This is a genomic window from Rhodospirillaceae bacterium (assembly GCA_028819475.1).
In the GTDB taxonomy this organism is placed as follows: domain Bacteria; phylum Pseudomonadota; class Alphaproteobacteria; order Bin65; family Bin65; genus Bin65.
Genome location: JAPPLJ010000004.1, coordinates 1 through 48007, shown reverse-complemented (window position 1 = coordinate 48007; position 48007 = coordinate 1). Strand labels below are relative to the sequence as shown.

Sequence of the window (48007 nt, the reverse complement as noted above, 5' to 3'; positions counted from 1 at the left end):
GCGTCGCGGGCCTCGCCCGTAGTCCCCGCTACGCGCTTCGGCCCGCTTCTGGCGGAGCGAACGTCCGGACGCGACGCAGGCCGTGACCGTGGCGAGAAATCCGGGTCAACCCCCGAACCGGCCGCCGATCGAACAGGCGGCGACCCACCATGAGGGATGCGCCGCCGCGATTGCGCGGGCCGCCGCTGCTGCCTCGGCATCGCCGTCGAACAGGCCGAAACAGGTGGCGCCGCTGCCCGACATGCGCGCGAGGCGAAGGCCAGGCGCGGCGCGCAAGGCGGCCAGGACATCCGCTATTCCCGGCACAAGCGCGATCGCCGGCACTTCCAGATCGTTGCGGTTTGCGGCCGCGCGGCCGGCAAGATCGCCGCCGCGATCTTCGGCCGGCGACCCGAAGGACCCAGCCAGCGCCTCGAAGACCTGCCCGGTCGAAACCGCCGTCCCCGGATTGACGAGAACCGCCGGGGCGGCCGGCGGCGCCGGATCGAGCGGCGCCAGTTTCTCTCCTATCCCGGTCATGCGGGCGGTCGTCCCCGCCAGGCAGGCGGGAACGTCCGCGCCGAGATCGAGCGCCAGCCGCGCCATCGCCCTGTTGCCGACATCGGCCCGCCACAGCCGGGCGCACAGGCGCAGCGCCGTGGCGGCATCGGACGAGCCGCCGCCGATCCCCGCGGCGACCGGCAGGTTCTTTTCCAGATGGAGCGCAGCGTTCGCCGAGACGCCGCAATGCGCCGCGAGAGATCGCGCCGCCCGCAGGACGAGGTTGTCGGCGCCGGCGTCGAGCGCCGGGGTAAACGGGCCGGAGACGGTCAGGGTCAAATCGCCGGCCGGCGCAGCGCTCAGCCGGTCCCCGACATCGGCGAAGGCGACCAGGCTGTCGAGTTCGCGGTAGCCGTCGGGCCGACGGCCGGTGACGTGGAGCCACAGGTTGATCTTGGCCGGTGCGAACGCCTGCAACGGCGATCCGGGCTGCACGGCGGGCGGCATGACGGCGCTTCGGCGGCTCTTCGGGGTCGTGCCGGCCGGTCTATTGACGCGCGATCGGCTTGAAGGGCGGCAGGCCGCCCCGCAGCCTCTCTTCGATCTTCTTGCGGTCGGCGTCTTCGGGTCCGAGCCACAGCGCCCGGTTCCACTGGAAGCGCGCCTCGTTGCGCCGGCTCGCCCGCCAGTAGGCGTCGCCCAGATGCTGGTTGATGATCGGGTCGTGGGGCCGCAGCTCCGCGGCCCGTTCCAGATGGCGGACCGCCGCCTCGAAATTTCCCAGCCGGTATTCCACCCAGCCGACGGAATCGACGATATAGCCGTCGTTCGGCCGCTTGCGCACGGCTTCCTCCAGCATCCCGCGCGCCCGCACCAGCCGCTCGCCCCGATCGACCCAGGAATAGGCGAGGTAGTTCAGCACATAGGGCTGACCGGGATTGAGCTTGAGCGCATGAAGGAAATCCGCCTCGGCGCGGGGCCATTGGCCGGACCGCTCGAGCGCGATGCCCCGGGCATAGAGGAGATTCCAGTGACGCCGGGCGATCTTCGGAATGCGCCCGATCGCCCGGTCGTAGGCCAGCACCGCATCGCCGAACGCCGAGCGGCTGCGATGCACGTTGCCCATCAGCCACAGGGCGTCGTAGCGGTTGGGCCGCTCTTGCGCCATTGTTTCCAGGGCGGTGAACGCGGCGGTGTGGCGGTCGAGTTCGGCCATCGACGCCGCGGCCGATTTGCGCGCTTCCCAGCTGTAGATGGTTCCGGATTGCAGCCTGCCGAAAACCGCGACCGCGTCGCCATAGCGGCTGTCCCGCTCGAGTATGCTGCCGAGCAGGAAGACCGAGGCCGCATCGTGCGGCCGCATCCAGACCGCGAGTTGCGCCAGCGGCAGCGCCTGCTCGGCGCGGTCGCCCTCCTCGAACGCGCCCGCCAGATTGAGCAGCACCTCGGCCAGTCCGTCGGCCGGCGAGCCGATCAGGGGCCTGACCGGCCCTCCGCCGCGAATCGCCGCCCGCAGGGACCGGACGGTCATGGAGTCCGGAGCGACGGACAGATGCCGGTCGACGGCCTCGAGCGCCGCCGCCCTTTCGCCGGACCGGGCAAGGAAGTTGGCCAGGGTCTCCGTCATCCTGAGCGAGAGGAACGCCGGGACGCTCGAAATCGCCCGATAGGCCTCGGCCGCGCGCTCCGTCTGCCCGGCGACGTCGAGCAGGTGCGCCGCGTGCATGAGGCGGAAGAGCTGGAACTGCTGCTCGCCTTCCAGATCGCGATGCTCGTCCAGCGCCAGATCCGGATCGCGGTGCCGGCCCAGGGCCAGCCAGGCATGCATCAGGGGCAGCAGCAGACGGTTGAAATTACTGTGCGGCAGCCGGTCGAGATGGGTCTGCGCCTCGGCATAACGCCCGTTCCTTGCGGCGCGCAGGACGAGTATCAGGCGGGCCATCGCCTGTCCGGGCGCGAGCGCCGCGATCTGTCCGGCGAGGCCGCCCGCACGCTCCAGGCGTCCGGCAAGGACGTGGGACCGCAGCGCCCGGACCATCAGGGCGGCGTGGCCGGGCGCCTTCGGCGTGACCGAGATGAAATATTCGGATGCGCGCTTCGAATCCTTTTGCCGGGACGCGTGCAGCGCCGACAGGTAGGCGCCCCATGTCGTCATACGGTCCGGCACGAGTTTCGCCGCCGCCGGCTGGCCGGCGCCTGACACGGGGCCGGCCGGCAGCAGAAGGCCTGCTGCGAACAGGGCCAGTACCGCCTGCCTACATGTTCGGATAATTCGGTCCACCGCCGCCTTCCGGCACCGCCCAGTCGATATTCTGGGTCGGGTCCTTGATGTCACAGGTTTTGCAATGCACGCAATTCTGGGCGTTGATCTGGAGCCGCGGGTTGGCGCCGTCGTCGTCGCGCAGGATCTCGTAGACCCCGGCCGGGCAATAGCGCTGCTCCGGCGCGTCGTAGAGCGCCAGATTGTGGTCGATCGCGACGGCGCCGTCTTTCAGCACCAGATGAACCGGCTGGTTCTCCTCATGGTTCGTCGCCGAGAAGGAGACGTTGGTCAGCCGGTCGAACGACAGCACGCCGTCGGGCTTCGGATAGTCGATCGGCCGGTGCTTGTCCTTCGGCTCGATGGTCTCGTGATCCGGCTTCGCCGCCCGCAGGGTCCAGGGCGCCCGGCCGCGGAACAGCTGCTGGTCGATGCCGAACAGGAGGGTGCCGGCGACCAGCCCCTTCTTCATCAGCGGCTTGAAGTTGCGCGCCCGGTGCAGCTCGTCCCTCACCCAGCTTTTCTCGAACGCCGCCGGATAGGCCCCCAGTTCGTCCTGGGCGCGCCCGGCGGCCACGGCGTCGAACGCCGCCTCGGCCGCCATCATGCCGGTCTTCATCGCCGTGTGGCTGCCCTTGATGCGCGGCGCATTGAGAAACCCCGCGTTGTCGCCGATCAGGCAGCCGCCGGGGAACGCCAGCTTCGGCAGGGATTGCAGCCCGCCAGCATAGATGGCGCGGGCGCCGTAGGCGATGCGCTTGCCGCCTTCGAGGAAGGCGCGCACCTTCGGATTGTGCTTGTAGCGCTGGAATTCCTCATAGGGGCTGAGATAGGGGTTCCTGTAGTCGAGCCCGACGACGAAGCCGACCGAGACCAGGTTTTCGTCGAAATGGTAGAGGAAGGAGCCGCCGTAGGTCTCGCGGTCGAGCGGCCAGCCGGCGCTGTGCATGACCAGGCCCGGCACATGGCGCGCCGGCTCGATTTCCCAGAGCTCCTTGATGCCGATACCGTAGGACGGCGGATCGGCCCCGTCGCGCAGGCCGAAGCGGGCGTCGAGCTGCTTGCCGAGCGAGCCGCGGCAGCCCTCGGCGAAAAAAGTGTATTTGGCCAACAGTTCCATGCCCGGCATGTAATTCGCCGTCTGCTCGCCGCCGGCGCCGACGCCCATGTCGCCGGTCGCGACGCCGCGGACCCGGCCTTCGTCGTCGTAGAGTACCTCGGCCGCGGCGAAGCCGGGATAGATCTCCACGCCCAGCGCCTCGGCCTGTTCGGCCAGCCAGCGGCACAGGTTGCCCAGGCTGACGATGTAGTTGCCGTGGTTGCCGAAGCAGGCCGGCAGGAACAGGTTCGGCACCTTGAAGCCGCCTTTTTCGGACAGGAAGAAAAAGCGGTCCTCGCTCACCGGGGTATCGAGCGGCGCGCCGCGGTCCTGCCAGTCGGGCAGCAGTTCGTTGAGCGCCCGCGGGTCGAGCACGGCGCCGGACAGGATGTGCGCACCGACCTCCGAGCCCTTCTCCAGAACGCAGACCTCGACGTCGCCGCCGCTTTCCGCGGCAAGCTGCTTCAGGCGGATCGCGGCGGCCAGGCCGGACGGGCCGGCGCCGACGATCACCACGTCGTATTCCATCGATTCGCGGTCCGGTCGCTCTTCCGTCATGCCGTCCGATCCCGTCCTGTTACGCCGCGCCGGCGGTTGCCGCGCCGGCCCTCTAAGGGCTTGTAACGACAGCGGCTTTCCCCGAAAGTCACGAGGGCGCGCGCACGCGTGAGAATCGCGGACGCGCGACACAAGACACTTAGCGCAGAGGACGGTTCGACGCTATGCCCGATCGCACCGACCGGCAGCCTGCGGCAGCGGCGGACGCCCTCCGGCTTGCGCTTGCCTGGCAGGTCGAGGCCGGCGCCGACGAGGCGATCGGCGAGCGGCCGGTAGACCGGCTGGCCCCGGCAACGGATGGCGGTGCGCCCCGGGCCGCCGCACCGCAGCCGGAGGCGCCGCCCGCCGGCCCGCCCGGCCGGGCGCCGGCGGAGCCGCAGCACAGGACCGGACCGGCGCCCCGGCCTGCCCGTGCGCCGGCGCCCGAACCGGCAACAGCGGCGGTACGCCTCGAATCGACCGGAGAGACGGTGGCGTCGGCCCGCGAGAGCGCGCGGCGCGCCGAAACGCTGGACGCGCTGCGCGACGCGGTCGCCGCCTTCGACGGCTGCGGCCTGAAGAAGACGGCCATGAACACGGTCTTCGCCGACGGCGCGCCGGGCGGCCGGCTCATGCTGATCGGCGAAGCACCGGGCGCCGAGGAGGACCGCCAGGGCAAGCCCTTCGTCGGAGCGAGCGGCCAGCTGCTGGACAAGATGCTGGCCGCGATCGGCCTGAGCCGCGAGACCGACGCCTACATCACCAACATCGTGTTCTGGCGCCCGCCGGGAAACCGCGAACCGTCGGCCGCCGAAACCGCGGTCTGCCGCCCCTTCCTGGAACGGCATATCGAGCTGAAGAATCCCGACATCCTGGTCTTTCTGGGCGGCCCCTCGGCCAAGACGCTGCTCAACCGCACGGAGGGCATTACCCGCATGCGCGGGCGCTGGTTCGACTACCGCACGCCGGACATGATCGAGGCCGGCGGCGACCCGGTTCCGGCCATGCCGCTGTTCCACCCGGCCTACCTGCTGCGCAGCCCGCTCAACAAGCGGGAGGCCTGGCGCGACCTGCTGGCAATCCGGGAACGGCTGGATGCTTTGGCCGCGGAGCGGGCGCCTTGAGGACCGGCCGCGCCGCCGACAGGGGAGCTGCATGACGAAGATCGACGAGAGCCGGCCCTTCCTGCCGGTCAATATTGCGGTGATGACGGTCTCCGACACGCGCAGCGCGGCCGACGACCGGTCCGGCGACACGCTCGCCGGCCGGATCGAAGGCGCCGGCCATGTCGTCGCCGACCGCCGGATCGTGCCCGACGAGATGGCGGAAATCGTCGCCGCGCTCGAAGGCTGGATCGCCGACCCGGAGATCGACGTCGTCATCTCGACCGGCGGCACTGGCGTGACCGGCCGCGACGTGACGCCGGAGGCCTTCGAGCAGGTCTTCGAGAAGAAGATCGAGGGCTTCGGCGAACTGTTCCGCTGGGTCAGCTTTCAGAAGATCAAAACTTCGACCGTCCAGTCGCGCGCGGTCGGCGGCGTGGCGGGCGGCACCTACCTGTTCGCCCTGCCGGGCTCGCCGGGCGCCTGCAAGGACGGCTGGGACGAGATCCTGCAATACCAGCTCGACAACCGCTACCGGCCCTGCAACTTCGTCGAACTGATGCCGCGCCTCCAGGAGCATACCGGGCGCTAGGCGGATTCCCTGCCGGGGCCACGACCGAGCGGCGCTGTCGAGCCGGCGGGTCGGGAAAGCCGGCCGCAGGACCGTGGGCAGCAGCGACCTATTGCAAATGGCGCTCCTGTCCGTAGTAGCGGCGCAGCGCCGCCTGATAGCGTTCCAATGCCGGAACGAAGGCGTTGGCAACGTCCGCACCGGCGGCAGCCTGAGCGTGCAGTTCGGCGATAACTGCCGGTTCGTCCATGCCGGTAACGCGCCCGTCCCGGACGATTTCGCGCCCCCTTGACCAAACGGACGCGACATGGCCGCCCGTAGCCCGGCCGAGGAGAATATCGACCTCGGTGGTTCTGGAGCTGACGACGTCGCCGCCCAGCCGGTCCCAATCGAATGCGATCAGGTCGGCCGGCGCCCCCGGAGCCAGAGCGCCGTCGCGTTCGCTGTCGTCGACCACGCCGAAACCGGTTACCGTCGCGGCACGCAACAGGTCTGCCGCCGAAAGGCCCGGATCGAGCGAACTGCCCCGGTGCAGGCGATAGAGCAGCCGCAATTCCCGGAGTGCGTCGTCATCGTCGTCCAGAGACAGGGCGTCGATCCCGACCGCGAGCTGCACGCCGCGCCGGACAAACTCCGCGACCGGCGCCACGCCCGAACCGAGCCGCAGGTTCGAACTGGCATTGAGCGCGACCGTCACGCCGCGTTCCGCCAGGAGTTCGCACTCCTCCGGCCGCAGCCAGACGCAATGGGCCAGGGTCAGGCGCGGCGACAGCAGGCCCAGCGCGTCCAGATGCGCAACGAAACCGCCCGGAAAGCGGGTATCGGCCCAGGCGCGCTGACGCCGCGTTTCCTGACAATGCATGTGGACGCGCCGGCCGGTTTGGGCCGAGGCTTCGGCAACGCTGGAGAGCAGGTCGTCCGACGCCCATTCCAGGCCGTAGGGACCGAACTGGACGTTGACGGTAGCGGATTCGCAGTGCCGCGCAATTTCGCCGACCATCGCGACCTGCTCCTGCACCGATGGCAGCGGCCGCGCCCAGCGCGCCCGCAGAACCTCGCGATCCGCTTCGTTCAGGAGGCCGAGGATGGCGTCGTCCTCGCCGTAGCCCAGGCGATGGCGGTCGACCATGGGAACGACGAAAGCGATGGGCAGGCCGATATCGCCGGCCGCCCGGCACACCGCTTTTGCCTCATCGACGAGCCGATCGGAGCGCTGCGGCATGTGGCAATGCACGGCCGCCGCCACGCCGGAGCGCGCCATACGGGCGAACGCTGCCGCTGCGAGCAGGTAGGGATCGACCGGCGGATGGAGCGCGGAGGCGCCCGCCAGCCAGATCTCCAGGGCATCGTCCAGCGCACCGTAGGCGAGACGGCTTAATCCCCGCCCGTGGTCGTGGGCGTTTGCCAGCGCGGGCATCACGAAGAGCGTCGAGGCGCCTTCCTCCGCCGGGCATTCCTGCAGATCGCAAATCGTGCCGCCCCGGATTCCGATCCGGCGGTTGCACGCAACAGCAGCCCGGTCGGGCCCCGCAAGCAGCCGGTGGGCGAATATCTGCGTTGTGTCCGATGGTGCGGTCATGGCCGAATGATCAGGTTGGGCAACCAGGTCGCCAGCGCGGGGTAGACGACGACAAGGATCAGCACCAGCAATTCGAGAGCGATGAACGGCCCTGCGGCGACGTAGACCTGACGCAGGGTAATCTCCGGCGGCGCCACGCCTTTCATAACGAATAGAAGCAGTCCGAACGGCGGCGTGGTCAGGCTGACTTCGAGCACAACCAGAAGCAGGACGCCATACCAGACCAGATCGAATCCGGCGTGCTGGGCCAGCGGCATGAAGAATGGCAGGGTGATCAGCATCATGGACAGCTGATCGATGAACGCGCCGAGCGCGAGCAGGATCAGCAGCATCAGGATGAGCAGGGTAATCGGGCTGAAATCAAGTTCGATGGTGATTTCCAGCAGGCCGTCGACGGCGCCCGAGAAGGCGAGAATCTGGGCGAAGGTAACCGACGCGCAGATGATGAACAGCGCCATGCCGGTCACCTTGGCCGCTTCGACAAGGGCCGTGCGAAGGGCATGCCGCCTCAGGCAGCGATAGGCGACCGCCGCAATGACCGCGCCGACCGCGCCCAGCGCGGCCGATTCCGTCGGCGTCGCCCAGCCTGCGAGGATGCTGCCGACGACCAGGACGAACAGCGTCATCAGCGGCACCACGTAGATCAGGAACGGTATAAACCGGTCGCCCGGCGTCAGGCCCTCCTGGACATAGGCCGGCGCCAGACCGGGATTGAGGCGGCAGCGCACGACGATATAGGCGAAGAAGAGCAGGGCGATGAGGAGACCGGGCACGATGCCGGCGATCAGCAATTCGGCCACCGGCATCTGCGCCAGGCTGGCCAGAAGCACCGCCAGCGCCGACGGCGGAATGAGCATCGCGATGCCGCCGGTCCCGAGGATCGGGCCCATCGCCATCGACGGGTGGTAGCCGCGGCGCTGCATTTCGGGGAGCAGGGAACTGCCGAGCATGGCGACATTGGCCATCGTCGAGCCCGAGAGGGTCGAGAATATCGTGCCTCCCGTGACCGCAACCAGCGACAGGCGCCCCGGCACCCGGGCGATCAGCCGGTCGACCGCATCGATGGCGCGAAACGCCATGCCGGTGTGAAACATGATCTCGCCCATCAGGATAAACAGCGGGATCGGTGCAAGGGAAAAGGTCGTGACCGACCAGACGGCATTGCGCACCAGCTGCATGAGGCCCGCCTCGCCGCCGAGGAAAACCACTGCGCCGACCAGATTGACCGCTAAAAAGGAAAAGGCGACCGGCAGACCGGTCGCCATGAAAAGGATCAGCATGCCGAGCAGCATGCCAAGCGCGAAATACCATTCCACGGGTCAGAGGCCGGTATCGACCGGCCGGGCGGCGGGCTCTTCGCCGGACGCGGCGATCCACCGAAAGAGCCTGCAGCCGAATTCGATTGCCATCAGCGCGCCGGATATCGGCACAAGGGCAAAAAGCCACCATTCGCGGATCGTCATAATCTTGAAGATTTTCGTGTCGGCCGCGTAGAGCTCGATGGTCGAGCGCAGCCCGTAGTAGAAAATCACGGCGCACACGATCAGGCCGGCGGAATTGGCGACCAGCGCCAGGATGCGGCGCCCGCGCGGCCCGACGATTTCGACCAGCAGATCGACGCTCACATGTGCCGAGTGCCTCAGAACCCACGGCGCGGCGAGAAAGGTCACGGCGAGCAGGCTGTATTCGACGATTTCGATCATCCAGGGCAGCGACCCGAGGCCGGTCCCCCGGACGACGATTTCCGCGGTAATGCCGAGGACGACGAACGCCAGCAGGAGAGCCGCGATTATCCCCAGCGCCTCCAGCAGCGCGTCATACACTTTCGAAAGCCGCACCATCGGCGGACAGATCCCCGGCGTCAGCGGCCGGCGGCGATCGCCGCCGGCTCGCCGCCGCAAGACTCTATTTCAGTTCCGTCAGCTTGCGGATTTTAGGCCCGTTCACCGGATCCTTCTTCATCACGTCGGCCCAGCCCGCCTGTGTCGCCGTTTCGAGAAACTTCTTGCGCTCGGCGCCCTTGAGCACGATCGCCTTGACGCCGTCCCGCGCCTGCAGGGCCCGCTGGCTCTTGTTCGTTTCCTCGCGCGTGTTGCCGAACTCGTTCTCCAGGCGGATCTGGACGTCGTGCAGCACCTTTTGCTGCGCCGGCGTCAGCTTCTTCCAGGTGTCGAGATTGACCAGCACGCTGACCTCCGCGGTGAAGAAGCCGGGCTCGACCCGGTATTTGAGCACCTTCTGCCAGCCCCAGGCGTGAATGCCCCATAACGGCCAGCCGAGCCCGTCGAACACGCCGCGTTCGAGGCCGGCATAAGCCTGGCTTGGCGGCGTGGTGATCATGACGCCGCCCAACGCCTCGATGAAAGACTGGTAGACCGAGGTGCCGCGGATCTTGAAGCCCTTCAGGCTTGCGCTATTGATCGGTTTGGTCAGGTAGAAATGGAAATTCACCCCGTCGCCCCAGCGTCCGAGATAGTGGACGTTCATCTTTTCGGCGTGGAGCGGGCGCAGCAGCGCGAAGGTTCCGTTGGTGCGCTGCTGCTGGACCGGCACGGTCGACATTTTCTGCGCGTCGGCGATCGGCAACAGCTTGTTGTAGAAGGTGCCGGACAAATGAGCGAGATCGAGCACGCCGGACTTCACCGCGTTGCCCATCTGGAACGGGTTCATCGCCTTGAAGCCCGCGGCCACCATCTTGACCTGCAATCCGTGGGCCGCGCCGGCCTCGTTGGCGCGCTTTATCCATGTCCGGATATGCGGATACCAGATGCGGTCCACCGACGGCAGAAAGGTACCCGCTTTCAGCGTGACGGTGTCGGCGGCGGCGGCCGTACCCGCCAGTTGCGCGCCGAGTATGACGGCGCAGGCAATTCCAAGACCCGATTTTGCGAACATCGATTCGTCCCCTTTGCGACGCGCCCAGACGGCGCCATGCCGTCCAGCCCGTCCCGCAAGGGCTTCATGTTTCGGCCGGCAGCGGACCCTCCGCCAAATCTGAACCGGGGGCTTCGGCCTGATCCCTGGCGGCTGGACGCAGCGAGGGTCTGTTCCTAGTGTAGGGTATATCCGGCGAAGCGTCGAACGGCGTTGCCGTTGTGGACGCGGCCGGCTCACGGGGTGCAGGAAAATCCGTGCGCCCGCGGATCGGGATGGACCGAAGCGACATGCAAACCTATCGCCTGGCCACGGTGGAACATCGGGGCCGAAACTTTCCCGTTGTCGAGGTCGCGGGAGTCCTCATCGACTTCGGCACCGGTTATGAGGCCTACAAGCGGGACACCGGCACGCGCGATTTCTTCAAGGCGAAGCACGGCTACACCATGCTCGACATTCTCGAGGAGTGGGACCTGTTCGACGCCGCTCTGGAGGGTTTCGCAGAGCATGCCGCATCGCAGGTCAGGGGGGGCTTGCCGGATTATGCCTACCGGCCGGACGAAGTGACCTTCCTGCCGCCCGTCCTGTATCCGAACAAGATCCTGAACGCGGGCTCCAACTACTACGACCACGCGCTGGAAATGGGCGCGGCAGCCCCGGACCGGGACAAGCACGAGCCCTATTTCTTTTACAAGGGCTCAAGGCATAACGCGGTCGGCCATGGCGGGACGGTCTATCTGACGCCGCGCGCGGACTACATCGACTGGGAGGCGGAACTCGCGGTCGTCATCGGCCGCACGGCCAAGAATGTGCCGGTCGACAAGGCAATGGACTATGTCGCCGGTTTCACCTGCTACAATGACATCTCGGCGCGCGACCGCATGATCCGCCACGGCGAGACGTTCGACTACGACTGGTTCGCCAACAAGGGCAACGACAGTTTCGCCCCGATGGGGCCGTTCATCGTGCCGGCCAGGTTCGTCGGGGACCTTTCGGACATCCGCATCAGGTGCTTTCACAACGGCGACAAGGTCCAGGATTTCAGCACCGACAATATCGTTTTTTCGATCCCGGAACTGATCGCCAACGCGTCCGCAATTACGACCCTGTCGCCCGGCGACGTCATCGCGACGGGAACCGGCGCCGGCGCCGGAATGGCCCACGGCATTACGGTCGAGCACGGCGAAATCCACAAGGTTTTCGAGCATATGTACGCGGGCAGGAGCCGCCTGCTGGCGCCGGGCGACACCATTGCCGTCGACATCGAAGGGGTCGGCCGCCTGGAGAACAGCGTCGCGGCCTATCCGAACGACCCGAATCGCGGCTGAGAACGATAGTTATGCCAGATCGGATCGACCGGCGTCTGCGCGAGCTCGGAATCGTCCTGCCGGCCCCGGCGCCGGCATTCGCAAGCTATCTTCCCTGGAGAATTTCCGGCAATACGGTTTACATCTCCGGTCAGGGTCCGTTGGTCGACGGCAGGATCGAGGAGAAATACTGCGGCCGGGTCGGCAGCGATCTTACCGTGGAAGAAGGCCAGGCCGCGGCGCGGTTGACGGCGCTCAACGTGCTCGCCCAGCTGAAAGACGCGTGCGGCGGCGATCTGGATCGCGTCGCCGGCTGTATTCAGCTGATGGGCTTCGTGAATTGCGATCCGGGATTCACACAGACGCCGACGGTGATTAACGGCGGATCGGATGCGATCGTCGAGGTGTTCGGCGACGCCGGCCGCCACGCCCGGTACGCGATCGGCTCGCACGCGCTCCCCGTCAACATCGCCGTCGAAATCGCCGCGATTTTCGAACTCGACTGAAAGCGCCGGCCGCGCGTCGCGCCAGTCTCCGGCCGGCATACCTACTGCTGCGTCCGGCGCCCGCCTTTCCACGCCCGCCAGGCCGCGCCGTCGTCGATATCCGCCAGCGTTTCGGCGAAGGCCGCCCGCCGGTGGCGCGGGATGTTGCGCAGCGTCGCGGCAAGGGTCTCCGGGTGCGACCAGGGCACGCCGTCGAACAGCTGCGAACAGCGCGCCGGCCCGCGCTGGCCGACCAGCCAGAATCCGCCGTCCTCGGCCGGGCCAAACAACAGATCGGACCGTCGGAGAAGATCGAACCCGCGCCCAATAACCCCGGCGTCGATCCCGGGAATGTCGGCGCCGAAGAGCAGGCGCGGCCGGGGCGCGAACCGGTCGAGGCAGCGCGCCATGCGCAGGCCGAGATCGCCCTCGCCCTGTTCGATGCAGGGCAGCCCGGCGAGGCGCGGCAGCCCGCGCCGCAGATGGGACGATGAGCGCCGAGGCGTTGCCGCGAGCACGAGATCCCATTCCGGGCGCCGTGCCAACCGCGCGCCGATCCGTTGCGCGGTGCTGCAATAGAAGCGCCAGGCGGCGGGCGCGCCGATATCCGCCGCCAGCCGCGTCTTGACCGCGCCGACGAGCGGCGCCTTCAGAAACAGGATCGCGACCGGACGGCCGCGCGGCGAGCCGGCCGGCATGTCAATACAGCCGCGCCAGCAAGGCCGGCGGCACGCCCATCAGATAGAGCGAGAGCAGGGCGAGATTGCGCGCCGAGCGGTGGCGGTAGCCGGCCTGCAAAAACCTTTCCGCCCCTGTCACCGCGTCGATGTCCAGCGGCACGAGCCGGTTCTGGCCGATGCGGCGGACCAGGTCGACATCCTCGAACAGCGGCAGCGGCCGGTAGCCGCCGAGCGCCCGGTAGAAATCGCGGGCGACCAGCAGCCCCTGGTCGCCGTAGGGCAGGCCGAAGCGCCGGCAGCGCCAGGCTACCCGCTTCTCGAGCCGCCGGGCGCGCGGGTGCGGATCGTCGAGCCGGAACCGGCCGTAGCCCGCGCGCTGCCGGTTCGCCGGATCGGCCATGAAGGCGGTGGCGGCGGCGTGCCAGCCGGGGGCGAGGCGGGTATCGGCGTGCAGGAAGAGCAACCAGCCGCCTTGCGCCGCGTCTGCGCCTGTCGCCAGTTGTGCACCGCGCCCCTGCGCGCCGGTTACGACCTGCGCGCCGGCCGCTCCCGCAAGCTCCGCCGTCGCATCCCGCGAACCGCCGTCGCTGACCAGGATTTCCAGCCCTTCGCCGCCGCCCCCGGCCGGTGCCGACAACGCTGCGAACGTCGCAGGCAGGCGGGCCGCCTCGTTCAGCGTCGGGATCACGATGCTCAGGCCGATAGGAGTCATGACCGCCTGTCTCGCCCAGCCGGCCCCGTCGTTCAAGCGGCGGCGCACAGCGGTACGCCGGCTTGTCAAATTGTTCTTTTTTTGTTCTTGACTCCGGCAGCCGGAATACCCACGATGACCGGTATGGACCCCGTCACCCGAATTCCGGAGAGTACGCCGTTCGATTCTCGGTCGCCCGGCCCACGACGCCCGTCCGGGCAGGCCTTCCGCGGCCGGGGCGCGGGGTTCAATCCGCCGAACCGGTTCGAGACGATCCGGCGCGACCCCTTCTTCGACGGCTGGGACGCGCCGGCCGACCCGGACGGGGCGGAGGCGGGCCTGCCCGCCGCTGCCGTGCCGACGACGGTGACGGTCGACGCGACGCGCACGGTGATCGCGCGCAACGACTCGCCGGACGTCGGCTTCGACCGCTCGATCAATCCCTATCGCGGCTGCGAGCACGGCTGCGTCTATTGCTATGCAAGGCCGAGCCACGCCTGGCTCGGCCTGTCGCCGGGCGTCGATTTCGAGACCCGGCTGTTCGCCAAGCCGGACGCCGCTGCCCTGCTGCGGCAGGAACTGGCCCGGCCGTCCTACCGCTGCGCACCCATCGCCATGGGCACGAACACCGACCCGTATCAGCCCGTCGAGCGGGAACGGCGGATCACGCGCCAAATCCTGAAAGTGCTGGCGGACTGCAACCATCCGGTCACCATCGTCACCAAGTCGGCCCTGATCGAGCGGGATATCGATATCCTCGCGCCGATGGCGGAAAAGGGCCTTGCCGCGGCCGCCCTTTCGGTGACGACGCTGGAGCGGACGCTTGCGCGGGCGATGGAGCCGCGGGCAGCCGCGCCGGCGCGGCGGCTGGCGGCGATCCGGTCGTTGGCGGAGGCCGGCATCCCTGTCCGGGTCATGGTCGCGCCGGTGGTGCCGGGCATCACCGACCACGAGATGGAGGCGATCCTCGAGGCGGCGCGCGACGCCGGCGCCTCGCTCGCTTCCTGGATCCTGCTGCGCCTGCCCGGCGAGGTGAAGGACCTTTTCGCCGACTGGCTCGACACGCACTATCCGGCGAAGCGCAACAAGGTGCTGAACACCGTCCGCGCGCTGCGCGAGGGCAAGCTGAACAACGCCCAATGGGGCGAGCGCATGGTCGGCAAGGGCGCCTTCGGCAAGGCGCTGGACATCCGCTTCGCCATGGCCGTCCGGCGGCTTGGCCTGAAGCGGGAGGGCAACCCCCTGCGCACGGACCTGTTCGTCAAGCCAGCAAGGGATGGCCGGCAGATGAGCCTGTTCTAGGGAGCGCCGTCCCAGCCGGATTCTCACGCTGCCGCCGCGATGATAGACTGGCGCCATGCACGACGGCGTCGAACTGACCGGCCTTGCCCTTGTCGGGCTGATCGCGCTCGCGGGCGGCCTGCTGATGGTGCGGATGCGCCAGCCGGTGATCGTCGGCTACATCGTGGCCGGCGTCGTGCTCGGCCCGTCCGGTTTCCAGCTGGTCGAGGACCGGCTGAGCGTCGCGGTCCTCGCCGAGCTCGGCGTGCTGATGCTGCTGTTCCTCGTCGGCATGGAGCTCAGCCTGCGCGGCTTCAAGGCGATCTGGAAGGTCGCCGTCGGCGCCACCCTGCTCCAGATCGCGATTGCGGTCGGCGCGATGCTGCTGATCGGCTGGGTCGGGGGCTGGCCGACGCCGGTCGTCGTCGTGCTGGGCTTCGTCGTCGCCCTGTCGAGCACCGCGGTCGTCGTCAAGATGCTCGAGCAGCTCGACCTGCTGCGCCAGCCGGTCGGCCAGCTCACCATCGGCATCCTGATCGCCCAGGACCTCGCCGTGGTGCCGATGCTGCTGACCATCGGCCTGTTCGGCGACAGCGAGCCCGGCCTGCTCGACCTCGCCAAGATCCTGTTGTCGATCGGCCTGCTGATCGCCTTCATCCTCTATCTCAGCCGCCGGCGGCGCCTCGTGTTGCCGTTTTCCGCCGTGGCCGGCGCGGCGCCGGAAATCCTGCCGCTCGCCGCGCTCTGCTTCTGCTTCGGCGCAGCGGCGCTTACCGGCATCCTCGGCCTGTCGCCGGTGCTCGGCGCCTTCCTCGCCGGCCTTGTGATCGGCAACAGCACGGCCCGCGCGCCGATGGTCCGCACGACGCGGCCGATCCAGAGCGTGCTGATGGTCGTGTTTTTCCTGTCGATCGGCCTGCTGATAGACCTGCGGTTCATCTGGGAAAATCTCGGCACGGTGATCCTGCTGCTCGTCACCGTTACCGTGGTCAAGACGGCGGTCAATGTCGGCATCCTCCGGCTGCTGCGCGAGCCCTGGCCCAACGCGCTGGTCGCCGGCATCCTGCTCGCCCAGATCGGCGAGTTTTCGCTCGTCGTCAGCGAGGTGGCGCAGGAACGCGCCATCATCACGAGCGAATCCGGGCAGTTGATCGTCGCCGTCATCGCCTTCTCGCTGCTGATGTCGCCCCTGTGGATCGCCATCGCGCGGCGGCTGATCCGGGTCATCATGCTGGGCGTGACCTCCCTGCGCGGCACCCTGCAGGCGGTCGAGACCCGCAGAACGGCGGCCGTCGCCCGTCACCTGCTCGCCCTCTGGGCAATCCTGCTGCGCGCCTGGCGAAGACTGCGCCTCGCCGGCCGGTTTCGCCGGCGCGCCAAAGCGCAGCTTCCGGCGGAATCCGGGGACGGGCCGGCACTGCTGCCCGACCGGAGCGCCACGCCGGACGCCGCAAACCGGGCCGATCCGGACAATGCCTGATTTCGCCGCCGAACGGGCCCTGGCCGGCGCCGCGGGCGGAACCCGAGAAATCCTGGTCGCCGGGGTCGACGAGGCCGGGCGCGGGCCGCTGGCCGGCCCGGTCGTTGCGGCCGCCGTGTGCTTCCCCGGCCTGGCGCTGCCGCCCGCGGTGCGCGGCCTGATCGACGATTCGAAACGGCTCACGCCGGCCCGGCGCGAGGCCGCCTTTGCCGCGATTCTCGAAGCCGGGACGGTCGGCACAGGCGCGGCCAGCGTCGCGGAAATCGACCGGCTCAACATCCTCCGCGCGACAATGCTCGCCATGCAGCGCGCCGTCGCCGCGCTAGAGGTGCCGCCGGCGGCGGTGCTGGTCGACGGCAACCGGGCGCCGGACCTGCCCTGCCCGGCGCGCCCGGTGGTCGGCGGCGACCGGCAGTCCCTGTCGATCGCCGCGGCCTCCATCGTCGCCAAGGTGACCCGCGACCGCATCATGGCGCGGCTCGCCGCCGAGCATCCCGGCTATGGCTGGGAGCGCAACGCCGGCTATGGCGTGGCCGCGCACCGGGCCGCGCTCGCCGCCCTCGGCCCGACGCCGCACCACCGGCGAACCTTCGCGCCCGTGCGGGATATGCTGGCGGACATTGAATGAAGTTCAAAATTAAACGGCAGCTTCGAGATTGACCGCCGAACAATTGCGAATAAAATCAGAAAAAATCTGTAGAATATGTTCTCTGCAGGCGCGTTATTGCGACGCTTTATTGGGATTTTTCCATGACTGTTCTTCAGACCGACCGGATCATTCACGGCGATTGCATCCGGGTCATGGAGTCCCTGCCGGCCGCGTCGGTCGACCTGGTATTCGCCGACCCGCCCTACAATCTTCAGCTCGGCGGCGAACTGCACCGGCCGGACAACAGCCGGGTCGACGGCGTGGACGACGCCTGGGACCGGTTCGACAGCTTCGCCGCCTACGACAGCTTCACGCGGGCCTGGCTGGCGGCGGTCCGGCGCGTCCTGAAACCGGACGGCGCGCTGTGGGCCATCGGCACCTACCACAATATCTTTCGGGTCGGCGCAGCGATGCAGGATCTCGGCTTCTGGATCGTCAACGACGTGATCTGGCGCAAGACCAACCCGATGCCGAATTTCCGCGGCACCCGTTTCGCCAACGCCCATGAGACGCTGATCTGGGCGGCGCGCAGCGAGGCGTCGCGTTACAGTTTCAACTATGAGGCCATGAAGACCGCCAACGACGATCTGCAGATGCGCAGCGACTGGCTGCTGCCGATCTGCATCGGCGCGGAACGGTTGAAGGGCGCCGACGGCAAGAAGCTGCACGCGACGCAGAAGCCGGAAGCCCTGCTGAGCCGGATTCTGCTGGCGACGACGAAGCCGGGCGATGTCGTCCTCGACCCGTTTTTCGGCAGCGGCACGACCGGCGCGGTCGCCAGACGCCTGCACCGCCGCTGGATTGGCATCGAACGCGACGCCGGTTATGTCGCAGCCGCCCGGCAGCGGATCGCCGGCGTGTCGCCGCTGCTCGACGCTGAACTTGCCGCCAGCCCCTCGAAGCGGGACCAGCCGCGGATTCCGTTCGGCTGGATCGTCGAGCGCGGCCTGATCGCGCCGGGCGACGTCCTGTTCGACCGGCGGCGCCGGCATCGCGCCCGGGTGCGCGCCGACGGCAGCCTGATCCACGCCGACATGACCGGCTCTATCCACAAGGTCGGCGCCCACGTCCAGGGTGCGCCGTCGTGCAACGGCTGGATGTTCTGGCATGTCGAGCGCGACGGCGAGGCCGTGCCGATCGACCGGTTCCGCCAGAAACTGCGCGCCGAACTGGACTGACGAGGTCGGCGGACAGGCCCCGCTATTCGAACAGCGTCTGGCGGACCGGGATCGTTTCGACGGTATCGGCGCCGGTCGCGGCGGCGACCTGCGCGGCCAGCCGGTTCAGCGTCTCGCGCTGGCCGATCACATAGTCCAGCCAGTCGCCGGCGAAGGCGCGGACCGCCGACAGCATATCGTTCGCCGCGGCAGCCGTGGCCCCGGCGGCCTGCACGAGCGCGGCCTGCGCCGGCCCGCCGCCGCCGCGATGAACATCCTGTGCCGAGGCGGCAACCCGGCGCGCCGCGATCCGGTCCCGCTCGATCCGGAGGATCAGCGCATTGAGCTTGACGAGATCGCCGCCGATCGCATCCAGCGCGTCGCGCGCCGCCGTCATGCGCGCCCGGTGGCGGGCATCGTCCGCCGGCAGCGGGTCGCCGGCCTGGAGCCCGAACGCACCGGCCGCCGCCAGATAGTTCCGGGCATAAAGGGCGAGCGAGCGTTTGCGCAGGGCGAATTCCTCGTCCCGGTCGGCGAGCGCCCGCTCCACCCGGCGATGGGCGTCGGCGACGGCGGCACCGCCGCCGGTTTCCGCGACCTGCGCCGCGGCGGCCGGCGCCGCATCGCTCCCCGCCGCATCGCTCCCCACCGCCGGGCGGAACCGGAGGTCCGGCGCCTTCGGCGGCGGCCGGCCCAGGGGCGGGGCGCCGGTGATTTCGACGAACGGCGTGCGCGTGCCCGGCGTCTCGCCGGCGAAGGTGAGGAACAGGGTGCGCTCGCCCCCGGTGCAGCCGGCCAGCGCCGCACCGGAGAGGATAAGCGCGGGCAGCGCCATATGGCGGGCAGCGCGTTTCACAGCGTCGGTTCCGGCCCGGTTCGACATGGCGGCAGCTTGCCCGCAATCGGCCGGACGGGCCAGCCCGATTTCGCCCACGTCGGGACCGGGGCGTCGGGACCGGGGCGCCGGGACCGGGGCGGCGGGCCAGGCCGGCGCAACGGCGGCCGCAATGTCGCGCCCCTTTCCAAGGCGCCGGCCAATGCTTACAAACCATAGCCTGACCGGACAGCGCGGCCGGCCAATTTGGCCGGGGCGGCCGGGGTGCCTGCCCCGCCGCCGATGCACCGAAGCCGGTCGACACGCGCGGCACCAAAGCCCGCGCCGGCAGCGCCCGTAGCTCAACTGGATAGAGCACCTGACTACGGATCAGGAGGTTGGGAGTTCGAATCTTCCCGGGCGCGCCAATTGAACCAAAATCCGGTGAAGATCGAAAAATGGTCGGCTATTTCCGATTCGACTATAGATCAATGACTTGGCGGTTAAAGGTTCGAACCGCCTGAAGCGAACCTCATGTTGTATGCGGCTATTATTCGTCGCGCCTCCTCGACCGCCCAGATCAAAAGCGATTTCGAAGGCTTGGCACAACGTTCGACGACCGCGCCGAACAGAATTCGTCGTCCGTCACCCCGCCAGCGCCCGCCGGCGACGCTGCGAAACGTGCCAGTATGCGACCACGCTTTCGAGATACTGCATGAGCAGAAACATGCCGAAGCCGACCGCGCTGATGTAGAGCACACCCGCAAAGACGACATCGGTTTCGCGGCCCGCACTCGCCTTCAGCATGGCACGCCCGAGTCCCTGGTCGGCGCCGATGAACTCGGAGAGAACGGCGCCGGTGACCGAAAAGGTGGCGGCGAGCTTCAGCCCGGCAAACATTTGAGGGAGGGCGTTCGGGAAGCGAATCAAAAGCAACGTGCGCATCGATCCCGCACCTGTCGAGCGGGCAAAATGCAGGGCTTCCACGGACGTTGAACGCAACCCGAGGACCGTGTCGATCACGATCGGGAAGAAGGAAAGCAGGAATGCGATGAGGATTTTCGAGGTCATTCCGAATCCGAACAGGACCAGGAATACCGGGGCAAACACGATCTTTGGAATCACCTGCGAAATGACCAGGATCGGATAGATGCTCTTGCCGATCGTGCGCACCGACACGATCAGGAATGCCAGTGAAATCCCGACGATGACACTCAACAGGAACCCGGCTACGATTTCCTGAAACGTTACCCAGGTCTCGGCAAGCAGGTAGCCGCTCTCTTCGACCGCCGTCCGAAGCACCTCGGTCAGCGGCGGCAGCACGTAGTGCGGGATGTCTCCGAGACGCACACCCGCCTCCCAGACCGCGAGACCCAAGACGATTCCGGCGGCGGAGTAGGGAAACCGGCCCGATCGGCGGCTTCCGATCGGCAGGCGCAACAAATTCCTGCCCCGCTTTCGAAGATCGGCAACCGGCCTCTTCCCGCCATGTTGAGGGGGGGTGTTTCCGGCGCCGGGTCTGATCCTGTCCAACATCCGACTACGTCAAATGGGTTTCTTCGAGTCGCCTTGAAACGTGCCAGCGAATGGCCCGCTTTTCGATAAACTCGATGAGAAAGTAGACACCGACCCCTAACGCCGCGAGCCAGATGATCGCGGCAAGCATGGTGACGGTTTCGAGACGGGTTTGAGCCACGATGATCAGGCGGCCGAGGCCGCTGTGGGCGCCGATGAATTCCGCGACGACGGCGCCGATGACCGAGAAGGCCGCCGCCAGCTTGACGCCTCCGAAAATACTGGGCAGCGCATGGGGAAGCCGGATCTTGAAAAATATGGCGACGGTGCCGGCGCCCATAGACCGGGCAAGGTAGAGCCTTTCTTCTTCGATCATGCGCAGGCCGGTCAACGTGTCGATCGTGACGACGAAGACTCCGAAAATCGCGACGATCAGGACTTTCGAGAGCAGCCCGTAGCCGAACCAGATCACGATCGCCGGCGCAAGCGCGATGATCGGGATCACCTGGGTTGCGACAAGGTACGGATAGACGGCGCGCTCGAACCGCATCGAGGTGTCTATCAGCAAGGCGAGCCCGATGCCCACGACGACCGCGAGGGCGAAGCCGAGAGCCACTTCCTTCATGGTGACCGCGGCCTCGGGGGCGAGCGTAGACCACTCGGTAACCGCGGCAAGGAGCGCGTCGGACGGCGCTGCGAAGACGTACAGCGGAACGTCGCCCAGCCGGATCCAGAGTTCCCAGGCGATCAGCACGAGCAAAATCGTCAAGATGGGCCAGACCAGGTCCGCCAGCCGCTGGCGCCACCGCGCCGGTCGCCTCTGTCCCGAGGAAATCCGGCTCGGACCCGCATCAGATCCGGCTCCCGTCACCGTACCTGCCTGAATCTGTTCAGGGCCCGTCGCCCGGTATCAGCGCACAGACGCGACGAGCGCGGGGCCGACCCCCGCCCCCTCGCCGCGCCTGCCGGACTCTTTCCAGCTTTGACGCCGGCAACGCATCAGTTGCCGCTGATGTATTCGTTCGTGAACACATCCTTGGCAGCCGGCGCATTTTTCAATCCCGCATACTTCGTCAGGACAGCGATCGCATTCTTCCAATCGTCGAGCGACATCCATCCGAGCGCCTTGCCCTTGGCGTTCGGCGTGCGTGTTACGAATGCCGAAAGCGCTGCGACGTTCGCCGCCTCGTCGTAGTAGTATTTCTTCACCTGCTTCGAGATGATGCCGTAAAGCTCTTTCGGATTCGCGAATGCATAGTCGAAGCCCCGCATCGTCGCCTGGACGAATTTCCGGGCCGCCGAACCGCTCTCGCTCAGGGTTTTCTTTTTAGCAACGATGCCCCACCCCAGCGACGGCACCTTGTGGTCCCGGTAGTTGATGAAGCGGACGGGCCCGGAGCCGGTATATCCGGACGGCCACCAATCGTTGGAGACCACGGCGTCGAACTTGCCCTCGAGAAAGCCGGGAATAACCGCCTGCGTCGGAAGGGTTACGATCTTGATCTTGCCGCAGTCGATATTGTTGACCTCGCATACGGCGCGGAGAAGCCCGATGCCTGCCGACCCGGGCGAATCCGCGTAGGACTTCCCGACAAGATCGTTCGGCGAGCGAATGTCGGAATCCTTCCGGACCGCGAATCCAAGGCCCGAATCCTGGATTGGCATCGCCACCATCATGAGGTCGGCACCCTTGCTGTTCGCTCGCAGCAGGGCATCCCCGGTTACGAAACCGAAGGTTTCCCTGCCGGCAGCGACGAGCTGTGCGGTGGAATCCGAGCCCTGGCCCTCCTTCAGGTCGACGTTCAAGCCCTGGGCGGCGTACCAGCCTTTCGCCTTTGCAACCCAAAATCCGGCCTGCTCGGGCCCGGCGTAGTAGTCGAGGCGGACCGAGACCTTATTCTCGGATTGCGCCGGTGCCGCGGTAAGCGTGCCGAGAACGGCCGCACCACCAATCGCGAAAGCAACGCCTGCTGCGGCTGTCAACATCGAGCGACGATGATAACAGACTGTCTTTGATCCAAGTTGCGTTCTCATCTGCGTTTCCTCCAGTTTGGCTTTTGCATTTTTCCGTTTCGTTTGTTTCATCTGTTTTGTCTCGTGTGCCTCCATGCGCGGCTCGCACCGAACTCCGCAGATCGACTGCGTTGTTTGCTGCCGCGCTCGGCCGAACACCTCCCTGAGCATCAACGCCGCGCCGATGGCTCAATGCGGGTGTCCTGTCCGTCACGCAATGCCGGGATCACCCGCTCGCCGATCAGCTCGATGGCCCGCATGTGCGCACCGTGCTCGAGGCCATCGATGCAAAATATGACTTCATCGGCGCCGAGCTCCTTCAGCCTCGTGCAGCGCTCAATGAAGAATTCCGGGTCTCCGACCGTAACGAAAGGTCCTCTCTCGTTCAGATACTCGACATCCTGCGTATGCTCTTCGATATCGCCGAGTTGCCCCATGTAGGCGTAATCGGGACTCGCCGATGCCAGCTTCTTGTAAAAGCCGAGAACCAGTTCGACGGTCTCGATAGCGACCCGGCGGGCGGTACCCATCGCCATTTCCATGGTCTCGGCGCAGTGCGCCCGATTTACGTAGACCCCGAGACTGTCGAACACATAGGCGCCGATCGGATCCGCATCTTTCAGCGATTCCTTGTATGCCGGAATGGCGTCCTCCACGAAGTCCCACCCCCGGACGAGGCTGCCTCCGCTCATGACGCCGAGCCCCTTCCGGCCCGCCACCCGGTGACCCTCCAGCCCGGTCGAGCAGTACACCATGGGCGGATGCGGATCCTGCACGGGCCGCGGAACGAGGCTGCGGGACGGGATGTTCCAGAACCTGCCCCGATGCTCGAACGGATCGCTGCTCAGGGCCTTCGCGATGATTTCGAGGGCCTCGTCGGATTGGGCCCGCGTTTCCTTCGGAGAGATCTCGAACCCCTCGATCACGTCCCGATTGTTCGACCGCACCGCGCCGAGTTCGGCGCGCCCGTCCGACAGGACATCCAGGGTGGCCAGCTGCTCGGCCACCCTGATCGGATGATTGAAACTCAGCACGACGATGCCGCCGGCGCGGAGCTTCATCCGGCTCGTTCGGGTCGCAACCGCCGAGAGGAAGACTTCCGGCGACGAGATTCCGTAGTGTCGGCTGAAGTGCGATTCCGACAGGAGATAAATGTCGAAGCCTACCTCCTCGGCGCGCACAGCTTCGGCGATCATTTCCTTGTATCGCTGATGATACCGTTGGGGAGTCGTCGGACTGCACTCGTGGAACAGGCCGAAACGCATGTCGAATCGCCTTGCTATTGCCCGGTGCGGCCGGGCCCGTCTCGCATCTGGTTGGGCGGAGCCTGGCTTCCGCCGGCGCGGCCTGCCCGATGTTCCAGCCACCGGCACATGCGTTGCACCTCGGCCTCCGCGGCCGGCAGGATGTGCGAAATATGGACGAATGCATGACTCAGACCTTCGACCACGGACAGGGTCGTCGGGACCCGCACCCTGGTCAGCGCGGCCGCCAGAGCGAGGGACTGGCCGACAAGAAGATCCTCATCCCCGCACGAAATGTATGTCGGCGGAAACCGCTCCAGGTGGGCGGCGCACACGGGACTGACGAGAGGATTGCGGTATTGGCTGAGATAATGGGGCCCGAGGTAGGCTGCGTTGAACATCCACTCGATCATGCCATCCCAGGTTTCCGGCTCTTCCTCGCTCAGGAGATAGAGGTCGTAAATCCCGTAGATCAAAAGCGCGCCAGCGAAATCGATCGGCATGCCGGCAAATTCGCCCTCGTCGAGGCTGGAGAGCAATTCGTCCTTGAACGCGACAACGGTCGCCGCGGCAAGGTTGGCTCCGGCCGAGCTGCCCGCGATCAGGACGTTGCCAGGATCGCCGTTATACGCGCCGATGGATTCGGCTATCCAGCGACAGGCGTAGATCGAATCCTCGAGCGCGCAGGGGAAGGGATGCTCTGGCGCCAGGCTGTAGTCGAGATTGACGACGACGTAGCCCGCCTCGGCCAGGCGCATGGCCGATTTCCGGAACTGTATGGCCGACCCCGCGGCCCATCCCCCGCCGTGCATATACAATAACGCCGGAAACGGCCCCGCACCCTTCGGAACGTAGATTTCCGCCGTCAACGGAATCCCGTCGCGCTCGCGGAGGACGACCCGCTCCTCGACCCGCGCCATCTTCGGGTATTCGGCCACGGGCCCCGCGTCGATCTTCATGGAGTCGCGGAATGCAACGACATCTTCGATAGACGCGAAACCCGGCGGCTCCACGGGCCTTCCGGCCGCCGCCGACATCCATTCCCGAACCCAGTCCGATCTGAACGAACCGGTTTGCGATCGAGGGGAAGAAGCCATTGCGAAAAAGCAGTTTTATGCAACGGAAACTGTCACACGACCGACAGTGGCTTGTAAAGGGTGCAGCTGCACGAAGAGCCTTCGCGAGACTGCCGTAACGCTTCAGGCAACAGGCGGGCAGCAGAATTCCGGAGGGCAGCCCGGGCATCGCGTTGAGCGGTTTCGGGCAATTGTGTACACTCGCCGCCGCGGCGGACGGCACCGTATCGCGGTCTCCACGAGGAAGAACATGAAGGTCTTTGGGTCGGCAAGCGTAAGGCCCGCGGTGCCGGGTGCCGGGCGAACGGAGGGTGTCGGTGTCCCGGTGGTGCTCGACAGCGTCTCGAAGCGTTACGAAACCCTGGGCGAGCCCGTGCAGGCGGTCGACGATGTCTCGCTGACGTGCAAGCCCGGCGAGTTCCTCGCCGTCCTCGGCCCGTCGGGCTGCGGCAAGAGCACGATCCTCCTGCTGGTCGCGGGACTGGTGCCGCTGACCAGCGGGACGATCTCCATCGGCGGGACCGTGGTCTCGAAGCCGTATACGAATCTCGGAATGGTCTTCCAAGAGGCGGTGCTCCTCGACTGGCGCAGGGTGATGAGCAACGTGCTGCTCCAGGTCGAGATGCGCGGCCTGAACAAGAAGGCGTACCGGTCCCGCGCCCAGCAGCTGATCGACCTCGTGGGTCTGACAGGCTTCGAGGACAGCTACCCGTTCGAGCTCTCGGGCGGGATGCGCCAGCGCGTCTCCATCTGCCGCGCCCTTCTGCACGATCCGCCGCTCCTGCTCATGGACGAGCCGTTCGGCGCGCTGGATGCGCTCACCCGCGACAAGCTGAACCTCGACCTGCAGCAAATCTGGCTGGCGTCCAGGAAAACGGTCTTTTTCGTCACGCACTCGATTGCCGAGGCGGTTTTCCTCGCCGATCGTGTCGTCGTCCTGTCTCCGCGTCCCTGCACGGTCGAGGAAATTCTCGACATCGACCTGCCCCGTCCGCGCGACCACTCTGTACGCGAGACTCCCGAGTTCGGCAGGTACGCGAGCGAAATCCGTCAAATCTTCGCTTCGCTCGGTATTCTCTGAGTCGCGGTCCGGCCTGCGCGTGGGGCAGCGGGCGGCCCTGGGCCGCCGGCGAGCGCTTTCATGGCGCCGCATACGCCGCATGCTCTGTTCTTTCAAACCGACACTCGACAGAGAGCCGTGGTCCGGAGACCGCCGGTCCGGAGCTCGCCCGCCGTCCGGAATTTCATGGCCTCTCCGGCGTATCGTTCGACACCCGGGTTTGACCCTTCGGAATCACATGAAATCAACGGGTTTGCCCGACGATCGGCGTCGAACCCCGCCGCCGAACCGCACCGGGGTAGAGCGCGGCGCGGATTTCCCGCTTGAGTATCTTGCCGTAGCCGCTCTTCGGCAGCGCATCGACGAAATGGATGTCGGCGGGAAGCTTGAACGCGGCGACGGACTCGGAGCACCAGCCGATCAGCGCGGCGGCATCGGCCTGCGCGCCGTCGCGGAGCACGACAGCCGCGGCGACCGCCTCGCCCCATTCCGCGTCCGGGACGCCGAAGACCGCCGCTTCGGCGACGTCGCGGTGGCGATGCAGCACTTCCTCGATTTCACGCGGATAGATGTTGGTCCCGCCCTTGATCACCATGTCCTTGATGCGGTCGGTGACGTACAGGTAGCCGTCCTCGTCCTTCCACCCGACGTCGCCGGTATGAAGCCAGCCGCCGCGCAGGGTCTCTTCGCTTGCCTCCGGCGCGTTCCAGTAGCGCTGCATGACGACATCGCCGCGAACGACGATCTCGCCCGGCGCTCCCGGCCCAACGGGTGTATCGTCCGGACCGAAGACATCGACCTCGGCGCCGTGACATTCGCGCCCGACGGACGTCAGGCGCCGCGATGACGTCTCGAGGGCCGCTCGATGCTCCGATTTCGACAGGAAGGTGCAGGCCAGCGGCGCCTCGCCCTGGGCGTAGACGTTGACGAAAATCGGCCCGAAACGGTCGAGCGCCCGGCGCAGCGGCTCCAGATGCAACGGCGCGCCGCCATATTGCACCGTCTTCAGGCTGGATATGTCGTGTCGGATCGGCCACGGGCCGTCGAGCAGCCGGTGGATCATCGTGGGCACCAGCGAGGCCTTGGTCACCCGATGGCGTTCGACCATCCGGTAGAAGTCTTCGGGCTCGAAGCGCGTGAATTCCGGAAAGACGTGGGCGCCGGCGCCGGCTGTCTGGTGAAAGACCAGAAGCCCGGCCGCATGGCTCATCGGCGTGACATGGGCCAGCCGTTCGTCGACGCCGCTGGGCCAGATATCGATGAGCTGGGCATCGACCATGGCGCCGAGCGAGCGATGGGTATGCACGGCGCCTTTCGGGCGCCCGGTGGTGCCGGATGTGTAGAAGATCCACGACACCGTATCCCGGCCGACCGGAACGTCGGGGACCGGCGCCGCGCCGGCCACCAGGTCCTCGTAATCCTCGATCCCCGGATCGACCGGACCGGCGCTCCCGACCACGATGAAATGGTCCAGCACCGGCATCCGGCTCCGCGCACCCAGAAGTCCCGCCGCCCGCGAGTCGCTGCACAGAACGGCCCGCGCGCCGCAGTCGGCCAGCATGTAGGCGTGCTCGGCCGGATGCAGACGGCTGTTGACCGGGACGATCGCGAGCCCCGCGCGCAGCGGCCCCAGGAGGCATTCGATCGACCGCGGTTCGATATCCATGACGATGCCGACCCGGTCGCCCTCGGCGAGGCCGAGCCGCCGCAATCCGCCGGCCAGCCGCCCGACCCGATCGTCCAGCCAGGCGTAGCTGCGCTCGCTGTCTCCATGCAGGATTGCCGGCGCATCGGGATGGCGGCGCGCCGCCCGCGTCAGGTGTCCGGCCAGGTTGAGGGGCATGCCGGCGACCGGGAACCGCCGGTTCAGCGGCCGTCGCGGCCGGGCCAGTCCGCCGCGCGCTTGCCGAGGAAAGCGGAGACGCCTTCCTTGGCGTCGGCGGCATGCGCGTTGCGCGCGGCAACCTCGCCGGCAAAGTCGTAGGCGGCGTCGATATCCAGTTCAAGCTGCCGGTAGAAACTGCGCTTGCCCAGCGCAATGGCGTAGGGCGATTTGGCGGCGATCTCATCCGCCAGTCCGTCCACGGCGGCATCGAGCCCGTCGGCCGGAACCACCTCGTTGACCAGGCCCATGCGAAAGGCGTCGTCCGCAGGGAAAAGCCGGCCGGTCAGCAGCATCTGCATGGCATGCTTGCGGCCGACGGCGCGGCTGAGCGCGACCGAGGGCGTCGAACACCATGTGCCGATATTGACGCCCGGCGTCCCGAAGCGCGCGTCTGCGGACGCGATCGCGAGGTCGCAGGTGGCTACGAGCTGGCAGCCGGCGGCGGTTGCGATCCCGTGAACCCTGGCGATGACGGGCTGCGGGATGCGGTTCATGGACAGCATCATGCGATTGCAGGCATCGGCCATGCGGCGGGCGAATTCTCCGCCCTCTTCGTTGCTGTCGAGAATCTCCTTCAGGTCGTGGCCGGTGCAGAAGAAGCGCCCGGCGCCTTCGAGAACGACCGCCCGGACCGATATATCGGTCTCCAGCCGCTGCCAGAGATCCTGCAGCGAACCGATCAGTTCGAGCGACAGCGCGTTGCCCGATTCGGGCCGATTGAGCGTCGCGTAAAGAATGGCGTCGCGCCGGCGCGTCTGCAGCACCGCGGATGTTCGGGTCGACGATTCCATGCCCGACCGCTCCTGTTGTCCGGACGATTGGCAAATTTACCGGCTGACCGAAGACAGCGGCAATCAGGGTAACACCGATCCGCCCCCGCCGACCACCGTCGCTGCCGGCAGGTGCGGCGGCCGGGATTTCGGGGCGCGGCTATTTCCCCTTGAACACGGGCGCCCGCTTCTCCGCAAAGGCATCGCCCCGGGAGCGGCAGCCGCGAGTCCTCGACCCGCATTCCCCGATGTCCGGCCAGGGAACTCGGCCGGGACAGCAACGCCACCCTCCGGTTCCCTTGTCTCCGTACTGCCGCCGGCTAGGATGCCGGAGGCATGCCGGGGAGGGGACCGGGGAAGGGACCGGGGAAGGGAAATGTCATCGCAGAACGACAGCACGCTCGTCTGGGACGGGCGGTCGCCGCGCGCCTTCGAGATCGCCGTCGCGGACGAGGTGCTCGACGACCTGCGCAACCGGCTGCGCGCCACCCGCTGGCCCGACCGGGCGCCCGGCGACCCCTGGCAGTTCGGCACCGACGTCGCCTATCTCGAAGCGCTGTGCGCCTACTGGGCCGGGGACTATGACTGGCGCGCCCAGGAAGCGGCGCTCAACGGCCTGCGCAACCGCAAGGTCACCATCGCGGGCCACGACCTGCACTATGCCCATGTGCCGGGCGAGGCGCCGGATGCGCCGCCGCTGCTGCTCGCCCACGGCTGGCCCGGGTCCTTCTACGAGTACCACCGGCTGATCCCGCGCCTGACCCGGCCGTCGGAGTTCGGCGGCCGCGCGGAAGATTCCTTCACCGTCGTGGCGCCGTCCCTGCCCGGCTACGGATTCTCCTTCACGCCGGGCCAGCGCCGCTTCGGCCTCAGGGACGCCACCGACATCCTCGCGGTGCTGATGACCGACGTGCTGGGCCATGACCGGTTCTTCGCCCACGGCCAGGATTTCGGCTCCTATGTTGCGGCCCATCTCGGCAACGCCCACACCGACAAGACGCGGGGCATCCACGTTACGCTGATGGCGCTGCCGCGGGTCCTGCCCGAACTGGCCGAGCCGACCGAAGACGAGGCGCGTTACCGGGCGCAGCTTGCGCACTGGCTGACCGAAGAGACCGGCTATGTCCAGATCATGGGGACCAAGCCGCAAACCCTCGCTTTCGGGCTTACCGATTCGCCCGCCGGCCTGGCGTCGTGGATCGTCGAGAAGTGGCGCTCGTGGAGCGATTGCAAGGGCGATGTCGATGCGCATTTCGGCCGCGACACGCTCCTGACCAACATCATGATCTACTGGATTACCGGCGCGATCGGCTCCTCGGCCTGGCCCTACTACCAACGGACCCGGGAGCCCTGGATCATTTCGGAAGACGAACCGGTGACGGTGCCCACCGCCTATGTCGAGCATCCCTTCGAGATCCTGACGCCGCCGCGCTCGCTCGCCGAGACCATGTACACCAATATCCAGCGCTGGACGGTCCGGGAAAGCGGCGGCCATTTCGCGGCGCTGGAGGATCCGGACTGGCTCGCCGCCGACATTTCGTCCTTCTTCGGCAGCCTGCGTTAGCGGACCCGTCCGCCGGCGGCGCCTGCAAGAAAGGCCTGCTCGCTTCGAGCCGCTATTGACCGATCTGAACCGGTCGATATCAGCAAATCGTGTCGTAGGCCGCTGTCTCGAACGCCATGTAGCCGGGGAAGGAAACCGGATCGCCAAAGGGCAGGACCTGCGTCGCCCAGAAGCCGCCGACGCCGTTCTCGCGGTCGAACCAGTAGAAGAGGTTGGCCAGCCCGTGCCAGCCGATGCCCCCCGCCGGGCGTCCTGTGGGCGCTTCCTCCCCGGCGACCATGAAGCTGTAGCCGAAGTCCTTCTTCATCCCGGGGAAGAACGGCGTGCCATGGGTCAGCGCAGGGATGACGGCCGGCAGGTCGAAGAGCGCCTGCGGCGGGTGCAATGCGCCTTGCACCGCGAACCGGACCGTTTCCGGCTTCAGGACCCGGCCATGGGGACCGGCGCCATCGTTCAGCCACATGCGGATGAACTTCATGTAGTCGGGAATCCGCGCATAGAGCCCGTGACCGGTCATTTCCACTTCAGGATCGTCAGGCAGCGCGAAATCGTCCATCGGCGACAATGAGCCGTCTTCTTCGCGCCGGTGGAAAATCGCGGTGCGCGCCTTCATGTCCGCGGTGCGGGTGAACGCCATGTCGTCCATCCCCAGCGGAGCAAACACGCGCTCCTGCAGCACCTCGCCAATCCGCTTGCCGCGGACCGCTTCGACAACCTGACACGCCCAGTCGATGTTCGTGCCGTATTCCCATCTGTCGCCGGGATCGAACAGCAGCGGCGTGGTCAACGAGGCGCGGGTGCAGGTCAGGATGCTGGGCTGACCATGCTCCTGGGCCAGGCGATAGTAGTTTTCGTTGAAGATGTCATAGCCGAGGCCGGCAGTGTGCAGCATCAGCATGCGCGTTGTGATATCGCGCCTGGGCGGGCGCAGTTGCGGGTTCCCGTCCGCGTCAAAGCCTTCGAGCACCTGCAACTCGCCGATCTCGGGCGCGTAGTCTTTCGCGGGCGCGTCGAAGTCCAGCAATCCTTCCTCGACACACTGCAGCACTGCGGTACCGCCCACGGCCTTGGACGTTGAGAGAATTGCGAACACCGTGTCTTCGGTCATCGGGTCGTCGCTGCCCCAGCGACGCACCCCGGCCGCGCCTTCATAGATATTCTCTGTCTCGTTCGTCACCATGGCGACAACGCCGGGCACCCGTTCTGCACCGGTTGTCACGCGCTCGAGCACCGCATCGCACGCTTGCGCCAATGTCGACATGATGGTCCCCCCTTTACACGGCGATAGGCAACGCCGGCACCGCAAGGCGTATTGCGTCAGCCCGCAATCGCTGCGCCAATCTCCCGGCTGCGGTATCGGACCACGAATACGGCCACCGGACAATGCGATGGCTTCAACCGGCCTTCATCCAGTGTTGACCGGCATGCAGGTTGAGCGCCGATCGGCACTCTGACTCATTGATTTTCCGTAACGGTCCCGGGTCAGGAAAGGGTGCCGATCGACGTTGGGCGGTCCGTGGCGAAAGCCCTTCCGGTCGCCCGCCGCGCCGGCCGGCACTCTTGCAGAGGGATGCAAAACCTCCCTTACGGACCCGCGCCGGCTTCCTCGGCTTCCATCGCGGCGAACAGCTTGCGGATGCCCATCACCGCCTTGTCCGCCTTGAGCGGGACTTCGGAATAGCCGTCGTCGTCGTAGGCGAACATCGCCTGCTGCTTCTCGAGCGCCCAGCGATCCTCCTCCACCACCGAAGGGAAGGTCTCCGAGAAGCGTTCGGCGACGGATCTCGACCCGCCTTCATGCCTGTAATAGCCCGGCGTGTTGACGATCCAGTGCCACTCGACATGCTCCCGGTCGATCGGCAGATGGGTGTGGTAGAGGACGTAGCCGCGGTCCGCCCCGGCGCCCAGCTTGCCCGGCGGCGCGACGCGGATTTCGACCCGGGTCAGGCCCGGGTTCATCATGTGGTGGGTGTGGTCGCGGTCGACGGTCTCCAGGCCGAACCAGTCGACCATCATCGGCGGCTGCGTGTAGTTCTCCGCGTGCCTGATCGACTTGATCGTGTGGTTGCCGTCGATGATCTTTTCCTCGAATTTGACCGGGAGCCGGCTGTTCGCCTCGTCGCCGATATTGCCGTCGTGCAACGGATAGAAATGCGTGATGTCGAGGAGATTTTCGATCACAAGGCGGTAGTTCGCCTTCACCCGCAGGGTGTCGGAGCTGACCGTATCCCATTCGTCGCTGACGATTTCCGGCGTCCGGGGCGGCTGGCAGTTGCCGATCTTCTCCGGGTTGCCCGGCCAGATCCAGACCAGCCCGTCCTGCTCGATCACGGAATAGGGGCGCAGCTTCGCCCGCGCCGGGATCGGCCCTTCCGGCTGGGAGGGTATTTTCACGCACGCCCCCTCGGTGTCGTAGCACAGGCCGTGATACGCGCATTCGAGCGTGCCGTTCTCCAGCAGCCTGCCGGCGGACAGCGGCATGCGCTTGTGCACGCAGCGGTCGTCGAAGGCGACGACCCTGCCGTCCGCAGCGCGCCACATGACGACCGGCTTGCCGCCGATCTTGCGCCCCTGCAGCTCGCCGGCCGGGAACTGCCCGGACAGCCCGGCCGCATACCAGGCGTTGAGTATCAGGCTGTTGGCAATCATCCCGGCCCCCCTGTCTCCGGCGCGAACCGACGAACGAACGGCGCACCCCCGCGATAGAAGCCCAATCGGCCGCGGCGGGCAACACCCGGCGCAACTCCCACGCCCGGCAATCGGAACGGGAACCGCGCCGCCGGATTTGATGTTGACGTAAACGTAAAATATACCCACGCTCTGCGCCGGACCGGAGTTGGCCGGTCTGCCGGAGCGCCGCGATGCTGGGTTCGCCGATTGCCGAGACAGCCCCGATCGGGAACGTCGTCGACTATCTCTTCGAGACGTCCGGCGCGCCCGGCCATGCCGGCCGGCCGGCCCTGCTGCTCGACGACGCGGACCGCACCGTCGTGACCTACGGCGCCTTGCAGGCCCGGGTCTGCCAGGCCGGCCACTATCTGCGGTCGCTCGGCATCGGCGAGGGCGACCGGGTGATGTTCAGCGTGATGGACGGGCTGGATTTCGAGGCCCTGTTCCTCGGCGGCATCAAGATCGGCGCGGTGACGATTCCGATCAACACCTGGCTGAAGCCGCAGGACTATGCCTATTACGTCAATGACAGCGGCTGCCGCGCCGTCGCGATCGACCATTCCCTGGTGCCGGTCTTCGAGAGCATCCGAGACGGGCTTGAGAGCGTCGAGCATATCGTGGTCTGTGGCGGGCGGGTCGAAGGCTACCCGTTTCTCGGCGACGAACTCGACCGGTTTCCCGAAACGCTCGAAACCCTGCCGCAGGATCCGGACGACACCGCCTTCTGGCTCTACAGTTCGGGATCGACCGGCGACCCCAAGGGCGTCGTCCACACCCACGCGCACATCTACTGGGCGACCGAGCTGTTCGGCATCGCGGCGCAGAAAGTCTCCGCCGACGACACCGTCTTCTGCCCGCCGAAAATGTTCTTCGCCTACGGGCTGGGCAACCAGGTCTACTTCCCGATCCGCGCCGGGGCGGCGAACGTCGTCGGCAGCGGCCCGATCCTGCCCGGCGCGTGCTGGGACCTGTGGCTGGAGCACCGGCCGACCATCGTGATGAGCGTGCCGACCCTCTACGCCGCCATGCTCCAGACCGCCGAGCAGGAGATCGGCCGTGACGCGGTGCGCGACGCCTGCGCCCGGATGCGCTTCTGCGTCAGCGGCGGCGAACTGCTGCCGCCCTCGCTGTTCGACCGGTGGAAGGATTTCACCGGCGTCGAGATCCTCGACGGCGTTGGCACGACCGAAATGACCCACATGTTCCTGCTCAACCGGCCCGGCGAAGCCGTGCCCTACAGTTGCGGCCGGCTGGTCGACGGCTTCGGGGCGGAAATCGTCGACGACGACGGCAATCCCGTGCCGGCCGGCGAGGTCGGCAACCTGCGCGCCTTCGGCCCGTCGGCGGCGCGCGAATACTGGAACAAGCCGGCGCGCACGGCGCAGGTGTTCGGGGACGGCGGCGTGCTGACCGGCGACAAGTTCCGGATCGATGCGGACGGCAACTTCTTCATCGTCGGCCGCTCCGACGACATGCTGCGGGTCGGCGGCATCTGGGTGTCGCCGACCGAGATCGAGGCGGCGATCGCCGAGCATGACGGCGTGCTCGAATCCGCCGTGATCGGAAAGCCGGACGAAGAGCAGCTCATCAAGCCCCATGCCTATGTCGTGCTGAAAGACGGCGTGACCCTGGAAGATGAGGCAGGCGGCATGGCCGACGCGCTGCGCGACCACGTCCGCGACCGGCTGGCCCACTACAAATGCCCGCGCTGGATCGACTTCGTCGACGAACTGCCGAAGACCACGACCGGCAAGATCCAGCGCTACAAGCTGCGCGCGGAGGCCTGATCCCGCCATGGCCCGGTTATGACGCGCACCCCGCTCGACGCCGCCGAAGTCAAGCAGATGGCGCTCGACCTGGGCGCCGACCTTGTCGGCATCGCCGCGGCCGACACGCTCAACGCGTTTCCGCCGGACCCGCGCTGGCCCCAGACGCCGGAGCGCATCACCCCCTACTGCCGCAGCGTCATCGTCATCGCGCTGGCCATTCCCGTCGCCGTATTCCGGACCAAGCTGTCGATCACCGTCCAGTATATGGACCAGGCGATCCTGCGCCGGCTCGACAAGGTCTGCCATCGCCTCGCCCGCAAGCTGGAGCAGCACGGCTGGCCGAGCTTCATCACCATGGGGCAGGAAACCGACCTCAGCATGAAGAACGGCAGCTACGGCCGGCTTTCGACCCGCCATCTCGGCGTCGAGGCCGGCATGGGCACGCTGGGGCTGGACGTCAACATCCTGACGCCGGAATACGGCCCGCGGGTCTATCTCACCGGCATCCTGACCGAGCTGGAGCTGGAGGCCGACACGCCGATGACCGAGCAGGTCTGCATCGGCGAATCCTGCTCGCGCTGCCTGCATTCCTGCCCGACCGACGCCGTGCTGCACTACGGCCTGGACAAGCGCGATTGCGCCCAGGCCGCCCAGGAGTTCGGCTACGGCGTCTCGACCGCCATTATGCGCGACTATTTCGAGGCCGATGCCGAGGGCCGCAAGCGGATGATCCGCGACCGCAACATCTTCGGCCTGTGGCAGGGCCTGCTGCGGGTCGCCGGCTCGTTCGGCGACTGCCCGCGCTGCATGGCGGTCTGCCCGGCCGGCAACGACTATCACGCCTTCCTCGCCGATCCGCAGAAGCGTATCCCGGAGAGGACCGAGGAAAAGGCCGAACGGGGCCGCGAATACCGCCGAATCCGGCGCGAAGGCGGCGATGCGCCGGGCCTCGACGACTGGAACATCCGCTGGGTCGGCCCGGAGGGCTACCGGGGCCTCGTCGCGCGCGAACTGCAGGCCTTCAAGAAGCGCGAGGCGGCCAAAATCGAGGCTGGCCGGGCCGCGTCTGAGGCGGGAGACCGGACGCCATGATCGAGGTCTACCGCGCGTCGCTCACCGCCGAACTGGTCAAGCAGAAGGCGCGGGAACTCGGCGCCGACATCGTCGGCATCGCCGACGGCGCGGCGATGAACGAGCACCCGCCGGACCCGGACGACCCGCGCCGGCCGAGCGACATCACCGACCATGACGCCGACCGGGTGATCGTGATCGGCCAGCGCGTCAGCCTCGGCGCGACCCGCATCCCGGCCTGGTCGGACCGGCACAAATACGTCAATGACGAGCTCACCATCGCCGGGCTGGAGGAGGTCGCGCTCGACCTGGTGCGCTGGCTGGAGCAGAGCGGCTACCCGGCGCTGATCGTGCCGCCGACCCATGTCGACCCGTGGCGCTACGACGGCGACCCGCGGCTGCACCAGAAGCTGCCCCTGTCGCTCGATCACGCCGCGGTCGAGGCCGGCCTCGGCACCCTTGGGCTCAACCTGCAGCTGCTGACGCCGGAATACGGCCCGCGGGTCATCCTGACCGCCGTGCTGAGCTCGGTCCCGGTCGAGCCCGACCGCCGGATGGAAACGCCACTGTGCCTCGGGCCGGAGTGCGGGCGCTGCCTCTCGGCCTGCCCGGGCGACGCGGTCGGCCACTGGAGCCGGGACTGGCCGGCCTGCAACGAGCATCGCCAGCCCCACGGCTTCCGGCAGGTCGCCGAGTTCCTCGACGAGGTGATCGACGAGACCGACCCCGAGATGCAGAAACGGATGCTGCGCAACGAGAAGAGCTTCTACATCTGGGCCAGCATCCTGCGCGGCGCCGGCGCGGTCACCGGCTGCCGGCGCTGCCAGGACGTCTGCCCGGTCGGGAACGACTACGAGGCGATGCTCAGGGACGCGCTGGACGACATCCCGGAAGACACGCCTTCGAAGCAGCTCCGGCTGGACGAACTGCGCAGCGCGGAGACGGCGGGCGACCGCGGCCCGGCCTGGCCCGCCCAGAAACGGTGGATCGGATCATGACAAGGACGGCGGACGAACGGGCCGGGGCGCCGGACGGGCCGCGCAGGGCCGGCAGGACCGGCGGGCGACGCGCCGAGATCCTCCAGCGGGCGACCGAGTGTTTCGACCGGCTCGGCTACGCCAACACGACGCTGGACGACATCGCGCGCGCGGTCGGCATCAAGCGCGAGGGCATCTACTACTATTTCAAGAACCGCGGGCAGATCCTGCTCGAAATCATCGAGCCGCAAAGCCGCCTGCTGGTCGATGGCGTCGCGGCGGTCGTCGGGGATGCGTCGCTCGGCCCGCGCGAGAAGTTCCGCGAAGCGATCCGCATCCATCTGCTCCATTTCGACCGCTACTGCCTGGAAATGACCGTGAGCCTGCGCGACGGCCGGTTCGAAGGCGAGCCGGAAGTGCGCCAGGCGATGGTCAGGCTGTGGAAGGAATACGAAGCGTCCTGGACCCGCATCATCGCCGAAGGCCAGGACCGGGGCGAATTCAGGACGATCGGCGAACCGAAGACGCTGGCTTTCGCTGTGCTCGGCACCTGCAACTGGCTGGCCCGCTGGTACGATCCGCGCAAGCCGGTGACGATAGACGCACTGATCGATTCCTACACCGAGCTGCTGTCGTCGGGCCTGTTCGAGTAGGAACCGGCCATGGCTTTCGCCGGCTTGACTTTATGTTTACGTAAACGTAAAAAATTCGGCATCTTCGGAGGACGCCCATGAACATGGACCGGCAGGGGCACGTTTTCCCGCCCTTTACCGTGCAGCCCGAGAAGGCGCTGGCGGAGAAGCTGCTGCGCGGCCAGGGGACGCCGGTCGATCTGGAGGCGGTGCCGCCGACCTACATGATCTTCCTGCGCGGCGAGACCCGCGGCACCAACCTGTTCGAGGCGCTCGGCATCGACCGCAGGCGCGCCCTGCACGGCGGCCAGCGCTACGAATGGTACGAACCGGTCGCCTGGGACGAGGAGTTGACGGTGACCGCCAAGGTCGAGACGATCACCGAGAAGCAGGGCCGCAGCGGCAGGATATGGTGCGCCGACGTCGCGCTGGACTATGCGCGCGCCGACGGCACGCGGGTGCTGCGCGAGATTACCCGGCTGATCGAGCGGGAGTAGTCCGATGGCATACAGCGAAGGCGACATCCTGTTCGACGCGACGGTTCCCGGCGCAAACCTGGACCGGCTCGCCGACTTTTCCGCCGGGACCGAGGACCCGAACCCGATCCACACCGACGAGGAATTCGCGAAAGCCGCCGGCTTTCCGACCGTGCTGCAGCAGGGCCCGATGACCACCGCCCATTTCGCCCGCCTGCTCGCGGAGCGGGTCGGGCAGGACCGGCTGCGCTGGCTCGACGTCACCTTCACCGCGCCGGTCTTTCCGGAAGAGGACCTGAAGATCGAGGCCGTGGTAACGGCGGTGGACGGCGAGGCCGTCACCTGTGCGCTCACCGCATCCAAGGGCGACGGCACGGTCACGGCGAAGGCCGAGGCCGGATTCGGGGCCTGACGTGGCGCGCGGCGGCCGGAACCGGCGAAAGCGGAGAACGCTCCCATGTCTGTAACCGAGTCCGTCACCTACGGAGAGGCCGGAATTCCCAACGTCACGCCGGAGACCTTCTGGGACCAGGACGAGGAATTCCGCGACCTGCAGCTCAACCTGATCAAGATCCATGTGGTCAGCGAGGATTACGGCGCCGATTGTTTCGAGCCCTCGATCCTGCGCGCGCCGACGCCGGAAGCGAAGATGCGCATGGCAAAGACCGTGGCGGAGGAATACGGCCACCATCTGCGGTTCCGGGCGCTGCTCGACGAGCTCGGCCTCGACTGGCGCGAATTCAGCGCAGACAAGGACCATCTGACCACCTTCGACACGCCGATCGACGACTGGGCCGACCAGGTCGTCTTCCTGGCGCTGGTCGACCGCGCCGCGGCGCACCAGTTCCGCCAGTTCGTGCGCTCGCCCTATGCGCCGTTCCGCAAGGCCTGCCAGGACACGCTGAACGAGGAATACGGCCATGTCGGCTTCGGCATGGACGGCGTGAAGGACATGCTGGAGACGCCGGAGGGCCGCGCCGCGGTCGAGGCCGCGGTGCCGAAGTGGCTCAGGGTCGGCCTCGCCTCCTTCGGCAGCGACCGGTCGCGGACCAACGAGCGCTACCGCTACTGGGGCTTCAAGACCGAGACCAACGCCGCCATGCGCGCGGCCTACTACCGCCAGACCCGCGCCTTCGTTGCCCGCGACTGGGGCATCGAACTGGCCGAAGATCCGGCGGTCTACATGGCCGCAGCCAGCGAACCGTCCCGGCCGGCGCCCGCCGCGGCGGGCTGAGCGATTTGACCGCCTTCACCGTCGCGCTGCAGGACGGCACGGCGGTTTCCTGCGCCGCCGGCCAGAGCGTGCTGGAAGCCTGCCTCGCGGCCGGACTGCCCATGCCCTACAACTGCCGCTCCGGCGAGTGCGCCGAGTGCCGGGCGGTGCTGCTGAGCGGCGGCGTCGAGGAGAGCCCCGGCGCCGACCCGGCGGTCTTCACCGAGGCCGACCGGCGCAAGGGCCGCATCCTGACCTGCCTGTGCGCGCCGACCTCCGACATCGCGCTGGAAATCGTACTGCGCGACGGCGCGAGCGCGCCGCGGATCGAGCATGTGGAAGCGACGGTCGGCCGGGTCGAACGGGTCTCGGCCAGCGTCGTCCAGGTCGCGCTCGACTGCCCGCGCGAGATCGCCTACCGGGCCGGCCAGTATTTTGAATGGATCGTCCCCGGCATCGCGCCCAACCGCTATTTCTCGGCGGCGAACCCGCCGGGCGGAACGGAACTGGTGTTCGACGTCCGGCTCTATCCGGGCGGCGCAATCGGGGACCATGTGCGGTCCGCGCTGTCGCCGGGCGATCCGCTGGAGATCGCCGGGCCCTACGGCCATTTCGGCTTCACGGCGAACGATCACCGGCCGGCGATCTGCGTCGCCGGCGGCACCGGCCTCGCGCCGATCAAGGCGATGATTGCGGATGCGCTCGCCCGCAACACCGGCCGCCGCATCCGCCTGCTCTACGGCGCGCGCCGGCAAGAGGACCTCTACGATATCGCGCTGCTCGACGGCTGGGCGGCCCGGTCGGCGGATTTCGGCTACGCCGTCGCCCTGTCGGACGAGCCGCAAGGCAGCGCGTGGGACGGACCGCGCGGCACGGTCACCGAATTGCTGGCGGACACGGTGTTCGACGGTTTCGGCGCCGAGGCCTTCCTGTGCGGACCGCCGCCGATGATCGACGCCGCCGTGCCGATCCTGGAGGCAATCGGCGTCGACCCCGACGACATCCACGCCGACCGCTTCAGCCCGGCGAAGATTTGACAGGGGGCCGGGCGCCGGTTTGCTCGCAGATCCGGAGACGCCGCTAACGCCTGCCGGCATTTTCAATTCATTCATTGTGCCGCCCCGGACTTGATCCGGGGCCCAGGGCCGACCCGAAAGGCCTTTGCGTGTGGCCCCTGGACCCCGGATCTCCGCTGCGCTCCGTCCGGGGTGGCAAGTGGGATGTCGGGCGTTGGGCGTGTACGGGTCGACGCGGAGGACAATTTCGGGGAGCACCCACCGCCGACGGTCGCCGCGGCGTGCCCGATCGATCCAATTCGATGTCCGCCCGGAAATTTGTACCCTTATTGTTCATTTCCTGTAAGCTGCGTCGGTCTCCCACCCGTGGCCGGGGGCCGCCCATGGACCTGCGTACGTCCGACCCTGTCGCTGCCGCCCCGGCGGATTCCGCCGAAGCCGGCGGCCGGGCACTGCGCATGGCGCGCGGGGTCTGCCGGTTCCTCGCCGCCCGGGGCTACAGCACGCTCACCGAGTTTCCCGTCGGCAAGGGAAGGCGCGTCGACGTGATCGGCCTGAACCGGGAGCAGCGCTTCGTCATCGTCGAGATCAAGACCACACCGGCCGATTTCCGCGGCGATGCGAAATGGCCGGATTATCTGCCCTGGTGCGACGCCTACTATTTCGCCGTACCGGACGGTTTCCCGGCCGACGTCCTGCCGGCCGACCAAGGCCTGCTGGTCGCCGACGCCTTCGACGCCGCCGCGATCCGCGAGGCGCCGGAGCGGACGATGAACGCGACCCGCCGGCGCACCCAGATCCTCAAATTCGCGCTCGCCGCCGGGCAGCGGCTGCAACAGGCCCTCGATCCTGCACCGGCCGAGCGCTGGAACGGACGCTCCTGACCTACCCGCTCTTGCCCTGCTCGCTCCGGGCCCGGCCGCGCAGCGGCAGGAAGCGCGGCACGGCGGCGCTGTAGCGGGCATAGTCCGCGCCGTAGATCTGCAGCAGCTTGCGCTCCTCGAAATGCGTGCCGATGACGAGATAGAGCGTGCCCCACGCCGCCGTCATCAGCGCCGCCTCGTCGAAGGCGCGGCCCCAGAACACCATCATCATCGCGCTGTAGAGCGGATGGCGGACATAGCGGTGGATGCCGTGGGTGACCAGCGGCTCGAGCCGCGCCTGCGGGACGTCGGGCGGCGGCTCCGGCAACTCGCGCGCTGCGCCCATCGGCCCGGCGCCGCGTCCGCGACCTCGCCGGTGGACGATGACCCTCGCCTGGGTCAGCCCGCCGAAGCGGCCGAGATCGTACTGCACCAGGGCGACGAACAGCAGCACCCAGCCGGCGACCTGGACCGCCACCATCGGCGCGTGCAGCCAGAGCGGCACGTCGAACGCGACCTTGCCGGGAAAGCCGCGCCATTCGAAAAACAGGATTGCGCCCAGATGGACGGCCGCGATCAGGTTGTAGGCGATCCGGGCGAACTTGCCGAACGCGGCGTCGAACGACCGGTTGGCCTTCTGCCGCGCCAGCAGGCTGTGCAGGACGCCGAAGCTGAGCCAGGCGAGCGCATAGAGGAGATGGTCGGCGACGGTCATGGCGGGTCAGGATACGCCACGCACTGTGCCGGAGTCATGGGATGTCGTGGCCGGAGTTGTACCGGACACCGGTCCGGGCGGAGGGACCGCAGGGGAGGGTTTCGAAACATCCTCTGCGCCCCAACCGCCACCACCATCTCCGCCGGTCTCCCGTCCACCTTCGTCCCCGACTCGTCATTTCGACCGGAGCCGCGCGAAGCGTGGCGGAGCGGAGAAATCTTTCTGACGCTGCGCTTTGGCCCCGCTCCGTCCCGGAAAGATATCTCCGCTTCACGGCCCTCCGGGCCGTTCCGGTCGATATGACGGGAAGGGACGGTTGCGTCCGGAAACGATTGTCAGCTCTTCAGCCCTTCCCAGAGAGTCTTCACACGGTCGAAGAAATCGGTCGATTTCGGGCTGTTGCTGTCGCCGCCGGCTTCGCGGAACTGGTCGAGGATTTCGCGCTGCTTCGGGCTGAGATTGCGCGGCGTCTCGACCTCGATCTCGATATACATGTCGCCGCGCGCCCGGGAGCGGAGCTGGGACATGCCCTTGCCGCGCAGCCGGAACTGGTCGCCGCTCTGGGCGCCCTCGGGAATCGTGACCCGGGCGCGCATGCCCTCGACCGTGGGGACCTCCAGCGCGCCGCCGAGCGCTGCCGTCGTCATGGGCAGCGGCACCTGGCAGTAGATGTTGGCGCCGTCGCGGTGGAACACGTCGTGCGGCGCCACCGAGACGAAAATGTAGAGATCGCCCGGCGGGGCGCCGCGCATGCCGGGTTCGCCCTCGCCGGCAAGGCGGATCCTTGTGCCGTCGTCGACACCGGCCGGAATGTTGACCGAGAGGGTCTTTTCGCGCCGCACACGGCCGGCGCCGTTGCAGGTGCGGCAGGGCTTGTCGATGACCTCGCCTTCGCCCTGGCACCGGGCGCAGGTGCGCTCGACCGTGAAGAAGCCCTGACTGGCGCGCACCCTGCCGCGACCGCCGCACTGGCCGCAGGTCACCCGGGCGGCGCCGCCCTCCGAGCCGCTGCCGCCGCACGATGCGCACTGGTCGGCGCTGGGCACCCGGATCGTCGTCTGCCTGCCGGTAAAGGCGTCTTCCAGGCTCACTTCCATGTTGTAGCGCAGGTCTTGGCCGCGGGTCGGCTGGCGCCGGCGGCCGCCCTGGTTCATGCCGGAAATGTCGCCGAAGATGTCCTCGAAGATATCGCCGAAACTGCCGCCGCCGAAGTTGAACTCGAACCCGCCGGGGCCGAAACCGCCACCGGGGCCAGGTCCGCCGGCCTGCTCGAACGCAGCATGACCGAAGCGGTCGTAGGCCGCGCGCTTCTCGCCGTCCTTCAGGACTTCGTAGGCCTCGTTGACCTGCTTGAAGTTGCGCTCCGCCTCGCCGTCGCCCGGATTGCGGTCGGGGTGGTACTGCATCGCCTTCCGGCGGAAGGCGGACTTGATCTGCGCCTCGTCGGCGTCGCGGCCGACGCCGAGCACGTCATAAAAATCCCGCTGCGCCATCGCCGATCCCGCCTGTCAGGCCGAAATCGCCATCGGCCGACGCCGGCCGTCAGGACGCTTTCTTCTGCTCGTCGTCGTCGACTTCCTCGAAGTCGGCATCGACGACGCCCTCTTCGGCTTCGGTTCCGGCCGGGGCGTCGGTCGCTTCGGCGCCGCCGGCCGCGTCGCCGGCCGCACCGGCGGCGGCTTCGGCCTCGGCCTGCTGGGCGGCATACATGGCCTCGCCCAGCTTCATCGACGCCTGCATGAGCGCCTGGGTCTTTTCCTGGATCGCGCCGAGATCGTCCTCGTCCTTGACCGCCTTCAGATCCTCGATCGCCTTCTCGATCGCCTCCTTCTCGGCGGCCTCGATCTTGTCGCCATGCTCGGCGAGCGACTTGCCGGTCTGGTGGATCATGGCGTCGGCGGCGTTGCGGGCGTCGGCGAGTTCGCGGCGCTTGCGGTCCTCCTCGGCGTTGGCCTCGGCCTCCTCGACCATGCGCTCGATCTCGTCGTCGCTCAGGCCGCCGGAGGCCTGGATGCGGATCTGCTGCTCCTTGCCGGTCGCCTTGTCGGTCGCCGTGACGCTGACGATGCCGTTGGCGTCGATATCGAAGGCGACCTCGATCTGGGGCACGCCGCGCGGCGCCGGCGGAATGCCGACCAGGTCGAACTGGCCGAGCAGCTTGTTGTCCGCCGACATTTCGCGCTCGCCCTGGCCGACCCGGATGGTGACCGCACCCTGGTTGTCCTCGGCGGTCGAGAAGACCTGGCTCTTCTTCGTCGGGATCGTCGTGTTGCGGTCGATCAGCCGGGTGAACACGCCGCCCAGGGTTTCGATGCCGAGCGAGAGCGGCGTCACGTCGAGCAGCAGGACGTCCTTCACGTCCTTGTTCAGCACGCCGCCCTGGATCGCCGCGCCGAGCGCCACGACCTCGTCCGGATTGACGCCCTTGTGCGGCTCGCGGCCGAAGATCTGCTGGACCGTCTCCTGCACCCTGGGCATCCGGGTCATGCCGCCGACCAGGATCACCTCGTCGATTTCGCTGGCCTTGAGGCCGGCATCCTTGAGCGCCGATTTGCACGGCCCGACCGTGCGCTGGATCAGCTCCTCGACCAGGGTTTCCAGCTTGGCGCGGGTCAGCTTGACGTTGAGATGCTTCGGCCCGCTCGCGTCGGCGGTGATGAAGGGCAGGTTGATGTCCGTCTGGGTCGCGCTCGACAGCTCGATCTTGGCCTTCTCCGCAGCCTCCTTGAGGCGCTGGAGCGCCAGCCGGTCCTCGCGCAGGTCGATGCCCTGGTCCTTTTTGAACTCGGCGGCCAGATAGTCGATGATCTTGGCGTCGAAATCCTCGCCGCCCAGGAAGGTGTCGCCGTTGGTCGATTTCACCTGGAACAGGCCGTCGCCGATCTCGAGAATGGAGACGTCGAAGGTGCCGCCACCCAGGTCGTAGACCGCGATGGTGCCGCTTTCCTTCTTCTCGAGGCCATAGGCCAGGGCCGCCGCCGTCGGCTCGTTGATGATGCGCCGGACATCGAGGCCGGCGATCCGGCCGGCGTCCTTGGTCGCCTGGCGCTGGGAATCGTCGAAATAGGCCGGCACCGTGATGACCGCCTCGTCGACCGGCTCGCCGAGATAGGCCTCGGCGGTTTCCTTCATCTTCTGCAGGATGAAGGCGCTGATCTGGCTCGGGCTGAACTTCTCGTCGCGCGCGCCGACCCAGGCGTCGCCGCCGTCGGACTTGACGATCTTGTAGGGGACGAGATCGATATCCTTCCTGGTCATCGGATCGTCGAAGCGCCGGCCGATCAGCCGCTTGACCGCGAAGATCGTGCTTTCCGGGTTGGTCACCGCCTGGCGCTTGGCCGACTGGCCGACCAGCCGTTCGCCGTCCTCTGCAAACGCCACCATCGACGGCGTCGTCCGGCCGCCTTCCGAATTCTCGACCACCTTGGCGTTCCCGCCGTCCATCACGGCGATGCAGGAATTGGTGGTGCCGAGATCGATACCGATAATCTTGGCCATGGTCGTCTCCCCTTACGGCAGCAGGCCCGCGCCGGCCCTCTCAGGCGCCGGCGCGAACCCCCGCTGCGACCGATTCCGGGCCGGCTGCGCCGCCCGCCGGGGCGGGCGCATCCGGCCGCAAATGACTGGATTGCGGGGCCTTCCCCGCTTCGTTCCTGCATATAGGGAGCGGCCGGGTGCGCCGCAAGACGCCGCAAAAGCGGACAAAACCGCCCGGACAAGAATCCGTCCGGGTCGCCGCCCATACGCCGCTTCGCCACGGGTTCCGGGCCTGGGCAAAAATATATGAATGTATGGTTGATCGATTAATAAATTTTCCGATACTTTTGATGACCCTTCCGATATTTTGCGCCTTGTTTGCGATACGGTTTCTGGCTTGGGCACTATCCTGGAAATCCATGAGTATCCGTTCCGGACGTTCACCGAAGCGCATCTCTTGAGAAGGCCGCACCCCGTTCCAGTGCGAGAATGGGGTTCCCGTCGCCCCGGCGGTGCGCCCGCCTTCCGTCGCAATACGAAACGCCTTTCCTGCGGTCGCGGCCGGTGCAATCCGTGAATCCAGACGAAAAGCCCGCGATTACGGAACGGACCCCCGAGGCCGTGCTCGATTTCTGGCTCGGTCCCTTGCGGACGGCGGCGGATACGTCCCGCAAGAACTGGCAGGAGGGGATGCTGCGGTGGCGGATGGGTCCGCTCGTCAGAAGCGCCGAAAACTCGCACAACCGTCGCGTACAGCGAGACTGGTGCGAACAGATGCACCGGGAAGGGCCGGACCGCTTTTTTCTCGATCCGGCCTGGGATACGCCGCAGGGTTTTCTCGCCAAGCTGATCGTCCTCGACCAGTTTCCGCGAAACGTTTATCGCGGCACGGCGCTCGCCTACGCAAACGACGCAGTGACCGCCGCCATGACGTTGCAGGCCTGCGAGGACGAGAGGGAATTCGAGCACTACAACGTCATTGAGCGCTTCTGGATCTACGTCCCGCTATCCCATGCGGAGGACCTGAAGCTCCAGGACCTCGCCATCGACAAGTTTAGCCGCTGGAGCACCGACCTTGTGGCCGAAGCGCCGCCCGAACGGCGCAGGATCAACCAGTTCGTCAGCTGGTCGTTCGTCAGGGCGGTGATCGAGCACTCCGAGACACTGCTCCTGTTCGACCGCTTCCCCCATCGGAATGCCGCCATGCTGCGGCCCCACCGCGGCGGCGAACCGCGTTATCTCAAAGACGCGATGCGCCCGCTCTGGACCTTCACCCAGCCACCGGATCCGGACTATATCGCGCTGCTCGGCGCCCTGCGCAGAATAGGGGGCTGCAGAACGGGGAGCGGGGTCGACGAGAACCGGATCACCCGCGAGACGCTGGCCGGTATGCTTCGCGCCGCAGGGCTGTCCCCGGAAGATCCGGATTCGCCGATGGGCGTGTTCGCCCTCGCCGGCGACGACGCAGTACCCTACCCGTTTCTGTACCGGCACCTTCGCCTCACGGAGCATGCCCGGACTCTCGGCATTCTGCGGCAAGCGCCGCCGGTGGCCGACCTGTTGGCAGCGGTCAAGAGAATCCTGCTCAGGAACGGCGGGGCGCTGAGCGCGGAAGAACTGGTCTGGCCGCCCAAGAGCGCGAAACACTCCGTGGAGCCCGTCATCGACGTTGCATCGCTGATCGCGCTCGTCGACGGCGGGCCGGTCGGGGCGAGGGCGAGCGAAACTCGGGACGGAAGCGGACCGCGCAGCGGCCTGGACGGCCGCGAACCGCCGGCGGGCCGCCATCAGGAATCGGCCCGAAGCCTCGGCCTGTCTGTCGCCAACGACCTTGCCGAACTGGAAAGGGTTGCCGCAGCCGTCAACGAATTCGCCTATCGGCACCGCTTCCCGGAAGCCGACCGGTTTCAGGTCCAGCTCTGCATCGAAGAGGTCCTCATGTATCTCGTCGAGCACGGCTATGACGACGACGCGGCGCATCGGATCGAAATCGATCTCGAATTGAATGTCGAGGGCCGTCGGCTCGAAATCCGGATCGTCGATGACGGCCGCCAACTGGATCTGCGGTCGCATACCTTTCAACCGAGCGCCGATACGATCGAGGAGGAGTCGGTTGTCGACGGTCTCGGACTGAATCTGGTTCGAACCTATGTCGACGACATAGTCCACCGGCGCGTCGACGGCCGGAACCACTTGAGTCTGAGCAAGAATATCGGAATCTGAGCGCCGCTCGCCGGAGCGACCGAAGCGCCGGCCGGGAGCACGACCGGTTGCGGATCGTCCGCGGCCGGCAGGAGCGGGGAGATACTAGTTCATGGTTAGCCCGGATGTCATCGTCATCGGCGCCGGCCAGGCCGGACTCTCGACCAGCTACTATCTCACCGGCCACGGCATCGGCCACGAGGTGCTGGAGCGGGAAGTACCGGGGCACAGCTGGTCGCACCGCCGGTGGGACAGCTTTACCCTGGTCACGCCGAACTGGACCGTCCGCCTGCCGGGCGCCGAATACCGGGGCGACGACCCGGACGGCTTCATGGGCCGGGACGAATTCGCGGCCTATCTCACGGGGTGGGCGGAGCAATTCGGCTGCCCGGTCCGGACGGGCGTTACGGCGACCGCGCTCGGCAACGGCAGGGACGACCGGTTGCGCGTCGAGACGACCGACGGCCCGCTGGAAGCGCCGGCGGTCGTCGTGGCGACGGGCACGATGCAGGCGCCGCGCCGGCCGGAACTTGCCGCAACGCTGTCGTCACGTGTCCGCCAACTGGATGCGGAAACCTACCGCAATCCCGGAGAGCTGGCGCCCGGAGCCGTCCTGGTTGTCGGCTCCGGCCAGACGGGCGGGCAGATTGCCGACGAACTGCGCCTCTCGGGCCGAAAGGTGCTGCTCAGCACCGGCGGGGGGGGGGGGGGGGGGGGCCCCCCCCCCGGGGGGGGGGGGGGGGGGGGGGGGG

Annotated in this window: 43 protein-coding genes and 1 tRNA gene; 22 read left to right on the top strand and 22 right to left on the bottom strand. The window is 67.4% G+C overall.

Translation table 11 applies throughout. The annotated features are described in order from the left end of the window. Window positions 1-105: 105 nt before the first annotated feature. Genes OXM58_01280 through OXM58_01270 form a run of 3 tightly spaced genes read right to left on the bottom strand, consistent with a single transcriptional unit; the run spans window position 106 to window position 4397 of the window. Window positions 106-987: a 4-(cytidine 5'-diphospho)-2-C-methyl-D-erythritol kinase gene (locus tag OXM58_01280; GenBank protein MDE0146978.1), complete on the bottom strand. Its 882-nt coding sequence runs from the start codon at window positions 985-987 to the stop codon at window positions 106-108. 40 nt (window positions 988-1027) lie between these two features. After that, window positions 1028-2683 (bottom strand): tetratricopeptide repeat protein, encoded by a 1656-nt coding sequence (locus OXM58_01275; protein ID MDE0146977.1) that lies wholly within the window; start codon window positions 2681-2683, stop codon window positions 1028-1030. 52 nt (window positions 2684-2735) lie between these two features. Beyond that, a complete protein-coding gene (locus OXM58_01270; protein ID MDE0146976.1) occupies window positions 2736-4397 on the bottom strand; it encodes an electron transfer flavoprotein-ubiquinone oxidoreductase in 1662 nt (553 codons plus the stop codon). 164 nt (window positions 4398-4561) lie between these two features. Between OXM58_01270 and OXM58_01265 the strand changes: the two genes are divergently transcribed. Both OXM58_01265 and moaB read left to right on the top strand, forming a co-directional pair. Beyond that, window positions 4562-5500 carry a uracil-DNA glycosylase gene (locus OXM58_01265; GenBank protein MDE0146975.1) on the top strand — a complete coding sequence of 313 codons (939 nt, stop codon included), beginning with the start codon at window positions 4562-4564 and terminating at the stop codon, window positions 5498-5500. 31 nt (window positions 5501-5531) lie between these two features. Then, entirely contained in the window at window positions 5532-6071 is a 540-nt protein-coding gene (gene moaB / locus OXM58_01260) for a molybdenum cofactor biosynthesis protein B (protein ID MDE0146974.1), read from the top strand. A gap of 88 nt (window positions 6072-6159) precedes the next feature. Here moaB and OXM58_01255 read toward each other — a convergent pair whose 3' ends face one another. The 4 genes from OXM58_01255 to dctP form a co-directional block, all read right to left on the bottom strand. Then, a complete protein-coding gene (locus OXM58_01255) occupies window positions 6160-7629 on the bottom strand; it encodes an amidohydrolase family protein (GenBank protein MDE0146973.1) in 1470 nt (489 codons plus the stop codon). Next, window positions 7626-8945 carry a TRAP transporter large permease subunit gene (locus OXM58_01250; protein ID MDE0146972.1) on the bottom strand — a complete coding sequence of 440 codons (1320 nt, stop codon included), beginning with the start codon at window positions 8943-8945 and terminating at the stop codon, window positions 7626-7628. Before OXM58_01250 ends, OXM58_01255 begins: the two co-directional genes overlap by 4 nt. A gap of 3 nt (window positions 8946-8948) precedes the next feature. Continuing rightward, entirely contained in the window at window positions 8949-9470 is a 522-nt protein-coding gene (locus OXM58_01245) for a TRAP transporter small permease (GenBank protein ID MDE0146971.1), read from the bottom strand. Between the two features lie 64 nt (window positions 9471-9534). Beyond that, window positions 9535-10524, bottom strand: a complete 990-nt coding sequence (gene dctP / locus OXM58_01240; GenBank protein MDE0146970.1) for a TRAP transporter substrate-binding protein DctP — start codon at window positions 10522-10524, stop codon at window positions 9535-9537. Window positions 10525-10793: 269 nt separating this feature from the next. Here dctP and OXM58_01235 point away from each other — a divergent pair, with 269 nt between their 5' ends. Both OXM58_01235 and OXM58_01230 read left to right on the top strand, forming a co-directional pair. Then, window positions 10794-11831 (top strand): fumarylacetoacetate hydrolase family protein, encoded by a 1038-nt coding sequence (locus OXM58_01235; GenBank protein MDE0146969.1) that lies wholly within the window; start codon window positions 10794-10796, stop codon window positions 11829-11831. Between the two features lie 11 nt (window positions 11832-11842). Continuing rightward, the gene (locus OXM58_01230; GenBank protein MDE0146968.1) at window positions 11843-12316 is read left to right on the top strand and encodes a RidA family protein; all 474 of its coding nucleotides are present in this window, start codon (window positions 11843-11845) and stop codon (window positions 12314-12316) included. A gap of 41 nt (window positions 12317-12357) precedes the next feature. Here OXM58_01230 and OXM58_01225 read toward each other — a convergent pair whose 3' ends face one another. Together OXM58_01225 and OXM58_01220 are read right to left on the bottom strand one after the other, a co-directional pair. Then, window positions 12358-12993, bottom strand: a complete 636-nt coding sequence (locus OXM58_01225; GenBank protein MDE0146967.1) for a DUF2064 domain-containing protein — start codon at window positions 12991-12993, stop codon at window positions 12358-12360. Between the two features lies 1 nt (window position 12994). Beyond that, the gene (locus OXM58_01220; protein ID MDE0146966.1) at window positions 12995-13687 is read right to left on the bottom strand and encodes a TIGR04283 family arsenosugar biosynthesis glycosyltransferase; all 693 of its coding nucleotides are present in this window, start codon (window positions 13685-13687) and stop codon (window positions 12995-12997) included. 114 nt (window positions 13688-13801) lie between these two features. Between OXM58_01220 and OXM58_01215 the strand changes: the two genes are divergently transcribed. The 4 genes from OXM58_01215 (at window position 13802) to OXM58_01200 (ending at window position 18254) form a co-directional block, all read left to right on the top strand. Then, window positions 13802-14968 carry a PA0069 family radical SAM protein gene (locus OXM58_01215; protein ID MDE0146965.1) on the top strand — a complete coding sequence of 389 codons (1167 nt, stop codon included), beginning with the start codon at window positions 13802-13804 and terminating at the stop codon, window positions 14966-14968. A gap of 55 nt (window positions 14969-15023) precedes the next feature. Then, complete coding sequence (locus OXM58_01210) at window positions 15024-16427, top strand: cation:proton antiporter (GenBank protein MDE0146964.1); 1404 nt, start codon at window positions 15024-15026, stop codon at window positions 16425-16427. Further along, window positions 16420-17055, top strand: a complete 636-nt coding sequence (locus tag OXM58_01205; protein ID MDE0146963.1) for a ribonuclease HII — start codon at window positions 16420-16422, stop codon at window positions 17053-17055. The genes OXM58_01210 and OXM58_01205 overlap by 8 nt, the downstream gene beginning before the upstream one ends. Window positions 17056-17177: 122 nt before the next feature. Further along, the gene (locus OXM58_01200) at window positions 17178-18254 is read left to right on the top strand and encodes a site-specific DNA-methyltransferase (GenBank protein ID MDE0146962.1); all 1077 of its coding nucleotides are present in this window, start codon (window positions 17178-17180) and stop codon (window positions 18252-18254) included. A 22-nt stretch (window positions 18255-18276) separates the two neighbouring features. On the opposite strand, the gene OXM58_01195 is transcribed toward OXM58_01200, so the two are convergent. Then, window positions 18277-19089 carry a hypothetical protein gene (locus OXM58_01195; GenBank protein MDE0146961.1) on the bottom strand — a complete coding sequence of 271 codons (813 nt, stop codon included), beginning with the start codon at window positions 19087-19089 and terminating at the stop codon, window positions 18277-18279. A gap of 309 nt (window positions 19090-19398) precedes the next feature. On the opposite strand from OXM58_01195, the gene OXM58_01190 reads away from it, so the two are divergent. Continuing rightward, window positions 19399-19475: transfer RNA gene (locus OXM58_01190), tRNA-Arg, on the top strand. Between the two features lie 217 nt (window positions 19476-19692). Here the strand turns inward: OXM58_01190 and OXM58_01185 are convergent. The 5 genes from OXM58_01185 to OXM58_01165 all read right to left on the bottom strand — a co-directional run bounded on the left by OXM58_01185 (window position 19693) and on the right by OXM58_01165 (window position 24832). After that, complete coding sequence (locus OXM58_01185) at window positions 19693-20487, bottom strand: ABC transporter permease (protein MDE0146960.1); 795 nt, start codon at window positions 20485-20487, stop codon at window positions 19693-19695. A 100-nt stretch (window positions 20488-20587) separates the two neighbouring features. Next, entirely contained in the window at window positions 20588-21331 is a 744-nt protein-coding gene (locus OXM58_01180) for an ABC transporter permease (protein ID MDE0146959.1), read from the bottom strand. A gap of 230 nt (window positions 21332-21561) precedes the next feature. After that, the gene (locus OXM58_01175) at window positions 21562-22671 is read right to left on the bottom strand and encodes an ABC transporter substrate-binding protein (GenBank protein MDE0146958.1); all 1110 of its coding nucleotides are present in this window, start codon (window positions 22669-22671) and stop codon (window positions 21562-21564) included. A gap of 74 nt (window positions 22672-22745) precedes the next feature. Next, window positions 22746-23840: an LLM class flavin-dependent oxidoreductase gene (locus tag OXM58_01170; GenBank protein MDE0146957.1), complete on the bottom strand. Its 1095-nt coding sequence runs from the start codon at window positions 23838-23840 to the stop codon at window positions 22746-22748. A 14-nt stretch (window positions 23841-23854) separates the two neighbouring features. Next, the gene (locus OXM58_01165) at window positions 23855-24832 is read right to left on the bottom strand and encodes an alpha/beta hydrolase fold domain-containing protein (protein ID MDE0146956.1); all 978 of its coding nucleotides are present in this window, start codon (window positions 24830-24832) and stop codon (window positions 23855-23857) included. A gap of 388 nt (window positions 24833-25220) precedes the next feature. Here OXM58_01165 and OXM58_01160 point away from each other — a divergent pair, with 388 nt between their 5' ends. Continuing rightward, window positions 25221-25976 (top strand): ABC transporter ATP-binding protein, encoded by a 756-nt coding sequence (locus OXM58_01160; protein MDE0146955.1) that lies wholly within the window; start codon window positions 25221-25223, stop codon window positions 25974-25976. Window positions 25977-26199: 223 nt separating this feature from the next. Here OXM58_01160 and OXM58_01155 read toward each other — a convergent pair whose 3' ends face one another. Both OXM58_01155 and OXM58_01150 read right to left on the bottom strand, forming a co-directional pair. Then, entirely contained in the window at window positions 26200-27798 is a 1599-nt protein-coding gene (locus OXM58_01155; GenBank protein ID MDE0146954.1) for an AMP-binding protein, read from the bottom strand. 23 nt (window positions 27799-27821) lie between these two features. Beyond that, window positions 27822-28631 (bottom strand): enoyl-CoA hydratase, encoded by an 810-nt coding sequence (locus tag OXM58_01150; GenBank protein MDE0146953.1) that lies wholly within the window; start codon window positions 28629-28631, stop codon window positions 27822-27824. Window positions 28632-28986: 355 nt separating this feature from the next. On the opposite strand from OXM58_01150, the gene OXM58_01145 reads away from it, so the two are divergent. Continuing rightward, window positions 28987-30174 carry an epoxide hydrolase gene (locus tag OXM58_01145; GenBank protein ID MDE0146952.1) on the top strand — a complete coding sequence of 396 codons (1188 nt, stop codon included), beginning with the start codon at window positions 28987-28989 and terminating at the stop codon, window positions 30172-30174. Window positions 30175-30253: 79 nt separating this feature from the next. Here the strand turns inward: OXM58_01145 and OXM58_01140 are convergent, their stop codons facing one another. Both OXM58_01140 and OXM58_01135 read right to left on the bottom strand, forming a co-directional pair. Next, window positions 30254-31435 (bottom strand): serine hydrolase, encoded by a 1182-nt coding sequence (locus OXM58_01140; protein MDE0146951.1) that lies wholly within the window; start codon window positions 31433-31435, stop codon window positions 30254-30256. A gap of 323 nt (window positions 31436-31758) precedes the next feature. Then, the gene (locus OXM58_01135; GenBank protein ID MDE0146950.1) at window positions 31759-32823 is read right to left on the bottom strand and encodes an aromatic ring-hydroxylating dioxygenase subunit alpha; all 1065 of its coding nucleotides are present in this window, start codon (window positions 32821-32823) and stop codon (window positions 31759-31761) included. A 212-nt stretch (window positions 32824-33035) separates the two neighbouring features. Here OXM58_01135 and OXM58_01130 point away from each other — a divergent pair, with 212 nt between their 5' ends. The 9 genes from OXM58_01130 (at window position 33036) to OXM58_01090 (ending at window position 40882) form a co-directional block, all read left to right on the top strand. Next, window positions 33036-34631: a benzoate-CoA ligase family protein gene (locus tag OXM58_01130; protein ID MDE0146949.1), complete on the top strand. Its 1596-nt coding sequence runs from the start codon at window positions 33036-33038 to the stop codon at window positions 34629-34631. A gap of 18 nt (window positions 34632-34649) precedes the next feature. Further along, a complete protein-coding gene (locus tag OXM58_01125) occupies window positions 34650-35705 on the top strand; it encodes a hypothetical protein (GenBank protein MDE0146948.1) in 1056 nt (351 codons plus the stop codon). Further along, on the top strand, window positions 35702-36682 hold the full coding sequence (locus tag OXM58_01120; protein MDE0146947.1) for a hypothetical protein: 981 nt from the start codon (window positions 35702-35704) through the stop codon (window positions 36680-36682). The genes OXM58_01125 and OXM58_01120 overlap by 4 nt, the downstream gene beginning before the upstream one ends. Continuing rightward, entirely contained in the window at window positions 36679-37314 is a 636-nt protein-coding gene (locus OXM58_01115; GenBank protein MDE0146946.1) for a TetR/AcrR family transcriptional regulator, read from the top strand. The genes OXM58_01120 and OXM58_01115 overlap by 4 nt, the downstream gene beginning before the upstream one ends. Before the next feature lie 77 nt (window positions 37315-37391). Then, window positions 37392-37790 carry a MaoC family dehydratase N-terminal domain-containing protein gene (locus tag OXM58_01110; GenBank protein MDE0146945.1) on the top strand — a complete coding sequence of 133 codons (399 nt, stop codon included), beginning with the start codon at window positions 37392-37394 and terminating at the stop codon, window positions 37788-37790. A gap of 4 nt (window positions 37791-37794) precedes the next feature. Continuing rightward, window positions 37795-38181: a MaoC family dehydratase gene (locus OXM58_01105; GenBank protein MDE0146944.1), complete on the top strand. Its 387-nt coding sequence runs from the start codon at window positions 37795-37797 to the stop codon at window positions 38179-38181. A 45-nt stretch (window positions 38182-38226) separates the two neighbouring features. Continuing rightward, complete coding sequence (locus OXM58_01100; GenBank protein MDE0146943.1) at window positions 38227-39003, top strand: phenylacetate-CoA oxygenase subunit PaaI; 777 nt, start codon at window positions 38227-38229, stop codon at window positions 39001-39003. 5 nt (window positions 39004-39008) lie between these two features. After that, window positions 39009-40019, top strand: coding sequence for a 2Fe-2S iron-sulfur cluster-binding protein (locus OXM58_01095; GenBank protein ID MDE0146942.1), 1011 nt, complete (start codon window positions 39009-39011; stop codon window positions 40017-40019). 362 nt (window positions 40020-40381) lie between these two features. Further along, window positions 40382-40882 carry an MmcB family DNA repair protein gene (locus OXM58_01090; protein ID MDE0146941.1) on the top strand — a complete coding sequence of 167 codons (501 nt, stop codon included), beginning with the start codon at window positions 40382-40384 and terminating at the stop codon, window positions 40880-40882. Window position 40883: 1 nt separating this feature from the next. On the opposite strand, the gene OXM58_01085 is transcribed toward OXM58_01090, so the two are convergent. From OXM58_01085 to dnaK, 3 genes are all read right to left on the bottom strand, one after another. Continuing rightward, entirely contained in the window at window positions 40884-41576 is a 693-nt protein-coding gene (locus OXM58_01085; protein MDE0146940.1) for an isoprenylcysteine carboxylmethyltransferase family protein, read from the bottom strand. Window positions 41577-41911: 335 nt separating this feature from the next. After that, a complete protein-coding gene (gene dnaJ / locus OXM58_01080; protein MDE0146939.1) occupies window positions 41912-43069 on the bottom strand; it encodes a molecular chaperone DnaJ in 1158 nt (385 codons plus the stop codon). 49 nt (window positions 43070-43118) lie between these two features. Beyond that, window positions 43119-45074 (bottom strand): molecular chaperone DnaK, encoded by a 1956-nt coding sequence (gene dnaK / locus OXM58_01075; GenBank protein ID MDE0146938.1) that lies wholly within the window; start codon window positions 45072-45074, stop codon window positions 43119-43121. 552 nt (window positions 45075-45626) lie between these two features. Between dnaK and OXM58_01070 the strand changes: the two genes are divergently transcribed. Both OXM58_01070 and OXM58_01065 read left to right on the top strand, forming a co-directional pair. Further along, window positions 45627-47276 (top strand): DUF924 family protein, encoded by a 1650-nt coding sequence (locus OXM58_01070; protein ID MDE0146937.1) that lies wholly within the window; start codon window positions 45627-45629, stop codon window positions 47274-47276. Window positions 47277-47367: 91 nt separating this feature from the next. Beyond that, the coding region (locus tag OXM58_01065; GenBank protein MDE0146936.1) for an NAD(P)-binding domain-containing protein at window positions 47368-48007 on the top strand (640 nt) is incomplete at its 3' end.

Bases quoted from the DNA above. Each gene is read 5' to 3' on its own strand.
- OXM58_01280 (MDE0146978.1), bottom strand. From the start codon at position 987: ATGCCGCCCGCCGTGCAGCCCGGATCGCCGTTGCAGGCGTTCGCACCG.
- OXM58_01270 (MDE0146976.1), bottom strand. From the start codon at position 4,397: ATGACGGAAGAGCGACCGGACCGCGAATCGATGGAATACGACGTGGTG.
- OXM58_01265 (MDE0146975.1), top strand. From the start codon at position 4,562: ATGCCCGATCGCACCGACCGGCAGCCTGCGGCAGCGGCGGACGCCCTC.
- moaB (MDE0146974.1), top strand. From the start codon at position 5,532: ATGACGAAGATCGACGAGAGCCGGCCCTTCCTGCCGGTCAATATTGCG.
- OXM58_01255 (MDE0146973.1), bottom strand. From the start codon at position 7,629: ATGACCGCACCATCGGACACAACGCAGATATTCGCCCACCGGCTGCTT.
- OXM58_01245 (MDE0146971.1), bottom strand. From the start codon at position 9,470: ATGGTGCGGCTTTCGAAAGTGTATGACGCGCTGCTGGAGGCGCTGGGG.
- dctP (MDE0146970.1), bottom strand. From the start codon at position 10,524: ATGTTCGCAAAATCGGGTCTTGGAATTGCCTGCGCCGTCATACTCGGC.
- OXM58_01235 (MDE0146969.1), top strand. From the start codon at position 10,794: ATGCAAACCTATCGCCTGGCCACGGTGGAACATCGGGGCCGAAACTTT.
- OXM58_01230 (MDE0146968.1), top strand. From the start codon at position 11,843: ATGCCAGATCGGATCGACCGGCGTCTGCGCGAGCTCGGAATCGTCCTG.
- OXM58_01225 (MDE0146967.1), bottom strand. From the start codon at position 12,993: ATGCCGGCCGGCTCGCCGCGCGGCCGTCCGGTCGCGATCCTGTTTCTG.
- OXM58_01220 (MDE0146966.1), bottom strand. From the start codon at position 13,687: ATGACTCCTATCGGCCTGAGCATCGTGATCCCGACGCTGAACGAGGCG.
- OXM58_01215 (MDE0146965.1), top strand. From the start codon at position 13,802: ATGACCGGTATGGACCCCGTCACCCGAATTCCGGAGAGTACGCCGTTC.
- OXM58_01210 (MDE0146964.1), top strand. From the start codon at position 15,024: ATGCACGACGGCGTCGAACTGACCGGCCTTGCCCTTGTCGGGCTGATC.
- OXM58_01205 (MDE0146963.1), top strand. From the start codon at position 16,420: ATGCCTGATTTCGCCGCCGAACGGGCCCTGGCCGGCGCCGCGGGCGGA.
- OXM58_01200 (MDE0146962.1), top strand. From the start codon at position 17,178: ATGACTGTTCTTCAGACCGACCGGATCATTCACGGCGATTGCATCCGG.
- OXM58_01175 (MDE0146958.1), bottom strand. From the start codon at position 22,671: ATGGAGGCACACGAGACAAAACAGATGAAACAAACGAAACGGAAAAAT.
- OXM58_01170 (MDE0146957.1), bottom strand. From the start codon at position 23,840: ATGCGTTTCGGCCTGTTCCACGAGTGCAGTCCGACGACTCCCCAACGG.
- OXM58_01155 (MDE0146954.1), bottom strand. From the start codon at position 27,798: ATGCCCCTCAACCTGGCCGGACACCTGACGCGGGCGGCGCGCCGCCAT.
- OXM58_01150 (MDE0146953.1), bottom strand. From the start codon at position 28,631: ATGGAATCGTCGACCCGAACATCCGCGGTGCTGCAGACGCGCCGGCGC.
- OXM58_01145 (MDE0146952.1), top strand. From the start codon at position 28,987: ATGTCATCGCAGAACGACAGCACGCTCGTCTGGGACGGGCGGTCGCCG.
- OXM58_01140 (MDE0146951.1), bottom strand. From the start codon at position 31,435: ATGTCGACATTGGCGCAAGCGTGCGATGCGGTGCTCGAGCGCGTGACA.
- OXM58_01135 (MDE0146950.1), bottom strand. From the start codon at position 32,823: ATGATTGCCAACAGCCTGATACTCAACGCCTGGTATGCGGCCGGGCTG.
- OXM58_01130 (MDE0146949.1), top strand. From the start codon at position 33,036: ATGCTGGGTTCGCCGATTGCCGAGACAGCCCCGATCGGGAACGTCGTC.
- OXM58_01125 (MDE0146948.1), top strand. From the start codon at position 34,650: ATGACGCGCACCCCGCTCGACGCCGCCGAAGTCAAGCAGATGGCGCTC.
- OXM58_01120 (MDE0146947.1), top strand. From the start codon at position 35,702: ATGATCGAGGTCTACCGCGCGTCGCTCACCGCCGAACTGGTCAAGCAG.
- OXM58_01115 (MDE0146946.1), top strand. From the start codon at position 36,679: ATGACAAGGACGGCGGACGAACGGGCCGGGGCGCCGGACGGGCCGCGC.
- OXM58_01110 (MDE0146945.1), top strand. From the start codon at position 37,392: ATGAACATGGACCGGCAGGGGCACGTTTTCCCGCCCTTTACCGTGCAG.
- OXM58_01105 (MDE0146944.1), top strand. From the start codon at position 37,795: ATGGCATACAGCGAAGGCGACATCCTGTTCGACGCGACGGTTCCCGGC.
- OXM58_01100 (MDE0146943.1), top strand. From the start codon at position 38,227: ATGTCTGTAACCGAGTCCGTCACCTACGGAGAGGCCGGAATTCCCAAC.
- OXM58_01090 (MDE0146941.1), top strand. From the start codon at position 40,382: ATGGACCTGCGTACGTCCGACCCTGTCGCTGCCGCCCCGGCGGATTCC.
- OXM58_01085 (MDE0146940.1), bottom strand. From the start codon at position 41,576: ATGACCGTCGCCGACCATCTCCTCTATGCGCTCGCCTGGCTCAGCTTC.
- dnaJ (MDE0146939.1), bottom strand. From the start codon at position 43,069: ATGGCGCAGCGGGATTTTTATGACGTGCTCGGCGTCGGCCGCGACGCC.
- dnaK (MDE0146938.1), bottom strand. From the start codon at position 45,074: ATGGCCAAGATTATCGGTATCGATCTCGGCACCACCAATTCCTGCATC.